Source organism: Chryseobacterium sp. Tr-659 (assembly GCF_011752975.1).
Lineage (GTDB): Bacteria > Bacteroidota > Bacteroidia > Flavobacteriales > Weeksellaceae > Chryseobacterium.
Window position 1 is genome coordinate 1 of sequence record NZ_VWWP01000016.1, and the last position, 48961, is coordinate 48961.

Annotated in this window: 32 protein-coding genes; 16 read left to right on the forward strand and 16 right to left on the reverse strand. The window is 36.5% G+C overall.

What is annotated here, in order from left to right; genetic code table 11:
* Positions 1 to 132 precede the first annotated feature (132 nt).
* Complete coding sequence (locus F3J23_RS21315; RefSeq protein ID WP_167033543.1) at positions 133 to 3486, reverse strand: hypothetical protein; 3354 nt, start codon at positions 3484 to 3486, stop codon at positions 133 to 135.
* Between the two features lie 5 nt (positions 3487 to 3491).
* The gene (locus F3J23_RS21320; protein WP_167033545.1) at positions 3492 to 5096 is read right to left on the reverse strand and encodes a T9SS type A sorting domain-containing protein; all 1605 of its coding nucleotides are present in this window, start codon (positions 5094 to 5096) and stop codon (positions 3492 to 3494) included.
* A gap of 327 nt (positions 5097 to 5423) precedes the next feature.
* Here F3J23_RS21320 and F3J23_RS21325 point away from each other — a divergent pair, with 327 nt between their 5' ends.
* Positions 5424 to 6506, forward strand: a complete 1083-nt coding sequence (locus F3J23_RS21325; protein WP_167033547.1) for a DUF4407 domain-containing protein — start codon at positions 5424 to 5426, stop codon at positions 6504 to 6506.
* Positions 6507 to 6939: 433 nt separating this feature from the next.
* On the opposite strand, the gene F3J23_RS21335 is transcribed toward F3J23_RS21325, so the two are convergent.
* From F3J23_RS21335 to F3J23_RS21375, 9 genes are all read right to left on the reverse strand, one after another.
* Positions 6940 to 8811 (reverse strand): GEVED domain-containing protein, encoded by a 1872-nt coding sequence (locus F3J23_RS21335; protein WP_167033549.1) that lies wholly within the window; start codon positions 8809 to 8811, stop codon positions 6940 to 6942.
* 348 nt (positions 8812 to 9159) lie between these two features.
* The gene (gene guaB, locus F3J23_RS21340) at positions 9160 to 10620 is read right to left on the reverse strand and encodes an IMP dehydrogenase (RefSeq protein WP_167033551.1); all 1461 of its coding nucleotides are present in this window, start codon (positions 10618 to 10620) and stop codon (positions 9160 to 9162) included.
* Between the two features lie 188 nt (positions 10621 to 10808).
* On the reverse strand, positions 10809 to 11513 hold the full coding sequence (locus F3J23_RS21345) for a hypothetical protein (RefSeq protein ID WP_167033553.1): 705 nt from the start codon (positions 11511 to 11513) through the stop codon (positions 10809 to 10811).
* 24 nt (positions 11514 to 11537) lie between these two features.
* The gene (locus F3J23_RS21350; RefSeq protein WP_167033555.1) at positions 11538 to 12041 is read right to left on the reverse strand and encodes a DUF4252 domain-containing protein; all 504 of its coding nucleotides are present in this window, start codon (positions 12039 to 12041) and stop codon (positions 11538 to 11540) included.
* A gap of 11 nt (positions 12042 to 12052) precedes the next feature.
* Positions 12053 to 13348 carry a DUF4252 domain-containing protein gene (locus F3J23_RS21355; RefSeq protein WP_228455400.1) on the reverse strand — a complete coding sequence of 432 codons (1296 nt, stop codon included), beginning with the start codon at positions 13346 to 13348 and terminating at the stop codon, positions 12053 to 12055.
* Positions 13349 to 13364: 16 nt separating this feature from the next.
* Entirely contained in the window at positions 13365 to 14036 is a 672-nt protein-coding gene (locus F3J23_RS21360) for a hypothetical protein (protein ID WP_167033557.1), read from the reverse strand.
* Complete coding sequence (locus tag F3J23_RS21365) at positions 14011 to 14520, reverse strand: RNA polymerase sigma factor (protein WP_002976192.1); 510 nt, start codon at positions 14518 to 14520, stop codon at positions 14011 to 14013. The genes F3J23_RS21360 and F3J23_RS21365 overlap by 26 nt, the downstream gene beginning before the upstream one ends.
* A gap of 99 nt (positions 14521 to 14619) precedes the next feature.
* Positions 14620 to 15780 (reverse strand): putative sugar nucleotidyl transferase, encoded by a 1161-nt coding sequence (locus F3J23_RS21370; protein ID WP_185156490.1) that lies wholly within the window; start codon positions 15778 to 15780, stop codon positions 14620 to 14622.
* 105 nt (positions 15781 to 15885) lie between these two features.
* A complete protein-coding gene (locus F3J23_RS21375; RefSeq protein ID WP_002976190.1) occupies positions 15886 to 16137 on the reverse strand; it encodes a type B 50S ribosomal protein L31 in 252 nt (83 codons plus the stop codon).
* Positions 16138 to 16321: 184 nt separating this feature from the next.
* On the opposite strand from F3J23_RS21375, the gene F3J23_RS21380 reads away from it, so the two are divergent.
* The 5 genes from F3J23_RS21380 (at position 16322) to F3J23_RS21400 (ending at position 21164) form a co-directional block, all read left to right on the forward strand.
* Complete coding sequence (locus F3J23_RS21380; RefSeq protein WP_167033561.1) at positions 16322 to 17731, forward strand: hypothetical protein; 1410 nt, start codon at positions 16322 to 16324, stop codon at positions 17729 to 17731.
* On the forward strand, positions 17731 to 18057 hold the full coding sequence (locus tag F3J23_RS21385) for a nucleotide pyrophosphohydrolase (protein ID WP_053327424.1): 327 nt from the start codon (positions 17731 to 17733) through the stop codon (positions 18055 to 18057). Before F3J23_RS21380 ends, F3J23_RS21385 begins: the two co-directional genes overlap by 1 nt.
* A 144-nt stretch (positions 18058 to 18201) precedes the next feature.
* Positions 18202 to 19422 (forward strand): 3-phosphoshikimate 1-carboxyvinyltransferase, encoded by a 1221-nt coding sequence (locus F3J23_RS21390; RefSeq protein WP_167033563.1) that lies wholly within the window; start codon positions 18202 to 18204, stop codon positions 19420 to 19422.
* Between the two features lie 82 nt (positions 19423 to 19504).
* Positions 19505 to 19993 carry a hypothetical protein gene (locus F3J23_RS21395; protein WP_167033565.1) on the forward strand — a complete coding sequence of 163 codons (489 nt, stop codon included), beginning with the start codon at positions 19505 to 19507 and terminating at the stop codon, positions 19991 to 19993.
* Positions 19994 to 20180: 187 nt separating this feature from the next.
* Positions 20181 to 21164, forward strand: a complete 984-nt coding sequence (locus tag F3J23_RS21400; protein WP_167033567.1) for a phosphatidylinositol-specific phospholipase C — start codon at positions 20181 to 20183, stop codon at positions 21162 to 21164.
* Between the two features lie 213 nt (positions 21165 to 21377).
* Here the strand turns inward: F3J23_RS21400 and F3J23_RS21405 are convergent, their stop codons facing one another.
* From F3J23_RS21405 to F3J23_RS21415, 3 genes are all read right to left on the reverse strand, one after another.
* Complete coding sequence (locus F3J23_RS21405; RefSeq protein ID WP_167033569.1) at positions 21378 to 23204, reverse strand: alkaline phosphatase; 1827 nt, start codon at positions 23202 to 23204, stop codon at positions 21378 to 21380.
* A gap of 153 nt (positions 23205 to 23357) precedes the next feature.
* The gene (locus F3J23_RS21410; RefSeq protein ID WP_167033570.1) at positions 23358 to 24866 is read right to left on the reverse strand and encodes a RagB/SusD family nutrient uptake outer membrane protein; all 1509 of its coding nucleotides are present in this window, start codon (positions 24864 to 24866) and stop codon (positions 23358 to 23360) included.
* Positions 24867 to 24888: 22 nt separating this feature from the next.
* Positions 24889 to 27777 (reverse strand): SusC/RagA family TonB-linked outer membrane protein, encoded by a 2889-nt coding sequence (locus tag F3J23_RS21415; RefSeq protein ID WP_167033572.1) that lies wholly within the window; start codon positions 27775 to 27777, stop codon positions 24889 to 24891.
* 374 nt (positions 27778 to 28151) lie between these two features.
* On the opposite strand from F3J23_RS21415, the gene F3J23_RS21420 reads away from it, so the two are divergent.
* The 10 genes from F3J23_RS21420 to F3J23_RS21465 all read left to right on the forward strand — a co-directional run bounded on the left by F3J23_RS21420 (position 28152) and on the right by F3J23_RS21465 (position 43603).
* Positions 28152 to 28946 (forward strand): SDR family oxidoreductase, encoded by a 795-nt coding sequence (locus tag F3J23_RS21420; protein WP_167033574.1) that lies wholly within the window; start codon positions 28152 to 28154, stop codon positions 28944 to 28946.
* A gap of 96 nt (positions 28947 to 29042) precedes the next feature.
* Positions 29043 to 30647 carry a hypothetical protein gene (locus tag F3J23_RS21425; protein WP_167033576.1) on the forward strand — a complete coding sequence of 535 codons (1605 nt, stop codon included), beginning with the start codon at positions 29043 to 29045 and terminating at the stop codon, positions 30645 to 30647.
* Between the two features lie 324 nt (positions 30648 to 30971).
* Positions 30972 to 34112, forward strand: coding sequence for a SusC/RagA family TonB-linked outer membrane protein (locus F3J23_RS21430; protein ID WP_167033578.1), 3141 nt, complete (start codon positions 30972 to 30974; stop codon positions 34110 to 34112).
* 19 nt (positions 34113 to 34131) lie between these two features.
* On the forward strand, positions 34132 to 35652 hold the full coding sequence (locus tag F3J23_RS21435; RefSeq protein ID WP_228455401.1) for a SusD/RagB family nutrient-binding outer membrane lipoprotein: 1521 nt from the start codon (positions 34132 to 34134) through the stop codon (positions 35650 to 35652).
* Between the two features lie 84 nt (positions 35653 to 35736).
* Positions 35737 to 38079: a phosphocholine-specific phospholipase C gene (locus F3J23_RS21440; RefSeq protein WP_167033580.1), complete on the forward strand. Its 2343-nt coding sequence runs from the start codon at positions 35737 to 35739 to the stop codon at positions 38077 to 38079.
* Positions 38080 to 38275: 196 nt separating this feature from the next.
* Positions 38276 to 38854: a hypothetical protein gene (locus tag F3J23_RS21445; RefSeq protein ID WP_167033582.1), complete on the forward strand. Its 579-nt coding sequence runs from the start codon at positions 38276 to 38278 to the stop codon at positions 38852 to 38854.
* A gap of 105 nt (positions 38855 to 38959) precedes the next feature.
* Complete coding sequence (locus F3J23_RS21450; protein WP_167033584.1) at positions 38960 to 39760, forward strand: WxL protein host-binding domain-containing protein; 801 nt, start codon at positions 38960 to 38962, stop codon at positions 39758 to 39760.
* The gene (locus tag F3J23_RS21455) at positions 39753 to 42506 is read left to right on the forward strand and encodes a hypothetical protein (protein ID WP_167033586.1); all 2754 of its coding nucleotides are present in this window, start codon (positions 39753 to 39755) and stop codon (positions 42504 to 42506) included. The genes F3J23_RS21450 and F3J23_RS21455 overlap by 8 nt, the downstream gene beginning before the upstream one ends.
* Complete coding sequence (locus F3J23_RS21460) at positions 42503 to 43024, forward strand: hypothetical protein (protein ID WP_167033587.1); 522 nt, start codon at positions 42503 to 42505, stop codon at positions 43022 to 43024. Before F3J23_RS21455 ends, F3J23_RS21460 begins: the two co-directional genes overlap by 4 nt.
* Before the next feature lie 9 nt (positions 43025 to 43033).
* Positions 43034 to 43603, forward strand: coding sequence for a hypothetical protein (locus tag F3J23_RS21465; RefSeq protein ID WP_167033589.1), 570 nt, complete (start codon positions 43034 to 43036; stop codon positions 43601 to 43603).
* Between the two features lie 112 nt (positions 43604 to 43715).
* Here the strand turns inward: F3J23_RS21465 and F3J23_RS21470 are convergent, their stop codons facing one another.
* A complete protein-coding gene (locus tag F3J23_RS21470) occupies positions 43716 to 45611 on the reverse strand; it encodes a SusD/RagB family nutrient-binding outer membrane lipoprotein (RefSeq protein WP_167033591.1) in 1896 nt (631 codons plus the stop codon).
* A gap of 17 nt (positions 45612 to 45628) precedes the next feature.
* Positions 45629 to 48523, reverse strand: a complete 2895-nt coding sequence (locus F3J23_RS21475; protein ID WP_167033593.1) for a SusC/RagA family TonB-linked outer membrane protein — start codon at positions 48521 to 48523, stop codon at positions 45629 to 45631.
* Positions 48524 to 48961: the final 438 nt, after the last annotated feature.

Sequence of the window (48961 nt, forward strand, 5' to 3'; positions counted from 1 at the left end):
AGCGGCAGTTCCGTTATAATCCAGATAAGTTTTGGAATAGACATAGTTTTCGGTAGAAGTCAGCGTCTGGGCACCAACCACATTGGACAGAAGCAATACTCCCACCGGAATTAATATTTTTTTCATCGGTTCTTAGTTTTTATAGTTGTATTTGAATTCTTTAACTACTTTAAAGACATCATTCCCTGAGCTGTCTTTTTCTTTTACTTTGATCTCTTTTAATCGGTTAGCGCTATCATAAAAGTAAAACTCGCTGATCCCCGATGGCGGAGTAATGCTTCGAACCCCGATAAGTGGATCGTACGTATAAGTGGTAATCTGGTAATTGGATAAAGCAGCATTATTTCTGAAGGTATTTAATACTGATAAGAATGCTGTCTCGTCATTATTTATACCTGCATCTGCATCTATGTTGGAAGCTGTAATAATTTCTAAAGTACCAGGAGACAACGCTGACAAACGTACATAAGTAACACCTTCTATCTTGGCAATAGGAACTGTCTGATTATACCCCCAAACAATACTAACCGGGATTCCTGCTTTTGTAGTATACTGAAGTAAATTTCCTTTTTCATCATATTTATCATAGTGGATAGCTTCTTCCATTTCTCCACTGGATAGATTTTGAGATAATACTGAAGTAGAAAGCGGCAATCCCATTGTTTTCGTATCAGCCTCTACTTGTGTATACGGATATAAATTTTCTGTTTTGGAAATCACTTTTCCATTTTTCTTTGACTCTGTTTCCAATGGAACTCCAGTCATATTTTTATTGATCAAATATTGATTGCTTTTTTCCGCGGCATATTTATAATTCGTTTCCAATAAAGACTGATCAGGGAAAGTTGCTTTAACATCTGTCAGCTGTTTATCTGTATTATTATATTGATAATCGCTTGTCTGTACAATTTTCTTAGCATTAACATTTATTACATTGTTAAGAACATCTGTCAACAGAATATCTTCCATAAAATCCGTTTCTATTGTTTTCTTTAAAGTATTAGAATAGGTGGTTATAGGAAATAAACCAATAATTCTATTAAAAAGCTGGGTTCCAGGTGTTATATTAGGCGGATATAATGTAGGTGTATAAACGTCCAATCCTATCAGATTATATATTTTATTTGTTGTATTAAACTGATAATTATTTTCAGTCATTTTTAATGCGAAGAAATTATTATTTTTCTTAATAAATGAATAATGTTTAAGAAGTGTCCCATTATTTTTATCATAAAACGAAACTCTTTCAAGATTTTTACTCATTAAATTAACAACATATTCAATATTTTTTGCACTGTAAGGGTTGGATGAGTCCGGCTCACGTAATGTTTGAAATTGATCAAACTCTGGTGCAGAAAAAATTTTCACCTCACCTCCTTTTTCAAAATCATCACCTCCATGACTTATTGTGACATTAGGATAAATATTATCATTTTCAATATCTGATAATGAATAATTATTGATTCCCGATGTAAAACATAATTTTCGAATACTGTATTGACCTCCTCCAAATGGTCCTCCACTGTCGCACATACCCTCAAAATACATATTTCCTAAGAAAAATTTTTGATAATCAGTTCTAGATAAAGGAAGTCCATCTGCATTGTGAATATTTTGGAAGTCACTATAATATAATCTTTTGATATTTGAAATAGTACCTTCAACTGTTTGATCATACATTCTCTTTAATCTAAGGCCATGATCCTCAACTTTTGTATATCCAATATAGTAATCTGCATTCACGGACGACTCAAAAGTAATATTAGGTCTTAAACACGTAATAACAATTTTATACTGGTTATTAGGATTTGTATTTATCTCGAGAATTTTATTAAAATCCATCTGGGTTTTGGGAAGATAGAAGTTTTGGTTAATCAATATTTGATTTGAAGTAATATCAACAACTTTTAAATTTGATGCCCCTTGATTATTAGGAATAGTAGATGGATTATCCTGGTGGATGTTAAAATTTAATGTTATTTTATTATCCAGTACAATATTTCCATGAATAGTCATTGAATCTTTTACCACCACAGGATAATAAGCATCTGTATTCGTCTTAACCGTTTTATTGTCACGTGTTTGTTTTTTTACACCTAATGATTCATATTCAAAATGCGTGCTCCCTTTTGTTGGATAAATAATGGATGTTAGAGTTCCTTTTTTAGCAAAATTAAAATCTGCTCTTCGGTCTGCAAGATTATAAGTACTTAAGTTTGCATTAAGGTTTGCTCCTAATAAATTGACATCAGGAACTGAAGTCGTATTTCCTTTCCCGTTGTTATATCCAAAAGTATCTACAGAAAAAGCATTTTTCTTAGGCACATTATTAGCCTCATCATAAGTAAAAACATATTCATTTTCGAAAGTCTTTACACCTTGTGAGTAGTTATAATTTTGAAGTTTATTCAGGAAATACTTATCATATCCATCTATATAAGTAAAATCTATTGTTTTCCTTTTTTCATTTTTATAAAATACGTCAATAGAAGTCAGTTTATCATAAAATGAAAAATTATTTGCCTGATAATAGAAATTTATTGAAATATTATTTGAAGTAATCTTTGATATTTTCAACGGATTCATAAGCCTCAAAGTATTCACTGATGTTGAAGGATCAGGTACATTTTGAGGAGGACAATCTGACGGTTGACTGGAAACAGAGATTATTGATTTGTATAGAGTAGTAGACAATATGATACTTTTTGTATAGGTCTTTTCATATTGAAAATTAATTGTATTACCATCCGGATATTCTATTTTAGTCAGATAAAAGCTGGTTATCCCGGAAGTATTAAGAGACTCTCTACTAGCGGTAGTTTCAACAGCATTTTCCCCTCCCAGATAGAATTTCACTCCTTTATTTGTTGTGATTATAAAAGTATTGGTTTGAGAAAAGTTCCCTACAGGACTGATTTTGTATAAATGTTCATCTGTTATCAGTACAGGATTAAGGTTTTTATCAAGATAAAAACTTCCTGAGTAACCGGGAACTGTAAAATTGAAAATATCTACCTGAGTATCATTTATATTACCATTAAGATAAGATGCTAATTCTGCAGCTTGTGGAGTACCATCACTTGCATTTCCCAAACTAGTAGCAGTCTGAGAATCATTAAAATAAATTCTTCTGCTGCTATCTACTGTTTCATCAGCCTGTCCATATATTGTCCTATTGATAACTCCACTAGATTCAAGTATCCAGCTCATTCCTACACTTGTAGGAATATCATTAACCTTAACCCCTATCTTTGCATAATTAAGACTTATTGAATGTTCTATTCCGTTGCTTTTTAGATTATACACAGGAATACTAATTGAAGCCATACCTCTATATTCATTTAATGGTGTTTTCCCATATTCCGTCCTTAAAAATGATTCTGTCGAAGGAGGAACTACTTTTGGAATATTAAAAGGTTCAGGATCAGCTTGTCCTTTAATAAAGATTATCGGAATAAATAATAGTAAGTTTAAAAAAAATTTCATACTGGTTATTTTTTTATCAATTTAGCACTAGCTGTTTTGTTATTGTCAGTTTTTATCGTAATCAGATAAGCCCCCTGAATGAGCGACTGGGTATTGATCTTTGTCACTTTATTCTTTGTTTTCAGATTCTGGATCTGTCTTCCACTCATATCATACAACAGAATATCTGCCTCTTTGAAATCAAAGCCGATTTCTACATACGCATAATCAGATACAGGGTTTGGATAGATCTTGATATCATATTTCTCAATCAACTGATCCACTTGTTTGTCTCCAAGTTTTACGATCTTCCAGTTTTCTTTACCTAACTCTTCTGCGCTGGTGCCTGCTAAAATGATGGAACCATCACGGTTTAATTTTAAATCGGAAAGTCTCTCTTCTTTTTTTCTGGATTCTCCGGCGATGTGTTTTCTCCATTGTTCGTTTCCGTTTTGATCTAAATACAGCATCCAGAAGGTTTCATCATCTTTCTCTATTCTTCCTTCTGCCTGGGTATAACCTCCCAACAGAATACCTTTTGACTTCCGGCTTCCATCTTCCTGCTCCCCGCTGATCACATTCATTCCCATCAGGACATCTCGGTTCTTGAAGTTGTAGGATTTCTGCCACTGTTCTTCTCCTCTTTCGTTTAAGGAAATCAGCCAAAGGTCTGTGCCTTCTTCAATGCCTACTGTTTTATTGCCGGATCTTTCGGATCTGGATTCTCCTCCAACAAGGTAACCTGTTGAAGTCAATGCCAAGGTTCTTAGATGGTCATCTCCTTTGCCCCCGAAATTCTTTTCCCATTCTACTTTACCATTTTTATCTAGTTTGATGATCCAATAATCACCTTCTCCGAAATTGCTGCTGGATTTGGAATGAGAGACAAGCTTTGCACTGCTTCCAGCATCCTGCTCCCCGCTTCCTGCCTTCACCTCAGAGCTTCTGGAATAAACTCCCAGTAAGGCTCCGCCATCTTTTGTAGGAATCATCTTTTCGACTTCATCCAACCCTTTTCCACCTAAAGTTAATTGGGAGATCTCTTTTCCGTTTTTGTCGAGTCTTGTGATCCAGACATCTTTGGAACCATAACCTTTTGAAGCGTTCTGTACATTACCGGCTACAAAGAATCCTAAGTCTGTGGTTTGAATAACAGCTCTGGCTTCTTCATCGGAAGGGGTTCCTAATGTTTTCTGCCATAATTCATCGCCAAATTCATTGATTCGGATCAGCCAGATATCGGAACCGCCTTTGGATTCTTCTTTTTTATCTAATCCTTTTCCTGAGTAAGAGGTTCCGGCTAGTAGAAAGCCCCCATCCTGAGTGGTAACGGTGGCTGACAGGTAATCATGGTTAGATCCTGAGAAATATTTTTCCCAGGCCTGATCCCCCTGCTGGTTGAGCTTTACCAGGTGAAAATCGTAACCGTTGTTTGGTTTAGTTCCAGCCTCCTGCTTCCCTCTTGATTGTATGGCGCTTCCTGTGATAAGATACTGCTGATCAATGGTTGTGGTGACCTGTGAAAGGAAATCCTGGGTAGAGGATTTGATATCTTTCTGCCAGACCACTTCCTGGGCAGAAATGCCCAAAACCGTGCATAAAGTAAATGCACCGAGATAAAGTTTTTTCATTCTCTGTTTTTATAGGTTAATAGTAATTTAATTTATGTCAAAAATATTCTTTTTAGACTACCTAAAAAAGCTTTATAAAAATGTAACTATAGAAATTCATCCTTTGTTCATTTCTTTTTGGTTTTACATTAATTTTATCCAAAAATATATGATCAAAGCGACAGAAATTGTCGTTTAATTATCAAAAAACAAAATCATTCATTCATCCTGCTTTATATATCTGATAAACAAAATAATAAGGCTAAAAACAGAATTACTTGGTAAAACATAATACTATCTTTTACATTGGTATGATTTTTAGTAGTACTTTTGTATAAATTTTCAATTATGAAAACAAACCAAAAAACTATAAATCAAGCGAATCACAAAATAAACTGGTTCCAAAAGTTTCTGATGGTATGTTCCGGCGGAAACATTCACATTTTAAGAAAGACTCCCAGCGAATGGAATAAATTTTCCGGCATTGGAGGAATTGTACTTTTCACGGCCGTATTTGCAACCTTATCTGCAGGTTATGCCATGTATACAGTCTTTGACGATATTTGGGCTTCCATAGGATTCGGAATTCTATGGGGATTAATGATCTTCAATCTGGATCGATACATTGTTTCCTCCATTAAAAAGACAGGAACATGGTGGAATCAAATCCTCATGGCCATTCCCCGTCTTATTCTTGCTACATTTCTGGGAATTATCATTTCAAAGCCCCTGGAGCTTAAGATTTTTGAAAAGGAAGTTAATAAACAGCTGAATACTATTATCCAAAGGAACAAAAAACAGCTGCAAGGTGAAATGAGCGGCAGAATTCTTCAGCAAAGCGGGCCTTTTGAAACGGAAAAAAACCAAATCTCAGGGAAAATTGCGGAATACCAAAAAGCTTATGATTCTGCATCCGTTGAGCTTGAGAAGGAAATTCTAGGAAAGCAATCGGGTTTAACCAGTGGAAAAGAAGGCTATGGACCTAATGCAAAACGTAAACAACAGTTAAAAGAACAGCGAAGACAGGATCTGGAAAATTATCAGAAACAGGCTGCTCCAAGACTGGAATATCTGGATAAAGAGATTTCTAAAGTGTATACCAATCTGGAAACTGAAAGAAAGTCTACAGAGACCTTTGAAGATAAGTTCAACGGATTTGCAGCGAGACTTCAGGCTTTGGATGAACTTGGTAAAAACTCTGCAATAATAGGACTTGCTGCCACTTTTATCATGGGATTATTCATTTGTCTTGAAATCTCTCCGGTTCTTGTGAAATTAATTTCTCATGTAGGGCCTTATGATTATCTTCTGGAAAAAACTGAAAATGATTTCAGGTTATATTCTAAAGAAAAAATTGAAAAAGGAAATGCTCTGACTGATTTCAGAATTGATGATTTCAAAGAAAATTTAAATAATAAAAATGAAGATTAAATAGAAAGCATTCTCATTTTTAGCCCATTCATCTTGTAAATCAGAGAAAATATCTATAAAATTATTCACTCGGATGAATGAAAAAGTAGATTACAATAAAAAAACATTTCATTAAGGCTTTCGGAATTTCCGAAGGCTTTTTATTTTTAAAACACAAGGACCATTTCTTGCAGGAAAATAGCATGCGATCAAGTGTTGTAAATCATTTTATTTATTTTCCGCAAAGTGAAGTATTGAGAATCATATATCAGTCTGGAGCGGTTTATGATGATGGGAAAGTTCTTGCAAAAATTGTTGAAAAATTCGGAATGCTAAGTTCAAAGGGCCGCTTCTGAATAAAGTAATCAAACGAAGGTTTAAGTATAAGCGCATTGAATAAAAAATGCCTCCATTCATATGGAGGCATTTAATATTTATTTAAATTCCAATCAATTTATTTAATGATCAATTTAGACGTTTTGCTGTCTTTTCCATTGGAAACCTGAATCATATAAACTCCTTTTTCCAGTTGCTGCTGTACTTTGAAAATTCCGTTTCCTTCTTCAGTTACAGATGGGCTGGCCATCAATCTTCCAGACATGTCAGAAATAGAAACTTTCAGGTTCTTAGCATTTTTAGCTTTAATGAAAATTTTATCTCCGGTTGCAACAGGGTTAGGATAAATTGTTAAATCATCTTTATCCGACTTCACTTCATTAGTAGATAGGTTTGTTGTGAATTTAACAGTATAATCTTCAACCTGCCCATACATCAATTGTCCACAAGGCGTCATATTAGGATTTTCATCATCCACAAGCACTCTCATTCTTAACGGTGTATTAAGCACAACATTAGCCGGCGCTGTAATCGTAGTAGTATAAGTACCAATTGCTGTAACAGGATCTGCATTTATATCATCAGCTGAACCAACAAGTTCAGAAGCTTCAAAAGTCCCGTTGTTATTAAAATCGATCCATATCCTTGCATCATTATTCGAACCGGAAACATTTATCTGAAGATTATGAGTACCTGTAGCTGAAAGCTCGGTAGATGTTGCTCTCAGACAGCTTGCTCCGGTATAATCTTCATAAAAATTAGTATTATTAGACCAATATCCTGTCGTAGCATTGTTAATATTTCCTAATTTCACCAAAGTTGGTCCAACAAAATAGTCATCCGGGGTTGCAATTCCACTTGGATTACATGCAGCAGGAATTGGAGTTCCTATAGCTGTGGTAGCAGAAGGCGCTGTAGCACCTAAAGAAGTACTCAATCCTCCTTTCATCAGGAAGAAATAAAGAGCAGCTCTGTCATGCTGTCCGTTAGTAAATTTGAATGCAATCGGGTTAGTATAATTCATCATATTATACTGTACTCCCTGATAATTGGCTCCGGTACAATAATTCATATCATTATTGGTAGGGGCCGGGTCATTTAGTAAGCTTCTTCCTCTTTCTGTATCACAAACCTGGTCATCATCTCTGGTACAATCGTTGTAAGTTTGTACAGGGCAATAAGTAGTGGAAGTATCTCCTTGGGGAGCATTAGGATTTGTATTTCCAAAAGTATGAAGCAATCCCATACTGTGCCCGAATTCATGGGCAAGGGTAATATCATCCTGTAAAGTAACAACAAAGGACTTCATGAAAGATTCATAGGAAGAATCCGGATTTTGAGGCAGTCCTGCCCATCCCATAATTCCATATGTTCCTCCACCATCTACTTTATTCATGATATAGATATTAAAATAGGATGCTTCAGGCCAGTGCGGAGCGATTGTTTTTACCTGGGCAGTAGTTACTCCATTTGTTCCATTACGTTTCACTCCATAGTTATCATATCCTGCAAGAGCACCTCCGTTATACCTAATAATCCCGGTAGTAGCATTACAGTTAGGATCTCTTTTAGCTAATACTAATTTTATCGGCATTGTAGCTGCAGTCCCAAAATCAGCCGGAACTCCCTGAGACCATTGATAGGTACCTGCATACATTTCATTACAATGATCCAGCCATGTCTGAATTTGCTCATCACTCTTGTTATAAGTAGTACCAATAGCAGCATTAGTAGGTGCAATTACGTGCACTACCACTGGAATTTCATAAACGCCATTTACAGTCTTAAATGCTGTATTTCCGCCTTTGGCAGCATGATTCTGATTAGTGCGGATAATACGATCACGAATATTACGGATCATATCATCAACCTCTTGATTTTGTTTTTGATGTACTCTTTGTTCAGCATCGAAATCACACCAGTCTTTTTTCTGTTGTGCCGATATTGAAAGGGAAAGTAACATTGCCCCACAAAGGATAGCTTTCTTCATTTTTAATATTTTTTAAAAGAATAAAAATTAAAACTTAATTACATTTTACGATAATAAAAGTAAAATTTTACACAAAAATACATAGTTACCATGTAAATAGCTTACAGTTAGTAGAAAAAAGCGAAATATTGTTACATAATAATTTGAAAATAAAATAATATTATTATAAAAAATAAAACATTTAGTTTAATTTATATTCATTTATTGAACAAAATAATAAATAATTCACAATTAACAAAACCACCAAAAATAAAACAACATATTAATATTCAAGCAATTAAACAATTCCCTCCAAATAAAAAAACCGCACTATGAATGCGGTTTTACTTATATTATCTTAATTCTATTTTATAAAGAATAATTTGGAGCTTCCTGAGTAATAATTACATCGTGCGGGTGAGATTCTTTCAATCCGCTTCCTGTGATCATCACCAGCTTGGAATCTTTTTGCAGCACTTCAATATCTTTAGCTCCACAATATCCCATACCAGCTCTTAGACCTCCTGTAAGCTGGAAAATAACATCTTCCAATTTTCCTTTGTGAGGTACTCTCCCTTCAATTCCTTCCGGAACGAATTTTTTAGCTTCACTCTGGAAGTATCTTTCTTTACCTCCTCTCTTCATTGCAGAAAGGCTTCCCATTCCCTGGTAAGACTTGAACTTTCTTCCCTGGAAAATAATCTCCTCACCTGGAGCTTCATCTGTACCCGCTAAAAGAGAACCCAGCATTACTGCTCCTGCTCCACTTGCAATAGCTTTCACGATATCTCCTGAAAGCTTGATTCCACCGTCTGCAATTACCGTCACATTTTGAGTTTGGGCATATTCGTACACATTATAAATAGCAGATAACTGAGGAACTCCTACACCTGCAACCACTCTGGTTGTACAGATAGAACCTGGGCCTACACCTACTTTAAGGACATTGGCTCCGGCTTCAATAAGGTCTTTTGCAGCTTCTGCTGTAACAATATTTCCTCCTACAATATCAAGGTTCGGATATGCTTTTCTGATTTCTGAAATTTTATCAAGAACACCTCTGGAATGACCGTGCGCAGAATCAATCGCTACAATATCAACTCCTGCTTGCACTAAAGCTTCAATTCGGATCAATGTATCTTCACCAACACCTACTCCAGCACCTACAATTAAACGGCCGTTCTGATCTTTGTTGGCATTCGGATATTCCAATTGATTGTCAATATCCTTAATGGTAATTAATCCTACAAGCTTATTATCCTTATCTACAATCGGAAGTTTTTCCACTCTGTTCTTAAGAAGGATCTCTTTTGCTTTTTCAAGGTTGGTATCTTTGTCTGAAGTGATCAGATTTTCTTTGGTCATGATCTCTTCCACTTTCATCTCAAGATTTTCCTGATACTTCACATCTCTGTTGGTAATAATTCCGATTAAAACATTATCGGCATCTACTACAGGAAGTCCTGAAATTTTATATTTTGACATCATATCTTTAGCCTGCCCTAAAGTATGGTCTTTAGAAAGGGTAACCGGATCGGAGATCATTCCGTTTTCTGAACGCTTCACACGATTTACCTGTGCAGCCTGTTCAGCAATCGTCATGTTTTTGTGAATAAAGCCTAAACCTCCAACTCTTGCCAGTGCAATAGCCAGATCAGCTTCAGTAACGGTGTCCATCGCAGCGGAAACTATCGGAACATTCAGCGTGATTTTGTCGGTAAGTCTTGATTTTAATGAAACCTGGTTAGGTAAAACTTCTGAATAAGAAGGGACTAGAAGAACGTCATCGAAAGTGATGGCTGTCTCTACAATTTTGTTATGAATAGACATCTTTACTTTCTTTGCAAAATTAGGTTATTTTTACGACATATGAAAATCCTTTTTAATAGTTTAAATAAAAATTAATAATCAATAAGTTAAATCAAAAAAACCGTTCTTTTTCAAAAACGGTTGCTGTACAAAATAAAACTTAGTATGTCGAAACTACTTGTTGAGTATTAAATTTTACCTCATTACATTTATTTAACGAGGGCTCCATTCTCATCGAGGTTCTCAATATGAGTCTGGTTATTTTTATCTACATATAACTTTAATCTTACTTTTCCTTTAGTATCACGAATAAATACACCTACATCTCCGTTAGCTGTTTTGCCTGCAAAAAAACGTTCATTCGTCAACCTCCCCTGTTCTCTAAGTTTTGCATATGCTTTTTTACTTGCAACAGGGTCATTCAGTTTTTTCAAGGAATCTTCAAATCTAATAACATCTTCCAGTGGAAAATCATCCGGTCTATCCCAAAGCTTTAAGCCATATACTCTTTTTTTATCTTTTCCCACTTCTTCGAGGTATTGGAGCTGCATAATCTGATCTGTATTTCTCTGATCTACTGAATACACCATCCCTGATCCCGTTTCATTAGCATCATATACCAATCCGCCACATTCATCTCCCAGCGAATTAAAGAAAATCAGACCGGCATCCCTTTCTCTCTGTTTCATATTTTTATGATTCACCATTCCCGGATGCTGGCGCTCTTTATTACTGATCACCATTTTTAATGTTCCATCTTTTTCAACGATATTAATGCGCTCTACATTTATTTCTTTAAAATGCTCAAGGGAGGACTGAGCTTTAAAGGCCAAGATAAAAAACAATACACAGACTACCGTAAGTGAAATTGCATATATCTTCAAAATACGTACTTCTCTGATTAGTTTTTCCATATGATGATTGTTTGTAATGACACGTTATTTATCTGAAACAGAACTGATCATTTTTGAAATATCGTTAGCCGTAAAGTTTCCTTTAACATCTACAAACACCACCTCATTGTTTTTGGAACCCACCGTAAGCAGCATCTTTTTAATAATATCTCCATCCTGCTTTACTCTTACATTGATGTTGTCTCCGTCATGCTTTATAGTAGCCCATTCTTCATAATGGTTATCATTTAAATATTGGGCATAATCATTCAGCATTTCTTGATTGCCGTTCGTTACAGTAAGCACTTTTATCTTAGAAGCTTTCTTTACAAGATTGATGGTCTCTTCACTTTCTCCTTCTTCTCTTAATGCTTTTTTAATATAGGATTTAGCAAGAACCATCGGCACATTAATACTTGCAAACTGAGCTCCTTTGAAATCATACTTTGAATTCTGAAAAAAATCAATATTCGGCTTTTCTGAAACGATACACGATTGAACTATACTTATAATCAGAATAGCGAGGAAAAAATGTTTAAGAGTATTCATAGTTGAGTTTTTTATTTGATTTGTCTAAGGCTCCCGCCTGAAATCTTATCTACTCTGGCATCCAGCTCAGGATTTCCTCTCAATTTAACATCTGCTCCTGATGATACACTTACTTTCAGTTTATCGGTAACCAGAAGAGACAGGCTGGCTCCTGAAGTGGATTCTACTACCGCTGTTCCAATCTTAAGATCATCCGCTTTGCATGAAGCACCACTGCTGGAATCAATTACAGCTGTTTCCGCCTGACCAGACAAACTAATGTTTGCACCGCTTGATACATCCAATGCCATTTTTTTTGTTGTAATTGCAGCATTCAAAATTGACCCAGAAGTTACCGAAGCAGCTACACTCTGTTCAATATTGAATTTCCCTTTGATAATAGAACCGGAGCTGGCTTCAATTTCCATACTGTTTTCAGTTACGGGATTAACCGCTGTAAAAATACTTCCGGAAGAAGTTTGTATCCTTTTAAGATTAGGAGAGGAAACATTGACATTCAAATTTTTAAATCTCAGGCTACGACCTCCTTTATTATCTATATAAATCTTTAAAATGCCATTATCCACTCTGGTGATTACATATTGAAGCTTATCTGCATCAGCAATTACCTTTACACTTCTTGTATTTTCCTGCTTGTAAGTAACATTTACCCCTTCACTTACTTCTATTTTTGAGAATTCTCCTACATTTCTGTTATCTCCGTTAATATAGGAAGACGTATTTTCTGAAGTAAGATCATTTCTCAACGAACTTTTCATAGTACTTGTGGTACTTGAAGTAATATCACTGGAGCTGATAATTTTATTAACATCAGACATTTTCATTTTACCATTCAGGATAAAAATAATGTTCTCTTCTTTAGAATCAACGTTAAAAACCAGATTTTCGAGATAATTGTCTTTTTCGTCTTCAGCAAGAAACTTCATGGATGTACCGTCACTGCTCAGCGACATCAGCTCGTTGAAATTAAGAGATTTTAAGGCTCGGCTTACTTTCTCAGCTCTTTGTTCATTCAATCTGATATTTTCAACATTCTCGTCTTTCAAACGATCCGGAAATGTGGCTTTGGGAATAATCAGAATCTTAAGTCCATCAACTTCGTTCAAAATAGGTTTTATTTTCCCTACATAGGCATCATTAACATCGATGGTATTCAACAATTTGAACATAGGCTTTTTGATATTGATAGAGGTAACCCCACCATTCTTTTCAAATTCCTGAAAAAGTTTGTCCAATTTCTCAGTTTGTGCAGAATAAGTTGCAAAACTGCTTAGCATTATGGCTATTATAAAAAATATTTTTTTCATGGGATTGATCTGATTTTTAGTATTCGCTGTCAAGATTTTCATTTTTCTGAGAAGATGCTACTGTTTTTTTAAACTCATTTCCTAATTTCATAAAGGAGTATCGGGTAACATCCAAGGCTTCTTTTTCACTACTGATTCTTTTGCCGTTTACAATTACATACGAATCATTATAGGCTGTAGCAGAATCATTGGCCCGATAGGAAGAATTATCCACATATTTGGGTCTTCTTTCTTTTTTGAGTCTTCCTCTTTTGGGCAGGATCTCGTCCATGACATCTTTTTCTGCTACCTGGTTATCCTGAAAAACAGAATCTTTTTTCACTCCGGAAATAGAATCTGTATGATTCACGGCAACCTGTTCCTGATGATCGCTATTTTCTTCAATAAATCCGGATTTCTGTTTTAAGATTTCATCTTTAACCAGTTTCTCTTTGCTCTGAACATCCGGATTATAGTTATTCAGGAAGAATCCGATGCCGAAAACCAGCATTATACTGGCGGCCATCCAGAACCATTTGGGAAAGGAAGGTTTCTTCTTTTCTTCCAATGGAATAACAGGTGCAGTATTTTGTTCCACTTCCGCACTCTCTGCAGTCTGAAGAAAGTCTTCAAAACTCCAGTCCATTTTTTCTTCCTTTACATCCCGGAAGATTTCGTCGTATTTATCTTGTAATTGATCTTTTTTCATAGCTCATCAGTTGTGAGATTTGTTCTTTTACTTTTTGTCTCGCACGCATAAGGTTAACCCTTACTGCATTTTCCTCCATTTCCAGCATTTCAGAAATTTCGGAAACATCATATTCTTCTACATCTTTCAAGTGGATGACCATCTTTTGTTTTTCGGGGAGCTGATTGATAAATCCTACAATATGTTCCTTAAGGTTATCAACTTCCATACTGTAAAGCTCCGAACGATGAAGCTGCATATCTGCAAAGCCGATCTTGACATCGTGATGCTTCAGTCTGTTAAGGCATTCGTTCCGGACAGACTTCAGCGCATAGGATTTAAAATTTCCAAATTGCTCAAGCTCATCCCTTTTCTGCCAAAACTTCATCATGAGATCCTGTACAACATCTTCCGCTTCATCACTGCTCATGACAAATCGCTTCGCAAAACGATACATCTCGTCTTTGAGAATAAACACCGTATTCTTGAAAGTTTCTTGGGTCATGAGTTTTGTTTCTTATAGGTAAGACAACTGCTGTTTCCAATCTATTACATCAAAAATAAAAAAACTTCAAAAAAATTTGAAGTTTTTTTTATAATCGAATTAATATGTATCAAAAATATGTTTCAGAATAGCCTTGTCTTCCTCTGTTAAGGGGACTTTTCTTCTTGCCATTGCTCTTTCCGCCACTTCATACACTTTATCCAGTCGGAATCTTTCATCATCTTTCATTCCGCCCCATGAAAAGTTTTCTACAAGATTCGGTGGAAATCCGGGCTTGAAAATATTGGAGGCTACTCCTACTACTGTTCCTGTATTTAATTGGGTGTTGATGGCTGTCTTGGAATGATCTCCCATAATCAGACCTGCAAACTGTAAGCCCGTATCTTCGAACGCTTTGGTTCTATAATTCCAGAATTTTACATTCCCGTAATTATTTTTCATATTGGAGGAATTGCTGTCTGCACCAAAGTTACACCATTCACCAATAACAGAATTCCCCACAAACCCTTCATGACCTTTGCTGGAATATCCAAAAATAATAATATTATTCACTTCTCCTCCCACTTTACAATGAGGGCCTACGGTAGTTGCACCATAGATTTTCGCTCCTAAATTGAACTTCGAATCGTCACACAGTGCAATAGGTCCGCGAAGATGACAGCCTTCCATTATTTCGGTATTTTTCCCGATATAGATTTTCCCCGTTTTTGTATTGATTGTTGAAAACTCTATGGAAGCTCCTACTTCAATAAACAAATCCTTTTTATCTCCTAAGAAGCCATTGCTGGAAGAAAGTTCCTGTGAAGTTTTTCCTTTGGTGAGTAAATCGAAATCGAAATCAATCGCGTGATGGTTATAGGTAAAAAGATCTTTCGGTCTTTTAAAGAAAATAAGATCTTCTTTGATATCCGTCATTTTTTCGATCTGATGCAAAGAGAATCCTTTCATATTGATTTTCGCTGCAATCAGCTCGTCTTCATAAACCAGGGCTTCTCCTTGTTTAAGATCTTTAATCTGCTGAATTACAGTTTCTGTAGGAAGAAAGTTCGGAACCAGAAAAAGGCTTTCTTTTTCTTCAGGACTTTTAAATTTATCCTGAAGATACATTTCTGTAAAGTAAGTTACCTCGGTATTCTCCAGAATCTTCTGCCATCTTTCGGAAAAGGTAAGAATTCCGCATCGCATAGCAGCAACCGGCCTGGTAAAAGTAAGCGGAAGAAAATCTTCCCAATATTGCGCGTCTGAAAATACTAATTGCATCATTCAGTTTTTAAGTTTAAAGTTTAAAATTCAAGGTTAACAAATTTACAATAAAAAAAGCCTTCCAAAACATTGAAAGGCTTTAATATTGTAATGATACAAAAATTACTTAGCGAATTTTTTGTATTTGTTCATGAACTTGTCAACTCTACCAGCAGTATCAACTAGTTTTACTTTACCTGTGTAGAAAGGGTGAGAAGTTGAAGAGATTTCCATTTTGATTAGTGGATACTCTTGTCCTTCATACTCGATAGTGTCTTTTGTTTCTGCAGTAGACTTGCAAAGAAACACCTCGTCGTTACTCATATCTTTGAAAACAACAAGTCTATAATTTTCTGGGTGAATTCCGTTTTTCATAATACAATTTTTAAAAAAATTAAAGTTTGCTTTCGAAATAGTAATGGATATTTCTCTGCTAATTTTAGGTTGCAAAAGTACAACATTTTTTCTAATATACAAATACTGGATTCAATATTTTTTTAATGATAAGAAATTCAAAGTATTTTCGTTAAATTTGGAACCTACTTAAACTTTAATTTCGATGAAATTCAAATTATTACTGGCTTTTTCTTTCTGGATATTACTTGCTGCAGTATCATGTAATAAGGATGATATTACTTTTGACAGCCCGTCACAGCAGCTTAGTTTTTCGAAAGACACGGTATTTTGTGATACGGTTTATCATCAGGTACGTTCTGAAACTTATGTTGTAAAAGTGTATAATAATGAAGATAAGGATATTTTGATTCCTCGTGTCAATCTTGATAAAGGAGCGGCTTCATTATACAGAATTAATGTAGACGGAAAGCCGGGATATGATTTCAAGAATGTTCCTTTGAGAAAGAAAGACAGTCTTTATATTTTTGTTGAAATAGCACCGGAAGCAACAGGTCCTGAAGCGATTGCAGAAGATAAGATTGTTTTCACAACACCCGCGGGGCAACAGCATGTCACTTTATTTTCTGTTGTTCAGGATGCGGAGTTTTTTATTCAGACTCCTACTAATCCGAATGTAATCACCAGCTCTACCACGTGGAGTAATAATAAAGCTAAGATTATTTACGGAGACCTCACCATCAATCCTAATATTACTCTAAATATAGATCCGGGAACCAAAGTATACTTCCATAAAAACAGTGGAATGAAGGTTTCTTCCGGAGGTATTTTAAATATCAACGGTACATTGACCGATCAGGTTATCCTTCGTGGAGACAGAAATGACCTGGATCATGATACCCTCCCTAAAAACTGGAATTCCATCAGAATGGAAGCTAATTCTACCCTTAAAATGAACCATGCAAGGCTTTTCGGAGGAACAAGAGGATTGGAAATGAAGCAAACCAATGCTACTATTACCAATTCATTCATCCATACTTTTTTTGAATACGGAATTTATGCGGTAGGATCTACTGTAAATGCTAATAACCTGGTGATGAACAACTGTGGTTTATCTTGTATCGGAATTTTCCTGGGTGGAAAACACAGTTACACTCATGCTACGATTGCCAATTATTCTAAAACAATGAGTTCTTTTGACAGGGCCGGAATTTTTGCTGCCAATGAATGGAAGAATGATACCGGACAAACACAGCAGGGAGCTTTACAGCAACTTGATATTAAAAATAGTATCGTGTATTCAGACAGGGATGATGCTGTTCATTTTGAAGCAACTCCGGGGCAGCAGTTCGAATTTTTACTTCAAAATTCATTAATTAAGTATACCAGTGCATCAGGAGCCGGTTTCACTTTTGATAACAACATGAATGTGGTACAGAGCATTAAGAATGCTGACCCTCAGTTTGTCAATTATTTTATGGCCAAAATGAATTTAAGGGTAAAATCCACTTCACCGGCAATTGGAAAAGGAAACGCTGCTGTGGCGGCAACAGTGCCTTTTGATATCGTTAATGTATCCAGAACTACTAACCCAACTCTTGGAGCTTATCAATAATGGAAATTACGCAGTTACAACAACAGGTTGATGAATGGATTAAAACCATAGGAGTCCGCTATTTTAATGAGCTGACCAATATGGCAATGCTGACGGAAGAAGTGGGAGAAGTAGCAAGAATCATTGCAAGAAGATATGGTGAACAAAGTGAAAAGGAAAGTGATAAAAGCAAAGATCTTGGGGAAGAACTGGCTGATGTACTTTTTGTAACACTATGTTTAGCCAACCAAACCGGAGTGAACCTGCAGGATGCTTTTGACCGAAAAATGAAGATCAAAACTGACCGTGACAAGGAGCGGCATCAGAATAATGAAAAACTGAAATAGTTTAAGACATCAGAGACTAAATTACAGATAAAAGAGTTTGTTTAGTCTAAAACTGATTTCCAGCATCTCGACCTTATACGAATAATAAAAACTGAAGCAGAAAGGTCTTGAGTCTGATGTCTGAAATCTGAAATCTTAAAAATAATGAAGCTAGAAAAATCAAAATTAATTGGAGACCAAACAGTACAGATCAGCGGTTCGAAAAGTATTTCGAATCGTTTGTTGATTCTGGAAGGGTTATTCAGCAGTATAAAAATCGGGAACTTATCTAATTCCCAGGATACACAATTACTAAAAAAGGCATTATCAGAAAACACAGAGGTGGTAGATATTCACCACGCGGGAACTGCGATGCGTTTTTTAACATCTTATTATTCAATTCAGGAGGGGAAAACTACCGTTCTTACGGGCTCAGGAAGAATGAAAGAAAGGCCAATCAAGAATTTGGTAAATGCTTTAAGAGATCTTGGAGCTGAGATAGAATACATGGAAAATGATGGTTTTCCTCCTTTAAAAATTACCGGAAAAAAAATCACCCAGACTTCGGTAAATGTTCCTGCCAATATTTCAAGCCAGTTCATCACCTCTCTGCTTCTTATTGCCGGAAAGCTTGAAAACGGGCTGGAGATTAATCTTGTAGGAGAAGTAACATCAAGATCTTATATTGAAATGACGCTTGATATTCTTACCAAATTCGGCATCAGAAACAGCTTTGAAGGAAATACAATAAAAGTAGAACCTTTTCATAACAATCATTCTGCAGAAATGCACTACGAGGTGGAAAGCGACTGGAGTTCGGCTTCCTACTTTTATTCAATCTGTGCATTGGGAAGAAAAACCATTCACCTGAAAAGCTTTTATAAAGAATCTACCCAGGGAGACTCTGCCATTGCAAAGATCTATGAAGAATTCTTTGGAATTAAGACTACTTTCTCCGAGGATGAACATAAGGTAACTCTGATACCTCAACCGGATTTTTCTTTCCCGGAAAAGATTGTTCTTGATATGAACAACTGCCCGGATATTGCCCAAACACTTTGTGTAACGGCGGCGGCATTGAAAATTCCTTTTGATATTTCCGGTCTTGGAACGTTAAGAGTAAAAGAAACCGACAGGCTTCTTGCTCTGTATAATGAACTTAAAAAACTGGGAACTGAAACAGAGATCACGGATTTAACAATCAAATCAGTCAGTTTTGGAGAATCGGAAGATTATATTTCTATCAAAACCTATCAGGATCACAGAATGGCGATGAGCTTTGCTCCGTTCTGCCTGATCAAAGAACTTCATATTGAAGATGAAGATGTGGTAGAAAAATCCTACCCAATGTTCTGGGAGGATCTTGCCAGTATAACTACCCATTAATTTGAAAATCTCAAAATGCGGTAATCTGAAGTGAACTTATTAACTTTATTTCAGATTACTGCATTAATAAATCTATACAGCCATGAAAAGATATCTCATTTTATTTACCTTTCTGATTCCAATGTCTATTTGGGCGCAATATCTTTTACCAAATGAAGAGGTTGTTTATTCGTTTGAAACAAAAGCGGGAAAGAAAATGGCACTCGTAAAAGATAAGAACAATGAATATCTTCAGTACCGTTTTGGCAACAAAAATCATGTAGAAATGGAATTTCCTGCTGAAAGAACGAAGGAAAGCTGGAAGCAGTTTAAATACAGAACTTATCTAAGAGGCGGGGGAAAGCAGAATTCGGGAATGGATCTCAGCTTCCTTACGTTTTCCAACAATGGTTATACTTACCAGATATTCCGAACTTATTATGCGGAAGATGAATCATCGTCTACCGGAATTACCATCACTGACACTCAGGGTAAAGAAACCGAGATCACAGGAGTTTATAAAACGAGAAAAGGCTGTCTTTGTGATCTTGAAAAAACAGGAATGATTCAAAAAGAAGATACCGGTTTATAATTTAAACTTACTTTCATGAGATCAATTTTTCTACCGGGAAAGATTTCATTTTCTAATACTCAATAACAAATTCTCTTCTTTATAACAACTTAATCTTCTCTTAAAATTAAATTAACTCCTCATATATTGATATATTCCTATTTTTAGATAATCATAAAAATAAAATATAACTATGTTCAAACACAGTATGAGGCGTTTAACTACGATCACTCTTGGTATTGCCGCGGCAAGTCTGTTATTCTCGTGTTCCAATGACAGTATTATTGACAGAGATTCTAATGAAACTATTATTGCTTCTGCAGGAAAAGCGAATCTTAAAACGTCTTTGGTTCCTATTGAACTGAACAGCTGGATGGCTAATCTTCAGGACAATATTTCTCTTTCAAAAATTTCGATTCCCGGAACGCATGATTCAGGAGCGCGGGTAGATGCCCCTGTTGTATCAGGTACGGCTAAAACACAAAACCTAAGTATTGCTGAACAGCTGAATGCGGGAGTCCGTTTTCTGGATATCCGTTGCAGACATATTGATAATGCTTTCACCATTCATCATGGAGCAATTTACCAAAATCTGAATTTTGACGATGTTCTTAATGCCTGCTATGCATTCCTGCAAAGTCATCCGTCTGAAACAATCATCATGTCTGTAAAAGAAGAATACGATGCTTCAAATACGACCAGAAGTTTTGAGCAGACTTTTGATTCTTATGTTCAGAAAAATCCTTCTAAATGGGATTTGGGAGCCAGTATTTCTAAACTGGGAGAGGTAAGAGGAAAAATCAAATTATTAAGAAGATTCTCTGCCGGAACAACAAAAGGGATTAATGCTTCTCCATGGGCGGATAATACAACGTTTGATATTAACAATTCTTCGGCACAGCTTAAAGTTCAGGATTATTATAAGGTAACGAACAATGATGATAAATGGAATGGAATTTCCAATCTCCTGAATGAAGCAAAAAATGACACTACAGGTAAGCTTTTCATCAATTTTACGAGCGGTTACAAACCGGGAATTTTTGGAATTCCAAGCATTCCTACTGTTTCCAACAATATCAACCCTAAACTTAAAACATTCTTCCAGACAAATACTCAAGGATCTTACGGAGTAATGCCGATCGATTTTGTTAATGCCGAATTATCAGAATTGATTGTCAAAACCAATTTCTAATTTAGTTATTGTTAGATATATTTAAAGGCTGTTCCATTTTCGGGGCAGCCTTTTTGTTTTGGTCTCTTGCAGATCATGCAGATTAGAAAGGTTTTTATGGATCATCTGTATAATTTAAAAAATTTCCGCGAGAATATATTGATTGAAATAGAAAAGGCTGTTTCTTTTTTGAAACAGCCATCTTTGTACAAATAAAAGTAATCTAATCAAAAGTTATTTCTGAATGCCGTAAGCAGCTAATATTTTATTAAAGATCTCAGTATTCTCAAATAATCCGGTGAACTCTTTAGAATTCGGACCATACGCAAAAACACTTGAAGGAATAGAAGTATGATCATTAGTACTGAAGTTCCCGAATATCCAACCGTCTTTCAGGCTTCCATCCAAAAGGGTAAGGCCTCCGGTTTCATGGTCTCCTACAACAATAACCAGTGTTTCTTTATTTTCGTCAGCAAACTTCATCGCTTTTCCTACTACGTGGTCAAAATCCAGTAGCTCGGTAACAAGCTGTTCTATATTATTACTGTGTCCTCCGCCGTCAGTTTGTGAAGCTTCAATCATCATAAAAAACCCTTTTTTATTATTCTTAAGGTCATTTAATGTTAAATCAAATGCATCAGCAAGCCAGTTTCCTCTCCCATTCGTTATTCTTTGTGAAGCCAGGGGATCAATAATCAATGTACGGTTACTGATCTTATCAACTGATTTCAAATCCTGGTATACATCAATCTTAGCTTCTTTAAATTTCTGCAGATTGTCCTGAGATAGCCCACTGGTAGGCCCGCCGATCAGAATTTTCGTCTTTGAAGCTGCAAAGTCTTTCATGATAGGTTCAGAACTGTTTCTGTTATCAGAATGAGCATAAAAATCAGCAGGAGTTGCGTCTGTAACATCTCCTGTAGAGATGAGCCCGGAAACCATTCCCTTATCAGCGATAATATCTGGAATCTGTGCCAGGGCTTTCCCCATATTATCAACTCCCACAAATGTATTTTTGGTTTTAATACCTGTGGCAAAAGCTGTAGAACCCGGTGCGGAATCTGTAATATAAGCGTTTGATGAATTGGTTTTGGATAAACCTGTTGCTTTCATATTAAAAACATTCAGTTTTCCTTTATTGGCCGTGAAAGCAGCGTAATATTGAGGTAAAGAAGTTCCATCCGGAATCAGAAGGATTACATTTTTCACCTTTTTGCTCACTCCATCAGTTTTATAAGTAGGAGTGTAAGTGCTGTATTCTTTGGTGTTTTTATAGAAATTCTTTGGAATGGAATTCATAAATTTTTTAAGATCCGGAATATGATCTGTATTGATATAATCTACTCCCATATCCATAAGATTTACCCAGGCATTGGGAAAATCCGGAGCTCCATAAAAACGCATCGGTTTTTGTTGATGATGGGCTTTCTCTACTGCTTTTCTTATTTTTTCCGTTTCTTCATCTCTTGGAATTCCTTTCCCATTCCATTTTACCAGTTCCGGTAGATCAGCACTGAACATCCCGACTCTTTTCAATTGATCAGCTGTATAGTTTTTATCCAGATCACCGTCAAAATAAAGATAATTCGGATAGTTTTTAAAATCTCCCGGCTGAGGTCTTCCTCCTGTGATTACTATTTTAATTCCGGAATTTCCTGTAATCTCGGGATACTTTTTCAATGTACTGACCAAAGCAGTTAAAGTGCTTTTATAGTCCTGCTTAATATCGATCAGTAATTGCAGCTTTTTTTGAGCATCGGGATAAATGTTTCCTTTGTTCAGTTTAATCTGTTTTGAAATATTATCAAGATAAAGGTTTTCCAGTGTTCTGTCTGCAGAAAGTTCTTTTTCCGTATGGGCCACCCAAAGCTTCCCTTTTACCAGGAAAACATCTGCTTCAATGGAACCAAAATTCGCGTAATAAGCCTGCCAGAAAGGAATTTCCTGCATATAATCATTATGAGAATGTGCATTTCCTACGTTATAGTTTAAATAATTCTGTGCCTGATTCTGAGAAAAGACAGTCAGAGCCAAAGCTGCCAGGATTTTTGATAGTTTCATGCGTGTACTTTTTATTTTTTAGGCTGAATGGAACGTTTTACACTCATTTTTAAGTATCAAAAATTGATACCGGACGGTTCATACTGCCTGTGAAAAACTATATCACCACAGAAACTTCTGTGATGATACAGCGGATAATATAAGATTAAAATTTTACCAGCCTTCATTTTGTTTAATGATCCCATGACTGTTTACGATTTCAGCCTGTGGAACTGCCCAAACATTATGAACAGCCGGATTAAAGTTTCTTGCACCCCATACCTCCTGCCCATTAATACCATGCAGAGGTTTAGCATATGTTGCCTGCGCATCTCCCCAACGTACGAGATCTCTATGTCTGTCTGCCCATTCACCAGCCAGTTCACAACGTCTTTCGTGCTTCAGATCTGCCATTGTACATCCGTTTTTCGGAGATAATCCTGCACGCACTCTGATCATATTGATCTCCTGATCTGCAGATTTCCCCTGCATCAGTAAAGCTTCTGCTTTAATAAGGATTACCTCAGCATAACGCATGATAGGAACCGCCAGGTCTGTACATGGATAGTCTCCATTTGCACTTACGTGGCCGCTGTTCAGCTGATATTTAAATGCATCCATATATTTATTGAACTGATATCCGGTAAGTGAGTTGGTAGAGGCATAAGTTCTTTCTTTTCCGTTAAATGTGAATTTATCTCCGATTTTCAGGATAGATGCACTTCTTCTAAGATCAGTCGCTTCATATTCGTCATACAATTCTTTGGTAGGCTGAAAGTACCCCCAGCCATTATATTCTCCCCATCCTTTATTTTCAAGCATCACACCTGGAAGGATACTTCCCCATGCTGTAAATTTCGGAGTACCGGGAACCGACCAGATGTATTCTGAACTGTAATTATTTTCAGCCTTGAAAACATCAGCATAATTGTTCAGAAGGGCTCTGTTTCCTTTAGTCATAACTTCATTCGCCCAGAATTCAGCATTCTGCCAGTCTTTCATAAACAGATAAACTTTTGCGAGAAGTGCCCAAGCTGCAGCTTTATGTGGTCTTCCATAATCTTTTGCAGGAAGTTCTGCCTGAGTTGGTAACAATTCTGCTGCTTTTTTCAGATCATTAACAATATAAGTGTAATTGGTCATTACATTAGCTGCTCTGGGAATCGGGTTAGGATCCGGCTCTTTTGAACGATCAATAATCGGAATTCCGGATTTTTCATTTCCATAGCTATAAGCCAGCTCGAAATACATTCTGCTGCTCATAAACAAAGCCTCGCCAAGATATTTATTTTTAACAGCCTGTGATGTCTGAATATTATCAATATTACGGATCACACGGTTGGCAACACCAATTACATTGTATCTTTTATTCCATTGGGTTTCCAGATCTCCTGCTGCGATATAATTGCTGCTGAAATTCTTAGCATTATCCGCTTCACTCTTTGCTCTTCCGGTTACCATATCATCACTGGCGTTGATAAACCAGAATAGACCTCTTCCATAAAATTCTCCATCAAACAAAGGCTTATACATCGCATTGGCACCTGTGATCAAATCATTTTCCGTTTTCCAGAAACTGGCTTCAGTGGGCGTTCCTTCCGGCTGAACATCAAGCTCTCCCGTACAGGATAATAGCATTACGGATATTCCTGATATTAAAAATATTTTATTGAATAGTTTCATTTTTTAACTTTTTTATTTAAGATTATAAACCGATTTCCACTCCGAAGATGAATGAACGTGCCTGAGGATATCTTCCGGTATCCACCCCGTAAGAATTCATTCCTACTTCCGGATCAAAACCTGTGTATTTGGTAAAGGTAAAGAGGTTATTAGAGGTAACATAGATTCTTACTTTGTTTACATCCAGCTTTCTGTAAAGCTCCTTTGGTAGAGAATAACCGATCGTAAGGTTCTTCAGTCTTAAGTAAGATCCGTCTTCCACATAGAAATCTGATACTTTAGAATAGTTACCGCTCGGATCTCCGTGAACCAGCCTTGGAATATCCGTATTGGTGTTCTGAGGAGTCCACGCGTTAAGGATATCTCTTTCCATGTTATAATTCTGCCCTGTTCCTCCCGGATTCAGAGAGATAAATTTCAATCCGTTGAATATCTTATTTCCGTACACTCCCTGGAAGAAAACGTTGAGATCAAAGTTTTTCCATGTCATGTTATATGAGAATCCGTAAGAAAATTTAGGATACGGACTTCCCAGATTTACAAAATCATTATTATTGAGAACTCCGGTATTTCCTTCTTTTTTCAGGAATTTAATATCTCCAGGTTTGGCATTCGGCTGAATCAGGTTTCCGTTGGCATCTTTATAATTGTTGATCTCTTCCTGCGTCTGGAAAATTCCTCCGGTCTTATATCCATAGAAAGAATAAAGAGGATCTCCTACTTTTACACGGGTAGGTTTCAACACACCTCTTACTCCGTTATCATTGACAAATATCTCATCTACATCTGCAAGCTGCTTCACCGTATTTTTTAGTTGACTAAAAGTAGCCCCAATTGAATAAGTGAAATCACCACTACTTTTACTGTTATAATTGATTCCTAATTCATATCCTTTATCCTGAAATAATCCTGCATTTACATACTGATTATTGTAAGTTGCCGTACTTGGCAAGCTCACATTAAAGATCTGGTCTTTGGAATTTTTCACAAAATAATCAAACTGTAAAGAAAGACTGTTATGAAGGAACGAAGCATCTACCCCGAAATTGGTCTGCTCAGATTTACCCCATTTCAGATCCGGATTCGGACGTGTAGTCGCATAATATGCAATGTTCTGAGAAGGATCCTGTCCGAAAATAACATTATTATCTCTCGTCATCAACGGATTAACCGCCTGAGGAGAAATTCCTCCAAGGTTTCCTAAGATACCGTAGCTTCCTCTAAGCTTAAAACTGGAAAGCCATGAAATATCCTGCATGAAGTTTTCTTTTGATACTACCCATGCTCCGGATACTGCATAATAATTAGCAAATCGGTTTTGTTTTGCAACCAGTGAAGAACCGTCTCTTCTTCCTAATACGCTCACAATATATTTTCCTGCATAATCATAGTTTACCCTTGCCAGATAAGAAACCAATGCCTGCTTATATCTGTAACTGGAAACATCTTTATTGGTATCAGCAGCATTCTGAAGGTGTTGGAAAACCTCAACTTCGCTTCTGAAATCATAAGATTTTGCAACAAACCCCTCATCAATTGTTTTCTGGAAAGTAAAACCTCCTAAGAAATCAAAATTATGCTGCCCTGCAGTAAATTTATAGGTAAGAAGCTGCTCTGCAAGTGCTGTGGAAGAGTTATTGGATTGATATTCCAGGTTATTGGTATCAAAAATTTTTCCAACTTCCAGAACTCTGTATGTAAAGTTTTTCACATTCCCCAGCTTGAATGTTTGTGAAAAGTTGGAACGGAATTTCAAGTCTTTGGCTAAGGTAATTTCTGCATAAGGATTGATTAAAATCTCATGGGTAGGGTTTCTGATGTTGATCCTTTTAAGATAAGCCACGGGATTGATCATATCTCCGTAACCTCCCGCCACATCAATCGGTAATCCGGAGAAAGCACCACTTGGAGTATATACCGGGACATTTGGCGGATAATACATGGCAGCTACAACAGCTCCTGTATAACCGCTTTTGGTATCGGCTGTATTACCATCAGAATAATTGTAATACATATTTTCCCCGATCGTTAGCCAGTCTTTTACTTTATGTTCGGAATTTACTCTGAAGTTGTATCGTTTTGCCTGAGTATTCAATAGGATTCCTTCCAGGTTTCTGTGATTCATTCCTACAAAATATCTGGATTTTTCGCTTCCTCCACTCAAATTCATATTATATTCCTGAATAGTTCCTGTACGGAAGATCTCTTTCATCCAGTCAGTTCTGGTAATTCTTCCATCCGGATACAGCTTAGGATTGAAAGCCATTGGTAAACTTCCCAGTTTGCCGGCATTTTCATAGGCTTTGTACATTACGTCCTGAAATTCGGCAGCATTCAGAGATTCTTTCAGCTTCCATGCCTCATTTACTCCGTATTTAACATCAAAATCTACAGTAAGATTTCCTTTTTTCCCTTTCTTAGTGGTAATAAGAATAACACCACCGGAGGATCTTGCTCCATAAATCGCTGCAGAAGCATCTTTCAATACGGATATATCCTGAATATCATTAGGGTTAATGGATGGAGTTCCGTTAAAAACCACTCCGTCCACAACATAAAGAGGTGTCTCTCCATTAATTCCTCCTAAACCACGGATATTTACCTTAGGTGAACCGTTAGGATCTCCCCCTTCATTAACAACAGTTACTCCGGGAGCTTTTCCCTGAAGCACTTCTCCCACTCCGGATAAGGATCTGGAAGTAAGTTTATCCAGTGAAGCCTCCGATACGGCTCCGGATACTTTACTTTTTTTCTGTGTTCCGTATCCTACAACAACAATCTCGTCGATGGATTTTTCTTTTAAACTGTCTTTTTTCTGAGAGAGGAACATCGGTGAAGCTGATATTGCACCAATTAATAATACCCTACCCGTGAAGTAAGAAACTGAGACAGGGATTTTAAATACATTCATGACATCCTTTTTAATTAGATGCAAAATTAGAGCAGCCTTTTCCCTCCCCTCATTAAGAGTTCCTTATGTTTTTATTAAGAAATTTTGGCATTATTAAGAGACAACCTACCACAAAAGAAAATTAACATATTGTTTTTCAACAACATAAACAAATAAAGTAATCATTCGGTTTATATTCCCGGGCATGATTAATATTAACTTTCTTTTAAGTTTGGCATCAATAAGAGACAATAAGCAAAGAAAATAGTCATCTGATTTCGGAAATAATAAATAACGGAGTTCATTTTTCTTTTTTTACATTTGCTGAAAATAGATTTTACTTCACACATTCAGGTTTGGAGAAAAATAAAATAATAAAAAATCTTACGAATTCAATGACCATCATTATAACAGGAACCTCATCGGGAATCGGGTTTGCATTAGCCGAATATTTTGGTAAAAAAGGACATAAAGTATATGGTTTAAGCAGAAAATATACCGAAAGTCAGTATTTCAAGTCTATTCCGACTGATGTTACAGATAACTCTGCTGTTCAGAATGCTGTTTCCGAAGTATTAAAAACCGAAACCAGAATTGATGTTCTGATCAATAATGCCGGAATGGGAATGGTGGGTGCTGTGGAAGATTCTACAAAAGAAGATATTCTGAAACTTTTCAGTCTGAATTTAGCCGGACCTGTACAGATGATGAGTGCTGTGCTTCCTAATATGCGTGAACATAAAGTTGGAAAAATCATTAATGTTTCCAGTATAGGAAGTGAAATGGGACTTCCGTTCCGTGGGTTTTACTCCGCTTCAAAATCTGCTCTCGACAAAGTAACCGAGGCCATGCGATATGAAGTATATCCCTGGAATATTGATGTCTGTTCACTTCATCTGGGTGATATTAAAACCAATATTGCGGATAACAGAGTAATCGCACAGGTGTCCCAGCCTTATAAAAATGTTTTTGACAAAGTGTATGCTTTGATGAACTCTCATGTAAATGACGGAACTGAACCTTTGGAAGTTGCGGAATACATTGAAAAGCTTTTAGGGAAAAATAAATGGAAAGCCCATTATTACTTTGGCAAATTCGGGCAGAAGATCGGGGTTCCGTTGAAATGGATCCTTCCCCAGGGAACGTATGAAAATTTAATGAAGAAATATAATAAACTGGATAAAAATTAGTTGATTGATAGGGCGCATTGTCATTTTGAACAGAATGACATGCAGTGAAGATTTTTTTTGAGATTCCTCAATCCTCATCACATTCAGAACGATAATTTGAAATTACTTTTAAAAATATTTTTTGTACTGTTCTGCGTTTTTACACAAGCGCAGAAAAAGCAGTATTGGCTGATTGATACGGAGACCAAGGTGAAGAAAAAAGTAAAGGACTCTGTTTCTGCAGTCAAGTTTCTGGACTCATTAGCCCAGAGCAATTATTTCTTTACCCGCCTGAAAGATGTAAAAATAAAAGGAGACAGTACCGAAATTTTCTACGATAAGGGGAAAAATTTCAACGAAACGTATGTCAACCTTTCAGATTCCCTCTCTCAAAAACTAAAAATCCAGAAAGATTTTTTCACAAAAAATTTAGATTCCACCAAAAAAAGTATCAACAAGACTTATATTGATGAAGGCTATTCTTTCAGCAGAATCAAATCTAAATATAAAGGGCAGAAGAATGGATACCCCATTGTAGAACTCGATATCAACAAAAATGATAAAAGAACGATTGATGGTTTTGTGGTAAAAGGCTATGAAAAAGTTCCGAAGAGATTCATTAAAAACCTGGAAAAGGAATTTAAAGGTAAAAATTATGATGACAAAAATCTTCTGGCTATCAACAAAGCTTTTCAAAGCCACACTTTTCTGACTTTGGAACGGCAGCCGCAGACATTATTCACCAAAGATTCCACCAGTATTTATCTGTTTCTGGAAAAGAAAAAGACAAACAGCTTTGACGGGGTAATTGGTTTTGGAAATGATAAGACCGATAAATTTACTTTAAACGGTACAATGAATGTCAATTTCAGGAATATGTTCAACGGTTTTGAAACGGTAAATCTCTACTGGCAGCGAAATCCGGATAAGGGACAGACTTTTGACCTTCAGGTGGATATTCCGTATCTGTTTAAATCGAATGTTGGTATGAATACCAAAGTGAATATCTACCGTCAGGATTCTACTTTTGCGAATGTAAAATTCCTTCCTGCTTTTTATTATCATATCAATAACCGCAACAAGATTGGTATCCGTGGGACATTAGAAACCTCAACGATTATTGATACATTGTATGTTCAGGGAAAAGACTACAACAAAAAAGGAATCGGGGTATGGTTTGAAATGACGGAACCCACCGATATTGATCTTTTCCTTTACAAAACAAAGATCAGCGCAGGATATGATTTTCTGACAACAACGTATTCAAAAGATAATATCAAAGCTGCGCAGAACCAATTCTATTTCTTTGGAGAGCATAATTATAATATTTCCGGAAACCATTTCCTGAATATCAAAGCGGAAGGGGCTATAATGGATTCGAAAGTAGAGTTTTCCGCGAATGAACTGTATCGTTTCGGGGGGTGGAATTCTATGCGGGGCTTCAATGAAAACTCCCTCGCCGCCGATTTTTATTATTATGGAAGTTTGGAATACCGGTACCTCATCGGCCATCAGGCCTTTTTCGACTTCTTTGGGCAATACGGACAGCTCAACAATAAATCTCTGAATGTAAAACCCAAACTTTACAGTGTTGGCCTTGGATTCAACTTCTTTATTCCGATTGGGCTGATGAGTTTCCAGCTCTCGAATGGTAATGAGTTCGGAAATCCTTTTAAATTCAATGATATTAAAATCCATTGGGGAATTCTGAGCAGATTTTAAAGAGAAGGGAAGAAAGAAGCAGGAAGATAGAGGTTATTGATGCCCGGGTTCTGCTATCCATTTCTTTTATAAGTAAGAATTAATTATCCCCAGAATTTTATTATTGGAAAATTTAAATTAGAATGATCAGAAGTTCCAACAACTTACCCGCTTCCTACCTTATAATATTACTTATATAATAAAGCAAAATTCACTATATAAAGAATATTTTCACTTTACTTTTCCGTTAATTATTCTTGTTAAAAAGTATTAAAATCGTATTTTTATTTTAATACCACATTAAACTTTACGTAATAGTACGAAGCTAAATTTGCCTTCAAAAAAATGAAGAAAACTCTAGCTACTTTTGCCGTTTTTTTACTTCCTCTTTATTTTACCGCCCAGGAAATCAATATTTCCGGAAATGTAAAATCTGAAAACGGCTCAAGTGTTTCGGGTGTGAACATCACCGACAAAAACACAGGAAAGACCGCTACTACAGATGAAAATGGTAACTTCACTATTTCTGCAAATCCAAAAGATATTCTTGAATTTTTTGCTCCTGATTTTTCTGTTTATACCGTTGAGGTTTCTTCAAAAAAACAGTATTCCGTTGTCTTAAAGAAAGCTAATGAAAAACAGATTGAAGGAGTGGTAATTACCGCTCTGGGAATTGCCAAGAAGAAAGAAAAGATCGGATATTCTACTCAGGAAGTGAGTACCAAACAATTTGAAACAATAACAACTCCAAGCATTGGGAATTTATTCTCAGGACAGGTTGCCGGTCTTAATGTTTCTAATCCTACAGGAATGCAGCAGGCGCCTCAGTTTACATTGAGAGGAAATTCCAATCTTGTTTTTGTAATTGATGGTGTTATTGTAGAAAAGGAAGTTTTCCAGAATTTGGATCCTAATAATATTGAAAACATCAACGTACTTAAGGGTGCTACAGCTTCTGCATTATATGGTTCAAGAGGGCGCTACGGAGCAATTCTGATCACAACAAAAAATGCTAAGAAAAAAGGGTTTTCTGTAGAGTTTTCTCAAAATACCATGATCACAGGTGGCTTTACCAATCTTCCGAAAACCCAGACAGAATATGGAAATGGTTCTCATGGAAAGTATGAGTTCTGGGATGGTGCCGATGGCGGAGTAAATGACGGGGATATGATCTGGGGCCCAAAGTTTGTTCCGGGATTGCAGATTGCCCAGTGGAATAGCCCGATCAGAGATAAAGTAACCGGGCAGGTTATTCCCTGGTATGGCGCTGTAACGGGTACTCAGTATAATGATAAATCAAGATATGAAAGAGTTCCTATTGACTGGAAATATCATGATAACTTAAAAACTTTTCTAAAGCCTGCGGTTATCAACAATAATAACTTTGCAATCAGCTACAGAAACAATAAGGATATCTATCGTTTTTCAGGAAACTTCATGAATTATGATGACAGGGTTCCTAATTCATATCTTCAAAAATACGGAATCAATTTCTCCTCAGAAAATCACCTTGGAGACAAATTGATCTTTGATACGAAATTTAATTTTAATCAGGCTTTTACACCTAATATTCCAAACTACGATTATAATCCGAGCGGACACATGTATACTATTCTGATCTGGATGGGAGGTGACGTAGACGGTAGGGCTCTTAAAAATCATATGTGGATTCCAGGAAAAGAAGGGGTAGCTCAGGCTAACTGGAACTACGCTTGGTATAACAACCCATGGTTCGGGGCGGAATATTATAAAAATCAGAACAGAACAAATATCATTAATGCCCAAACAGGGCTGGAGTACAAAGCTACTCAGGATCTTTCGGTGAAAGGAAAAATCTCCCTCGTTGAAAACCACAGCAAAACGGAGGTATTAAGCCCTTATTCTTATTTCAATTACAGTGCACCGAGAAGTGGAGGTTATATTCTGAGAGATAATAAAACCTGGAACCTCAACTACGATGTTCTTGCTACTTATAAGAAAAAAATATCTGAAAATTTTGACTTTACGATCAATGCCGGAGGTTCTGCATTTTATTATAAAAACAATAATAATGAAATTTCTACGGATGGTCTGAAAATTCCGGAAGTTTATACATTTGAAAACTCTATCGGAGCTCTTAAAAAATATACCTATCTGAAGGAGAAGCTTATTTATAGTGCCTATTCAACAATTGATATTGGGTTATATAATGCTTTCTTTATCAATATTTCCGGGCGTAATGACTGGTCTTCTACTTTGCCTAAAGCCAACAGATCTTACTTCTACCCTTCAGCATCCATCAGTGCAGTGATTTCAAATCTTGTGAAACTGCCGGAGTCTGTCAATATGCTGAAGCTTTCCGCATCATGGGCGAAAGTAGCCTATGACTTCCAGCCTTATTCCATCAGAAATTACTATCTGAATAATAAAGGAATCACATTCAATGGCAATCCTACTTATTACTACCCTACCATTCTGAATGTTGAAAACACGCTGAAACCGGAGCAGACCAAATCTTATGAATTAGGTTTAAGTGCAGGTTTCTTAAATAACAGAATTACTTTAGATGCTACTTATTTCAGAACGCTGGATTATAACAACATCCTTGAATTCCCAAGTGCTGAATCATCAGGGTTTACCTCTCAATATGTAAATGGTAATGAATATACTACAAAAGGGTTTGAAATTTCCCTAGGTCTGGTTCCTGTAAAAACAGCTGACTTCTCATGGAAAACGTTAATCAACTGGAGTACTTATGAGCAAAAGCTGACTTCCATCTATGATAATATGCCGAACTACAAAAACATCAAGCTTGGTGAAAGAATGGACAGCTACTATGATTATACATGGCAAAAATCTCCGGACGGAAAAGTGATCCTTGATGCCAATTCAGGGATGCCGACAAGAGCCAATGCGCCAAGCAACTTAGGTCATTTCAATCCGGACTGGACTTTCGGTTTCAATAACACCTTTAAATATAAAAAATTCACTTTAAATATTGGGATCGACGGAAGTATCGGCGGAGTGATGAGATCGCAGGTTGTTGAAAAAATGTGGTGGGGAGGAAAACATCCTAATTCTGTAGCTTACAGGGATCTTGAGTATGCTAATCCGGGAACTTATTATTTTGTTCCGGACGGGGTAAATTACAACGCCGCTACAGGCCTTTACACTCCACACACCAAAGCAATCAGTTTCCAGGATTGGGCACAAAACTATCCTTATCAGGCAAGGGTAACTCAGGATGAAAGTGAGGAATTTGCAAACGTTTTTGACAGAACTTTCATCAAATTGAGATCTGTGGTTCTGGAATATGATTTCTCTTCTTTATTGAATCCCAGAGGTATGGTAAAAGGTTTCACTGCCAATATTTCTGCTTACAATTTAGCCATGTGGAAAAAGTCAAAGAATCTTTATTCTGATCCTGATTTCCAGGCAAAAACAGAAAATGATATTCAGGATCCGTCCAGCAGATGGTTCGGAATCGGATTTAATCTTAAGTTTTAATTTAAAGTACGTCAATACAATGAAAAATAATATAAATAAGGTGAGCAGGCTAAAAGGCAAATCGGCAAAATGGTTAATAAAATCATTATTTACTGCAGGCATGCTGGCATTAGTGTCATGTGAATCTAATCTTGATAAGATCAATGAAAACCCGAATGACCAGGCCAGTATTGATCCTAAGTTTCTACTGACCTATGTATCAAAATACACATTCCAGGTAAATGGGGATAATATGTATGCTTCAAGAATGATGATTGGGACTGACGGAGAAAATACATATCAGTACATGAAATGGAATGACGCATCTTTCGAAGTTTATACCAAAGGACTTCTGAATACGGTAAAAATGATGCAGGAAGCTGAAAAAATAAACAATAAAAATTATGTGGCTATCGGTAAATTCTTCAGGGCTTATCATTTCTTTAATATCAGTTTAAAGGTGGGAAGTGCTCCCTATTCTGAAGCAGCTAAAGGAGAATCCGGAATTACACAGCCAAAATATGATACCCAGGAAGCTATCATGGCCGGAATTTTATCAGAACTGAAGGAAGCTAATGATCTGATCAATACCAACGATAAAATTGAGGGCGACATTGTTTTCAACGGAGATGCAGCAAAATGGAAAAAGCTGATCAACTCTTTCCGTCTTAAAATTTTAATTACATTATCTAAAAAGACAACGGTAGGAAGCTATAATATCGCTAATGAATTCTCGTCTATCGCGGGAAGCCAGCCTTTGATGGGATCTATTGCGGATAACGGTGAGCTTAAGTTTGCAGATGCAGCAGACAGCAGATATACTATGTTCAACAACAGCGGGTACGGGTCAAGTTTATATATGGCTGATTATTTCATTAATATGTTCAAAGACAGACATGATCCGCGTCTGTTTACCTTTGCAGCACAGACTACAGGCGCTAAGGAAGCCGGAAAAGCTATTACAGATTTTACAGGATATAATGGTGGAAATCCTACTTCTCCTTATTCTGACAATGCAGCCCTGATTACTGCAAAAAATATTTCTAAAGTAAATGATCGTTTTTATAAAGATCCAACCAATGAACCGGCTTCTGTATTAAGCTATTCGGAGCTGGAATTTATTCTGGCCGAAGCAACAGCAAGAGGCTGGATTTCCGGATCTGCAAAAACACATTATGATAACGCAATTAAGGCAAGTTTCAATTTTTATCAGACCTATGTAAAAAATCCGGGACAATATTTCTCAGGCTTTGATGTAAACCAATACCTGACTACTCCTTTGGTTGTATATAGTGATGCGGCTCCACTTCAGACACAGCTGGAAAAGATCATGACTCAAAAATACATGATCATGTTCCATCAGGCACAATGGACTTCTTATTATGATTATCTGAGAACCGGATATCCGAACTATCCGTTAAAAGCCGGAGTAGCAGCTCCATTCAGATTCAGATATCCACAATCAGAATACAGCTACAACAGCAATAACCTGAAAGCAGCTCTGGCAGCTCAGTATGGAGGGAATGATAATATCAACTCCAAACCTTGGTGGTTACAATAAAAAATCTGATTATTTTTATATAAAAACAAAGAAATCGCAGGAAAATCCTATTAACTTGCGGTTTCTTTCTTATTACGATTGAACATGAACAGAAGAGAATTTTTAGAGAAATCAAGTCTTTTATTGGCCGGATTGGGAACTTCAAGTGTTCTTCATCCTTCCATATTAAAAGCTTTAGCCATTGAACCGGCTGCCCAGTCTACTTTTTATGACGCAGAACATGTTGTTATCCTGATGCAGGAAAATCGTTCATTTGACCACGCTTTTGGTGCGCTTAAAGGAGTGCGGGGCTTTTTGGATCAAAGGGCTTTTGTCAAGCAGGATGGCCACTCTGTCTTCTTCCAAAAGGATGACTCCGGGAAATATGCTTCTCCAGCGCGCCTGGATCTTAGAAACACAAAATCTACCTGGATGAGCTCATTACCTCATTCATGGCCTGATCAGCAGAAAGCACTGAATAAGGGAAAATTTGATCAATGGCTCCAGGCCAAAGCTTCAGGAAATAAAGATTACAAAAATATTCCGCTTACATTAGGCTATTACAACCGGGAAGACCTTCCGTTCTATTATCAGTTGGCAGATGCCTTTACGATATTTGATCAATACTTTTGTTCTTCATTAACGGGAACTACACCGAACAGATTATTCCTTTGGTCCGGAACATTGAGAGAACAGCAAAACGGAAAGGTAAAAGCCAATGTTGTTAATGAAAATATTGATTATGATAAAGCGAGACAGGCAAAATGGAAAAGCTTCCCTGAAATTTTAGAACAGCAGAATGTTTCATGGCGAATTTATCAGAATGAGATTAGTCTTCCGAAAGGAATGTCCGGAGAGCAGGAAGCATGGTTAAGTAATTTCACAGACAATCCGATTGAATGGTTTTCAAAGTTTAATGTTAAATTTTCTAAGGGTTATCATCAAAATATTCCCAATATCACTGCTTACCTGAAACAGGAAATTGAAAAAAATCCTAAACAGAAGGAAAGGCTGGAAGCTATGATTGCAGAGCTACAGGAAGACTTGATAAAATATCATCCGGATAATTATGCAAAACTGTCCCAGGAGGAGAAAAATCTTCATGAAAAGGCATTCACCACTAATATTAATGATCCTGATTACTGGAAGCTTGAAATCGGGAAGGATGAAAACGGCGAAAGATTGGTTGTCCCTGAAGGAGATGTTTTGTTCCAGTTCCGGAAGGATGTAGAAGAAAAAAAACTTCCATTGGTTTCCTGGCTGGTAGCTCCTGAACACTTCTCCGATCATCCCGGATCACCATGGTATGGGGCATGGTATATTTCGGAGGTTTTAAATATTCTGACCAAAGATCCTGAAACCTGGAAAAAAACCATATTTATCATCAATTACGATGAAAATGATGGATATTTTGATCATGTACTGCCTTTTGCACCGCCAGTTAACCCAAGCCAGCCCGTGGATATGAACGGAAAAGAAGGTGTGGAATATGTTAACCAGACTCAGGAATACATGAACAGCCCTGCATTAAAGAGTTATGAAAAAGTTGAAGGAACCGTAGGCCTCGGCTACAGAGTTCCTATGATTATTGCTTCACCATGGACAAAAGGTGGTTTTGTAAATTCTGAGGTATCTGATCATACTTCCGTACTGCAGTTTCTTGAGAAATTCATCATGAAAAAATTCAACAAAGATGTTCATGTAGATAACATCAGTGATTGGAGAAGAGCTATATGCGGAGATCTTACATCAGCATTCAATTCATCTAATGTAAAAGCTCCACAAATGGATTATCTTAACCAGAAAGATTATGCTAAAACCATCAATGCGGCCAAAAATAAACCTGTTCCCGATTTGAAATGGTATTCTGAAAACCAGCTTCAACACCATTTACTCGAAATTCAGGAAAGAGGATTGAAACCCTCTAATCCGCTTCCTTATAATTTCCTTGTCAATCTGGAAAATGAGGGTATAAAAATGACTAATTTAAAAGAGAACGGAGTTCCTTTGCTTATATATGACAGAACCCGGTTCAACAGCAATAATTATCATTTTTCTTATGCTTTGTATTCAAAACAGGAATTATCTCATCCGGTACATTCAGGTGGTTATGATTATGAAGTTTTCGGGCCTAATGGTTTTTTCCGAAAGTTTAAAGGAAATTCAGAGTCTCAAATCGAAATAAGCCTGATTAATCATATTTCGAAAAATCAGGTGGAACTGATCATCAAAAATCATAAAACCAAAAATACCATAGCACTGGAAGACCTTTATGGGAAAACAAAAAGATCTGTATCGTTAACAAAGCCGGAAGAAAGGATCGTAATTGATCTGGATAAAAATAAAGGATGGTATGATCTGAAGATATCCATGAATGATTATTTATGGCATTTTGCAGGAAGAATAGAAACCGGTAAAGTTTCGGTCTCAGATCCTCATTGGGCGTAGAAAATATTCAATAATTAATCTATAATCCTGTACAGATTTGTACAGGATTTTTCATTATTCAGTACATAACGCATTATAATATTTTTCAATCATATTACATTACTTTAATAGATAAAACAGTGATATAAAAAATATCATATATTTTTTTCACATTTTGCTGAATTTTGTTATATTCACTTAACTAATTATCAGCATCATGAAAAAACTAAAATTAACTATTGCTCTGTCTTTATTTGCAACTGCTGTATCAGTAAATCTGAATGCTCAGGATACTAATACAGACAACCACACTATCACAATTTCTATTCCGGAAGTTGCTTTGGTAGATATTGAGCCTTCTGCCACGAAAAATATTACATTAGGATTTACAGCCCCAACAGAAGCTGGAAACCCACTAACGCCAAGTGCAGCTAATACTACTTTATGGCTTAATTATTCTTCCATAAAATCTGTTGCAGATCCTACCCGTAACGTTACAGTAAAGCTTAATGCGATCATTCCGGGGATTGATATCCACGTAACTGCTGCTCCGGCTTCTGGCTCAGGTGCAGGGACTTTAGGTACTTCTGCAGGATTACTAACGTTAAGTGCAGCGGACCAGACTATTATTTCGGGTATCGGAAGTGCTTATACGGGAAATGGTGCCAATAATGGGCATAACCTTACATATGCTCTTGCAGCCGGAAGCGGACCTGGCGGAGTAGCGGTCTATTCAGATCTACAGGCAACAGCCACTACAGTAGCCACCGTTACATACACGATATCAGACAATTAGAATTTAAATAAAAATTCAATTCTGCATTTCAAAGACAAGAAGAAATTGTATTCCAGTTTCTTCCTGCTTTTGTATTATCAATTATTTAACTCTAAAATTTATATAATGATCAAGCGTATTCTTTTTTTAATCACTCTGATTTTGCAGTTTAGTTTTCTACATGCCGGCATTGTGGTTCTCAACGGTCTTACGCATTCTTACAAAATAGAAAACGGAAAAGTTTACAAGGGGAAAGTGGCGATTGAGAATACAGGTAATACTCCACAGAGTGTAAAATTATTTTTGCAGGACTTCACTTATCATTCCGATGGAACAATTAATTATACTGCTTTACACGCTAATAAAAGGACTAACGGAGACTGGATTAAACTCAACACGAATTTAGTTACCCTTAAAGCCAAAGAAAAAACAGAGGTATTCTACGAAATTACCGTTCCGGATCAGGTGAAAGATCCCGGAAGCTATTGGAGTGTAATTATAGTAGAGCCAGTAGATGATATAAAGCCTACTGATAAGCAGCCGGGAGTGAGCATCAGCTCTGTTATACGGTATGCTATTCAGGTCATCACAGATTATAACACGGAAAAGGCCAAACCGGACCTTACATTTGAAAGTATCAAAGTAGAAAAAGAAGAAGGGAAGCAGACTGTAAAAATTGCAATAGCCAATAATGGTAATCTCTATTGTAAACCCACTGCATCCATTGAAATCTACAATCGTAAAACTGGAGAAAAAATAGGCACTTTTTCAAGTCTAACGATGGGATTACTCCCTTCTACTTCCAAGACATTTTATATTGATATAAGCAAGGTACCACCGGCCCAATACAAAGCTACTGTAATAGCTACTGACGAAGATGAGAACGCTTTCGCGCTCAATGTGGAACTAGAAGTAAAAAATGATTAGAACCTGGACATTATTTATTATTATATCCTTATTCCCGCTATTTGCTTTTTCTCAACAACAGTCGAACCAATTGGTCAATAAAAGAGATAGCTTAATGCCGGGAATGTCTACTTCTATTCCTTTTACATTGGAGAATCCTTCGACAGAAAATAAAATATATGATATCTCAGTGGCAACTTCAAGCCCGCTCATCAGTCCTATTTTAGCAAAAGGGGAATCTCAGATCGCTCCGCATGAAACATCTGTATATCTTGTTCCTGTACGTATCGCTACAGAAACTGCACAAGGAAACTATTCTGTAACATTGAATATCACAGACCGGTCAAACGGAACATCCTTTACAAAAACTTCACACATTACGGTTTCCGGAAACAGAAAGCTTTCTCTTACGGTGCTGGACTCTCCTGAGTTTACAAGAGCAGGAGAAGCCATCCGTGCTTCCTTCCTTTTAAAAAATAATGGAAACGTAACGGAGAACCTTATTCTTGAAAGCAAAAATGCCATTATTGATCACGATGACGCAATTACTTTAGTGCCTAACGAATCGAAAATTATTACCATTCATAAGGCAACAAATCCCGAACTTGGGCAAAATGAATTTCAGAATCTAAATCTTTCGGTGTATTCCCAAGGTAATCCCAAGGAGAACCAAAGTGTTTATACGAGTACTCAGGTGATCTCTGTAAAACCATCAAATATTGACATTTATCATCGGCTGCCCGTTGCAGCTTCATTGTCTTTTATCGGGATGAAGAATATGGGAGTATATCATGACGGCTTTCAGGGTGAGATTTACGGTAAGGGAACACTGGATAAAGAAAATAAAAATCAGATTGAGTTTCGGGCTGTTACCCACAATCCTGTAGAGTTTAATGCTTTTACACAGTATGAAGAATATTTTGTGAATTACAGACGGGATAATCTTTTTGTTCATTTAGGCGATAAAACTTATTCGTCTTCCTATCTAACCGAGTTTGCAAGATATGGACGCGGGGCAGAGATCCGATATGATTTCAATAAAGTAAGTCTGGGTGGGTTTTATAATCATCCAAGATTCTTCAGAGATATCAAGGATGAGTTTAATTTTTATTCTGCATTTAAGATCCGGAAAGAATCTGAAATTTCTGTAGGATATCTATACAAAATGCCTAGAAAAGAAGACCCTAATTTAGGAAATATAAGATTAGATTCTCAAGCCCATCTGCCTTATGCCAAGGGGAAGTTTAAGATCTCTAAGAATATCAATATCTCCGGAGAATTTGCTTACAGCACAACAGAAAAAACAGAAGGAACGGCTTATATGGCGCAGGCAGAAGTCAGTTTTGAAAGATGGAACGGAAATTTGCTGTATATGAAAGCAAGTCCTGAATTTGCAGGGTACTTTACCAATACGAGTACATTCAGCGGGAATATTCAGTACAGGCTATCCAAGAAGATCAGTGTTTTTGCCAACTATATGCAGGATGCTAAAAATTTCCAGAGAGATACGTTATTTCTTGCCGCTCCTTACAGAAAATATTTTCAATACGGAATTCAGTACAAGTACCTGCCAAGCGGCTTTGTGATTCTTAATAACGGATATCAGAAATATCAGGATCGTCTGGAGCCTAAGCAGTTTGATTATTATGAACGTTTTTTCAGAGTAAGCATCAATCAGCAAATCGGAATATTTCTTGTTAATCTTGAAGGACAGTTTGGAAAAACGGATAATTATCTGACAGGGTTCAATGGCAATTCAAGCTTCTACTCGGCTAATCTTTCTTTTGAAAAATTCAGAACTTCTTTTAATATTTTCGGAAGTTACGGACTTACTTCCCGATATCAGATGCTGAATCAAAAGCAGGTGTATTATGGGGCAAGAATCATCAGTAGATTCTCTGATAAAACCAATATGAGTATTTTTTATCAGAACAATTATATTCCTGAAGAATATTTTAAAGACAGAAATTTATTTGAGCTTGTATTTCATCAACAGTTATTTCCAGGAAATGACCTGGATCTCTCCGGCCGATATTCATTGCAGCGCGGGCAGATAGGAGATAAAGATTTTATATTTTCAATACGATATACATGGCGGCCTAATATTCCGGTGCAAAAAACTGCAGAATACATTTCTTTGTCTGGAAATATAAGCAATCTTGGAATTAAGAGAACTGAAGGCATAAGATTAATGCTAGGCAGTTATTTATCTGTTACGGACAAAGAGGGAAATTATCTGTTTAAAAATGTCATCCCAGGAAATTATTTTCTGGAAATAGACCGTTCTACCACCGAAATCAATGACATTCCGACTGTAACTTTTCCTGCTGCATTATCTCTTGCCAGTAAAGAGAATACTTTCAATTTCGGATTAGCCCCTGCTGCCGGTATACAGGGACATATTGAATGTCTGGAAACAGAAGAGAAAAATCTGAGTGATATTGAATCTTTACAGGCAAAAAAAGGAAAAAAGAAAAGAGAAAGCATTGTTATAGAAGCAGTATGTAATGACCAGACTTATCGTAAAATTTGTTTCATCGGGGATGATTTTGACTTTACGTATCTCAAGCCCGGGGAATGGACAGTGAAACTTTACCGTAACGGTCTTGATAAACGCTATAAAATCTCAACCGATAAATTTCAGTTTACTTTAAAACCTTCGGAAACAAAAAAATTAAGCATTCATATTATCAAACAGCAAATAGAAGTTAAATATCAACAAGAATCCTTAAAAGTAGGATATAACGAAATAAAAAATAAGAAATGATTCTGACACGCTCCATATTATTAGTATCTTTTATTTTGTCCGGATTATTGTATTCCCAGACTAATGTTACTATAGTTTTACCTGTTGTCACATTAATGGACATAGAGCCTGCAGGAAATATTACTTTAAGTTTCACCGCACCTACAGAAGCGGGAAATGCTCTTGGTAATCCTACCCCCAATACTTCAAAATGGATCAATTATACTTCTGCCATTACTTCCGGAGGGCTTACCAGAAGAATTACAGCAGCTGTTAACCAGACCATTCCCGGTGTGAATATCAGATTACAGGCTGCGGCAGCTTCCGGTTCAGGAGGAGGTACATTAGGAACAGCAGCAGCGCAGATTACCCTTAGCACCACTCCAACTACAATTATAAGCGGTATTGGAGGAGCATACACAGGAAACGGAACCAATAACGGACATCGTCTTACAATTTCCCTGGTTCCCGGTACTTATGCCAATTTATCTGCTCAAACCAATACAGCTGTTACTATTGTCTACACCATCACAGAATAAACATGAAACATGAAAATGAATAGCCGTTTCCTCAGAAAAACTTTCTTAAAAAGACATTTATGCATTATCCTTTTAACAGCATGCAGCTGCCTGCGCGCGCAGACAGTAAGCATCTCCGGAAATTGGACTGCCAGTGTACCTACCATTACTGAAGCAGGAAATAACTATACGGGAACTTACGATAATACAACCAGTAATCAAATAGTAATGTCCGGTACATTACCGGGATCTTTTTTAAACCTTCTTACAAGCACGGGTGCGAAAATCAGTATGCATTATGTTTCCAATCCCTGGAACAGCGCTATGGTCCTTGCAGCAAAAAGAACGGGAGGAACTGCCACCATCAACGGAGTCTGCCTTGTTTGTTCTGCTACCATCAACGGTGGAACTAATTACATCACAATACCGGAGGCTACAGATGTAACATTTGTAACGATAACCTTCACCGGACTTTTAGGGCTGAGCAACAGTATAACTCTTTCGGGGATTACTCTCCTGTTGCAAGTATCCGGTGTCTCTGTTACAATTCCTGCGTCTACCTATGGTGCGCGAGTAGTTTTTACGGTAGCAGCAAATTGATACATAATAAAATATAAAGCTAGAAATAAGAAACGCTTTCATAAATACAACTTTACGGTAAAAAACAAATCCTTTTCAGCTATTGAAAAGGATCTATTTTTAAAGGAAAGAATTAGTGTTTTGCCCACCAGAGCGGAGTGAGTACAGCATCTTGTCCTCCCAGCAGTTGTACGGCTTTATCATATCCTGCCTGGTCAGTATTTCTGAAGGTGCTTGGATATTTTAACCTTTGTGGAAAGTTTTTAATAGAGTTCGTCATGTAATTCCCTGAATTCAGATTGGGAAGGTTAACCAAAGGGGCCTCTATTGCAGGGTTCTCAAAAAATGGCAATCCCAGTCTTCTTTGGTCGTTCCATGATTCTAAGGGTAACCATGGCATGTTGGCCAGATATTTCTGGGTAATAATCTTGGTTAATTTATCATTTTTAAATGCTCCGTTTTTATAAATTGTATTCACAGGATATTTAATATCGACAGACACTAAATTACCATTTACAGGATCTTTATATTTCATGATATGACTTACTCCAGGTTCAGTTGTATGACCATAAGAAACTGAAGTTCCATCTCTGTTGTAATCTGTTGAGGTAATATACTGGCCATAAAACTGAGAGACTCCGTTATAAGTAAAATTATCCTGTATTCCTTTGTTATAAGCAGCTTCATCGTTCATTGGAACTGCCCATCCTTTCAATGCCGCTTCTGCCATCAGAAAATAGGTTTCCCAGCTTGCAAAAAATATTCGGGAGTTTTTGCTTTCCCGATATTGTTTACCTAGTGCAGGCATACATCCTACTACATTCCTCAATGCATTTCTCTGTCCTTTTACACCCCAATTTCCAATTGTGTAGGCATTCCAGGTATTAACTGCATTAACTGTGATTTTGGAGTTATCGGCAAAAGTCAAATCACCATAATTTGTTGTAGCCTGATTGGTATAAGTTGGATATAAGGAATAAATCGGACTTGTTAAATCTCCGGGAATATAAAATGTTTTATAGGCTCTTGGATCTATTTTGTTGGGAAGGCCATCCAACCAATATCCAGCACTGGGATCATTCGTCATGGTTGTGAATTGCTGGTCATATTTTATGCCGATATAGTCAGAATTTTTTATAGCTGTATGTTGTGTTACCGGTAATTGATCTGTAGAATTGATTCCTCCTAAACCAATATATAAATTATTAAGTGTTGCTGATAAGATCTGAGAATTCCATTCTCTGGACATCACTCCGGTCAGCGGGTCCCACCCAGGTTTTTCTGCTACCGTAAAATTATCAGAGCTGGTACCGATATACATATTAGAATTGGCAGCTGCTTCAAATTCTGTTTTAGCTTTTGCCGGATCTGCTTCTGAAATTCTCATGGCAATTCTCATTCTCATAGAATTAGCATATTTTACCCACTTACCCCAATTGAAACCATATACCATATCATAAGCATTAGGGTTATTAGGAGCTCCCTGATTGGTATCCATTTTAGCAGCCGCATCTTTTAGTTCGTCTAGAATAAAGTAATAAACATCCTTTTCAGAATTAAATGTTGGATTCGTACCTTGAAATGCCTGAATAGGCTGCGGTCCGAAATTATCAGAAAATTCACTCATCAGATAAGCTCTCCAGATTCTGGAGACCTGAATGATATTGTCATAATAAGGTTTGTTTTGACCTAAAGCCTTCTTTTCATTAGCAACCTGAATGGCGGCATTTGCATTATTCAGCCATTCCGAAATGTATTTCCAATATTCTGAACTCCAGGAATCATCATATGATCCGCCAGCAATTCCTGTTGATAGATGTTGTCTTGCTGCTGTTTTCCAGTACAGTACAAAAACTCTTTCCGCTATATTTGGATCTTGCTGAGCTCCAAGGATTGAATTATTTAAGAAATATTCTGGTTCAGATTTACTAATATCAACAGAAAAGGGATCTTTGTTAATATCTTCAAAATCATTACATGCAGTTAAAACTATTGTGAATGTTAATAAAGGTAGAATATATTTTTTCATGATGTCATTTTTGAGGTTTAAAAGCCTAATGTAATAGTGAATAGATATGATCTTGTTGTAGGAAATGCTAAATTTTCAAATCCTACTGCATTGGAATTGATTGCAAATACAGATTCTGGATCTATTCCTTTTGCCTTACTATAAATCATCCAAACATTATTTGCTGTGAATGAAACCTTTGCACTTTGTAAAGCTAACTTTTGAAATATACTTTTAGGAAAATTATAGGATACCTGAATATTTCTTAATCTTATATTAGTGGCATCATAAATATTTTGTTCTGTGATCCCAAGGTTACCGTTTGTAACAGCAGTCCAATAATCCTGTTGGGTAATTTCTTTAGTATTAACAGTATATCCTCCACCATTCTGTTCTATTACTGCATCTACAACCAAATTGTCACGTCTGCCTCCTGGAGCTGTATCCCTGGCAAGTCCTGCTTTTTGTAATGCGGCTTGTGTTGATGAGAAAAATTTACCTCCTATTCTTCCATCTATTAGAAAAGAAAGCCCAAAGTTTTTATAAACAAAACTATTTGTAATTCCAAATAAAGCTCTTGGATTCTGATCTCCCAAATAAGCCATTCCTCCTGATTGAGGCAATCCATTTCCATCTACGATTAATTTACCAAAATAGGGACTGTTGGGATCTTCCACTCTCAAAAATTTAGTGCCATAAATAGTCCCGTAAGGTCTTCCTACTTCAGCAAAAAAGCCTACATTATCAAATCCTCCTAAAGGATATATGGATACCTGATCATTAATTTCGTCGATGACACTTTTCAACTTAGAAAAGTTTGCATTTACGTTCCAAACAAAATTATCGTTTCTAAAAATATCTGAATTGGCAACTACTTCAATTCCCCTATTATGAAGTCCTCCCGAACTTATCTTCATCTTTTCATATCCGGAAAGAGGGTTCATTGGCAAATCGATGAGTTGTTTTGTTGCATTATTATTAAAATAACTCACGTCTAAAGAAATCCTATTAAAAAATTTAAGATCAACACCAACTTCAAAAGTCTTCAATTTCTCAGCCTGCAAATTTGCATTGTAAAGAATTTTCTTCCTACTCAATATAATATGTCCGTTTGGATCTGTAGAAGGAACATAATCATTATACAACTCATATGGATTAAGAGAATTACCTGTTATTGCATATGCCGCACGCAGTTTAGCAAAAGTTAGTATTTTGGAAGTCTTTCCATTCATCTTATTCAACATTTCCGTTAGAACTAATGAGGTGCTTACAGAAGGATAAAAGTATGATCTGTTTTCAACACTTAAAGTAGAAGACCAGTCGTTCCTTGCTGTAGCATTAATGAACCAATATCCATCATAGTTGATTTCTGCGGAAGCAAAAACCGAATTGATTTTTTTCCACAAGTCAATTTCATTATTGGCTATTGCTGCGAGATCACTTGTATTGCTTACGCTAAAAACATTGGGAAGGATAAGATTTTGTGTAGTAAAATACATTGCCTTAGTTCTGCTCTCCATCATTTGACCATATAGAGAAACTGATCCTCCCCACTTCCCAAATAAATTATCTTTTTTAGCAGTAAGGCTGGCTATATAATTATTTTCATAGAATTTTTCTTCATTTGTTGCATATGAATTTTTACGTGAAGATCCCGTCCAAACTCTGGCATCAGAATTTAATGAATAAAAATCTGTTCCTACTCTTACATCAGCACTTAACCAGTCATTGAATTGATATTTAAGGAAACCATTTAATACGAATCTATCTTTTTTATCGGCATTAAGAGCATTGTAAGCCGTCCAGTAAGGATTAATAGCATTGGGGCTTATCCAGCGTGAGTTGACTTCATTCTGAGTCTGTCCTTCACGATAATCCCTAACATCAATATTTTGGGGCATAAGCAGCAAAACAGGATAATAATTACCCTCGCCCTGTCCTCCTGAAGGTCTGTTTTTTGCCTTAGTACTTATATATTGGGCTTTCATCTCAGAAGTCCATCTTTTATTGGCTCCAAAAGTTGAGTTCATTTTAGCCATGAAATTGAATCTCTCATATTTTGAGTTGGGAATCTGGCTGTTATCATTTAAATAAGCTGCAGAAGTATATAAGCTAGAACCTTCTCCCAAGTTACTTTGAAAACTCAGATTATGCTGAGAATTAATACCTGTCTTGAAAAAGTTTTTCAGATTATCATATACTTTTCCTGTAATAGCAGGCCCCCAGGAAGAGGTATTTTCACTTTTATCAGGATCAAATGCTCCAAAACTGCCTCTGCCAAAACTCTGCTGCATATCAGGCTTCATAAAAATAGTTTCGAATCCTAAACTTGTTGAATAATTAATTCCTAATCCTCCTTTTTTCTTACCAGTTTTAGTTGTAACCAGAATAACTCCGTTACCTCCCCTCGAACCGTATAATGCAGAGGCTGCTCCTCCTTTAAGAACTGAAATACTTTCTATATCATCAGCGTTCAGATCACTAAGGCCATTACCCATATCGAGATCCGGATTCCAGAAATCATTGTTATAGTTTCCATCATTTTTTCTAGGCTTAGAACCCAGGTTGTTGCTTAAGGGTACTCCATCTACAACAATTAAGGGCTGATTGTCTCCTTTAAACGAATTAAACCCCCTCAAGTTTATCCTTGATGAAGATGCGGGTCCAAAGCCTGCTTTTATAACCTGAAGCCCCGAGACTTTACCAGCTAAAGCATTTGTTACATTAGTTTCTTTGGCATCAACAAGCGTCTGTCCTTTTACATCCTGAAAAGAGTATCCTAAAGCCTTCTTTTCTTTTTTAACACCATAAGCCGTAACAACTATTTCATCAATCCTGGAAGTTTTAGTAGAATCTGCGACTTGCCCGTACAATCCGTTAAGACAAAAAAATACAGATTGAAACATTCCAATCCTAACTATTGTTTTATTCATAAATTATATAATGTGATTTAACACAAATATAATATTTTAACACTATTTAACAACAAACAATATGAATCCTAACAAGTTCAATAAAAAAAAATCATATATGAATCATAATCAACATGTTCAATAATAATAAATTTATATTTTTACTTAAAACTATCAGATTAATGAACAAATTTTCAGGCAATAATAATTACAAATAGGAAACTGAAAGTCCAAATGATAGCTGAAAAGTTGAATTAGCTTAGCTCCCTTCGGGATGACAAAGTGGGAATGGTAAACGGTAAAAAGTGGAATACAAAAACAAAAAAGTATAGACCAAAAAAAAGTCTCATGCAATATGCATGAGACTTTTAAAAATAAAATAAAAACTGGCGGCGGCCTACTCTCCCGCGTTAGCAGTACCATCGGCGCTGGTGGGCTTAACTTCTGTGTTCGGAATGG

What these genes read in the sequence shown, in the direction of transcription:
- F3J23_RS21315 (WP_167033543.1), bottom strand. Translation starts at nt 3,486, where the DNA reads ATGAAATTTTTTTTAAACTTACTATTATTTATTCCGATAATCTTTATT.
- F3J23_RS21320 (WP_167033545.1), bottom strand. Translation starts at nt 5,096, where the DNA reads ATGAAAAAACTTTATCTCGGTGCATTTACTTTATGCACGGTTTTGGGC.
- F3J23_RS21325 (WP_167033547.1), top strand. Translation starts at nt 5,424, where the DNA reads ATGAAAACAAACCAAAAAACTATAAATCAAGCGAATCACAAAATAAAC.
- F3J23_RS21335 (WP_167033549.1), bottom strand. Translation starts at nt 8,811, where the DNA reads ATGAAGAAAGCTATCCTTTGTGGGGCAATGTTACTTTCCCTTTCAATA.
- guaB (WP_167033551.1), bottom strand. Translation starts at nt 10,620, where the DNA reads ATGTCTATTCATAACAAAATTGTAGAGACAGCCATCACTTTCGATGAC.
- F3J23_RS21345 (WP_167033553.1), bottom strand. Translation starts at nt 11,513, where the DNA reads ATGGAAAAACTAATCAGAGAAGTACGTATTTTGAAGATATATGCAATT.
- F3J23_RS21350 (WP_167033555.1), bottom strand. Translation starts at nt 12,041, where the DNA reads ATGAATACTCTTAAACATTTTTTCCTCGCTATTCTGATTATAAGTATA.
- F3J23_RS21355 (WP_228455400.1), bottom strand. Translation starts at nt 13,348, where the DNA reads ATGAAAAAAATATTTTTTATAATAGCCATAATGCTAAGCAGTTTTGCA.
- F3J23_RS21360 (WP_167033557.1), bottom strand. Translation starts at nt 14,036, where the DNA reads ATGAAAAAAGATCAATTACAAGATAAATACGACGAAATCTTCCGGGAT.
- F3J23_RS21365 (WP_002976192.1), bottom strand. Translation starts at nt 14,520, where the DNA reads ATGACCCAAGAAACTTTCAAGAATACGGTGTTTATTCTCAAAGACGAG.
- F3J23_RS21370 (WP_185156490.1), bottom strand. Translation starts at nt 15,780, where the DNA reads ATGCAATTAGTATTTTCAGACGCGCAATATTGGGAAGATTTTCTTCCG.
- F3J23_RS21375 (WP_002976190.1), bottom strand. Translation starts at nt 16,137, where the DNA reads ATGAAAAACGGAATTCACCCAGAAAATTATAGACTTGTTGTTTTCAAA.
- F3J23_RS21380 (WP_167033561.1), top strand. Translation starts at nt 16,322, where the DNA reads ATGAAATTCAAATTATTACTGGCTTTTTCTTTCTGGATATTACTTGCT.
- F3J23_RS21385 (WP_053327424.1), top strand. Translation starts at nt 17,731, where the DNA reads ATGGAAATTACGCAGTTACAACAACAGGTTGATGAATGGATTAAAACC.
- F3J23_RS21390 (WP_167033563.1), top strand. Translation starts at nt 18,202, where the DNA reads ATGAAGCTAGAAAAATCAAAATTAATTGGAGACCAAACAGTACAGATC.
- F3J23_RS21395 (WP_167033565.1), top strand. Translation starts at nt 19,505, where the DNA reads ATGAAAAGATATCTCATTTTATTTACCTTTCTGATTCCAATGTCTATT.
- F3J23_RS21400 (WP_167033567.1), top strand. Translation starts at nt 20,181, where the DNA reads ATGAGGCGTTTAACTACGATCACTCTTGGTATTGCCGCGGCAAGTCTG.
- F3J23_RS21405 (WP_167033569.1), bottom strand. Translation starts at nt 23,204, where the DNA reads ATGAAACTATCAAAAATCCTGGCAGCTTTGGCTCTGACTGTCTTTTCT.
- F3J23_RS21410 (WP_167033570.1), bottom strand. Translation starts at nt 24,866, where the DNA reads ATGAAACTATTCAATAAAATATTTTTAATATCAGGAATATCCGTAATG.
- F3J23_RS21415 (WP_167033572.1), bottom strand. Translation starts at nt 27,777, where the DNA reads ATGAATGTATTTAAAATCCCTGTCTCAGTTTCTTACTTCACGGGTAGG.
- F3J23_RS21420 (WP_167033574.1), top strand. Translation starts at nt 28,152, where the DNA reads ATGACCATCATTATAACAGGAACCTCATCGGGAATCGGGTTTGCATTA.
- F3J23_RS21430 (WP_167033578.1), top strand. Translation starts at nt 30,972, where the DNA reads ATGAAGAAAACTCTAGCTACTTTTGCCGTTTTTTTACTTCCTCTTTAT.
- F3J23_RS21435 (WP_228455401.1), top strand. Translation starts at nt 34,132, where the DNA reads ATGAAAAATAATATAAATAAGGTGAGCAGGCTAAAAGGCAAATCGGCA.
- F3J23_RS21440 (WP_167033580.1), top strand. Translation starts at nt 35,737, where the DNA reads ATGAACAGAAGAGAATTTTTAGAGAAATCAAGTCTTTTATTGGCCGGA.
- F3J23_RS21445 (WP_167033582.1), top strand. Translation starts at nt 38,276, where the DNA reads ATGAAAAAACTAAAATTAACTATTGCTCTGTCTTTATTTGCAACTGCT.
- F3J23_RS21450 (WP_167033584.1), top strand. Translation starts at nt 38,960, where the DNA reads ATGATCAAGCGTATTCTTTTTTTAATCACTCTGATTTTGCAGTTTAGT.
- F3J23_RS21455 (WP_167033586.1), top strand. Translation starts at nt 39,753, where the DNA reads ATGATTAGAACCTGGACATTATTTATTATTATATCCTTATTCCCGCTA.
- F3J23_RS21460 (WP_167033587.1), top strand. Translation starts at nt 42,503, where the DNA reads ATGATTCTGACACGCTCCATATTATTAGTATCTTTTATTTTGTCCGGA.
- F3J23_RS21465 (WP_167033589.1), top strand. Translation starts at nt 43,034, where the DNA reads ATGAAAATGAATAGCCGTTTCCTCAGAAAAACTTTCTTAAAAAGACAT.
- F3J23_RS21470 (WP_167033591.1), bottom strand. Translation starts at nt 45,611, where the DNA reads ATGAAAAAATATATTCTACCTTTATTAACATTCACAATAGTTTTAACT.
- F3J23_RS21475 (WP_167033593.1), bottom strand. Translation starts at nt 48,523, where the DNA reads ATGAATAAAACAATAGTTAGGATTGGAATGTTTCAATCTGTATTTTTT.